This window comes from Thalassotalea piscium (assembly GCF_030295935.1).
Taxonomy (GTDB): Bacteria; Pseudomonadota; Gammaproteobacteria; order Enterobacterales; family Alteromonadaceae; genus Thalassotalea_B; species Thalassotalea_B piscium.
In genome coordinates this window covers 3,690,969-3,748,639 of sequence record NZ_AP027362.1, presented here as the reverse complement: position 1 = coordinate 3,748,639, position 57,671 = coordinate 3,690,969, and the positions used below count along the sequence as shown (strand labels likewise).

Here is a 57,671-nt window from a genome sequence, read left to right as displayed (position 1 = left end):
TACTAATTTAATAAGGCTGAAATGAGCCAACAAAATTTAACTAGCTTTTCAGGTATTGTGAATTTAAATGCAAAATATTAACTCAGTAATTATTAACATTCTCGTCGTGGTGATTATAAGATCATCGCGGGGTTGTTTATTGGGCTGAGAAAAGCTAATTGTAAACATAAACCCTCGCTCCGAAAGGACCGAGGGTTTTTTTTAAGTGTTTTTAGACAGTGAATTATTCAATTTTTTGGCTTTTATTAAATTAAGGAACAACTAATTCACTTTGAAATTATGAATATAAATGTAAAGTGAATGGTGCAATAAATTATGGCAAGCGATAAGAAACAAACAGGCGGTTCGTTATTATTTAGCGTATTACAGCAACATGGGGTTCAGCATGTTTTTGGGTATCCTGGCGGCGCAATTATGCCTATTTATGATGCCCTGTATGACAGCGATGTAGAGCATTTTTTATGTCGGCATGAACAAGGTGCTGCATTTTCAGCTGTAGGTTACGCAAGGGCTTCAGGGAAGGTAGGGGTTTGTTTAGCAACTTCTGGTCCTGGTGCAACTAACTTGATAACAGGATTAGCCGATGCCATGGCAGACTCCATTCCTATTGTTGCTATTACTGGGCAAGTAGCTACATCAGCAATGGGTTCTGATGCTTTTCAAGAGGTTGATATTTTTGGCCTTTCTTTAGCTTGTACTAAGCATTCCTTTCAAGTGACTGATGTTAACGAGCTTGCTCAGGTTTTACATCAAGCATTTGCTATCGCATTAGAAGGTCGTCAAGGCCCTGTATTAGTTGATATTCCAAAAGACATTCAAATTGCACAGGTTGATACTGCACTCAGTAATGCAGCAAAACTTAAAAACAAGGTGAAATTACCGCCTGCGAATGTTGGTAAAGCCATTGCCTTATTAAGCCAAGCCAAGCAACCCGTATTATATGTTGGAGGCGGTGTAGGTATGGCAAACGCGGTTGATGAATTAAGATCATTTGCTTGCACCACTGGTTTACCAAGTGTGTCTACTTTGAAAGGCTTGGGTGCATTAGACCCTGATGATAAACATTACCTTGGCATGCTAGGAATGCATGGCACAAAAGCTGCTAACCTTGCGGTACAAGAGTCAGACTTATTAATTGCCGTTGGTGCAAGGTTTGACGATAGAGTCACTGGTAAGTTAGCTGAATTTGCACCTCATGCAAAAATTATTCACTTTGATATTGATACCGCAGAGATCAGCAAGCGAAGAGCTGCAGATGCCGCTATTTTAGGTGATTTAAAAGTGAATTTACCCGCGCTTTCTGTGCCTTTATCAATTGTGCCATGGCAGCAAAAATGCAAACAGATGAAAGCAGATTACGCTTGGCAATATGACTATCCTAAGGAAACCATTTTTGCACCAGCAGTTCTAAAAGAGATAAGTGAGAAGGCACCGAAGAATACTTGTGTTACTACCGACGTTGGTCAACACCAAATGTGGGCTGCACAACATATGTCATTTCAAGACCCAAGTAACTTTTTAACCAGTGGCGGTATGGGCACTATGGGCTTTGGTTTACCTGCAGCAATTGGTGCGCAAATTAGTCGGCCTAACGACTGTGTTATTGCTGTTTCTGGTGATGGTTCTATCATGATGAATATTCAAGAATTATCAACAATTAAGCGCTTTCAACTACCCGTTAAAATTGTACTGATTGATAACGCTAAATTGGGCATGGTACGCCAATGGCAAGATTTATTTTTCAATGGAAGGTTAAGTGAAACTGACCTGTCTGATAATCCAGACTTTGTTATGCTAGCCAATGCCTTTGATATAAAAGCGAGAGAAATAACGTTAAAAAGCGAAGTGTCGGCAGCCATAGAAGAGATGCTTGATCACGATGGCCCTTATTTATTACAAGTAAAGATTAACGCCGAAGATAATGTTTGGCCATTAGTGCCGCCCGAAACGGCAAACGACAAAATGATGGAGAGTACCTAACATGAATGATTACCAATTAATTATCTTAGCTGATGATAAACAAGTGGTGCTTGAAAGAATTTTACAAGTAACCCGCTACCGAGGCTATTTAATTAACGGCATTAATGCAAAAGTTAATACGGGTACTCAAATAGGTACAATTGAATTAATGGTCAGTAGTGACCGTCCTATTGAACTTTTAGTGGATCAAATCAATAAACTGATCGACATCAAAGAGGTCAAAGTAGACAATACAAAGGCGCAGAAATGCATTGCTTAATTAAAGCAAACTACTCAATTTAAAACACCAGTAATTGAAAAGCTTAACTGCATCAAGGGATGAGTTAAGTAATTTTAAAATATGTAAATTAGGGAAATAAAATGGCTAAAGTAAGTGCAGAACTTATCTGGTTTAATGGTGAACTCATGCCGTGGCAAAATGCTACAGTGCATGTAATGAGCCACGCGTTACATTATGGTTCTTCAGTTTTTGAAGGTATTCGTGCTTATGATACACATAAAGGGACGTGTATTTTTCGTTTAGAAGAACACATTAAACGCTTGTTTGACTCAGCAAAAATTTATCGAATGAACATACCTTTTACACCAGAAGAAGTTATTCAAGCGTGTAAAGACTCAGTAGCAAAAAACAATTTATCTTCGGCATATTTACGCCCGTTAGCATTTTTGGGCGATGTAGGTATGGGTTTGCGCCCACCAGCAGACGCTAAAGCTGAATTAATGATTGCGGCATTTAGCTGGGAAGCCTATTTAGGTGCAGATGCTATTGAAAATGGTGTAGATGTTGGCGTATCTAGCTGGAACAGACTTGCTCCTAATACTATGCCTACAGCGGCTAAAGCTGGCGGAAACTACCTTTCTTCGCAGTTGATCTCTATGGAAGCAGGTCGTCATGGTTACACCGAAGGCATTGCGTTGGATGTGAATAATCAAGTAAGTGAAGGCGCAGGTCAAAACTTATTTTTGGTGCGCAATGGTATTATTTTTACACCACCTGGCACGGCTTCTATTTTGCAAGGCTTAACACGAGATACTGTTTTCTTCTTAGCAAAACAACTAGGTTATGAGGTACGTGAAGAAACTATTTCACGTGAAGGCCTTTACTTAGCAGATGAATTCTTTATGACAGGAACAGCCACTGAAGTTGTTCCAGTAAAATCGGTAGACGGTATGCAAGTAGGAACAGGTTCACGCGGACCTATCACTAAAGCGATTCAAGAAGCTTTCTTTGGTATTTTTAACGGTAGTACCGAGGTTCCTGATAACTGGTTAGACCCAGTTAAATAACAATGATTTAATCTTAAATGAAAGTGCTTAAAGCACTTAAGTACTTTCATTTTATTCGTATAATTTTATTCGTATAGTTAACAATTAGTTATATATTTAAAGCCAAGTAAAAGTTTGGCTTTAAATATATAATTCAACACTTTAAAATCGGAATCAATATCATGCCTAAATTAAGATCTGCAACTTCAACTCAAGGCCGTAATATGGCTGGTGCGCGTGCATTATGGCGCGCAACAGGCATGAAAGATGGTGATTTTGGTAAGCCTATTATTGCGGTGGTAAATTCTTTTACTCAATTTGTACCGGGCCATGTTCACCTAAAAGACATGGGGCAACTTGTTGCAGGCGCTATTGAAGAGGCTGGTGGAGTTGCGAAAGAATTTAATACAATTGCTGTTGATGATGGCATTGCCATGGGGCATAGCGGGATGCTTTATAGCTTGCCATCGCGTGACTTAATAGCCGACTCAGTTGAATATATGGTTAATGCGCATTGTGCAGATGCCATGGTTTGTATCTCTAACTGCGATAAGATAACACCAGGTATGATGATGGCAGCGATGCGCTTGAATGTACCTGTAATTTTCGTGTCTGGTGGACCAATGGAAGCAGGTAAAACTAAGCTTTCTGATCAAATAATTAAGCTCGATTTAGTTGATGCAATGATACAAGGGGCTGATCCAACAGTATCAGATGAGCAGTCAGATCAAGTTGAGCGCTCTGCTTGCCCTACCTGTGGTTCTTGCTCAGGTATGTTTACCGCTAACTCAATGAACTGTTTAGCTGAAGCATTAGGTTTAGCCTTACCGGGTAATGGCTCGATGTTGGCAACGCACGCAGATAGAGAGCAATTATTTTTAAAAGCGGGTGCACAAATAGTTGAGCTAACCAAGCGCTATTATCAAGACAATGACGAGTCTGCATTACCACGTAATATCGCCAACAAAGACTCATTTTCAAATGCAATGTGCTTAGATATTGCTATGGGTGGTTCAACAAACACGATATTACACCTACTTGCCACCGCACAAGAAGCTGAAATAGATTACACCATGGCAGACATGGATAAACTATCACGAGTTGTGCCGCAACTATGTAAGGTTGCACCCTCAACTCCTGAATACCATATGGAAGACGTACATCGTGCTGGTGGTGTTATTGCTATTCTAGGTGAGTTAGCACGTGCTAACTTGTTAAACACAGATGTGCCTAATGTACTAGGTACAACGCTCGCAGATGTAATTGCTAAATATGACATTACCGTTACAGATGATGAAGATGTTAAAAAGTTCTACCGTGCAGGCCCTGCTGGAATTCGTACAACCAAAGCGTTTAGCCAAGATTGTCGTTGGGATACCTTAGACGACGACAGAGCGAATGGATGTATTCGTAGCATCGATCATGCTTTTTCAACAGAGGGTGGTTTAGCCGTACTTTCGGGCAATATTGCGGTAGACGGTTGTGTAGTTAAAACAGCTGGCGTTAGCGATGATAACTTAACGTTCACCGGCCCTGCCCATATCTTTGAAAGCCAAGATGATGCCGTGTCTGGTATTTTAGCGGGGAAAGTCGTTGCTGGCGAAGTAGTCGTTATTCGCTATGAAGGCCCTAAAGGTGGACCCGGTATGCAAGAAATGCTTTATCCAACCACTTATTTAAAGTCTATGGGTTTAGGTAAAGCATGTGCATTGTTAACCGACGGTCGTTTTTCTGGTGGCACTTCAGGTTTATCTATTGGGCATGTATCGCCAGAAGCAGCCGATGGCGGAACAATTGCACTCGTTGAGCAGGGCGATATTATTCATATTGATATTCCAAGCCGCTCAATTGAATTACAAGTAGCTGACGAAGTTCTTGAACAGCGTAAAGCGGCCATGAAAGCTAAAGGCAAAAAAGCTTGGAAGCCAGTTGATCGTGTACGTCCAATTAGTTATGCCTTAAAAAATTATGCAATGTTAGCAACAAGTGCCGACAAAGGTGCAGTGCGAAACCGTAAATTACTTGATGGTGAATGTGATGACTGAATCAGAGGTCATTAATCAAGGGATCGGGCTGGAATATCTTCGTCGGATATTACTTGCCCCTGTTTATGATGTAGCCGTAGAAACAGAGCTAACACCGCTGACTAAATTATCAGCCCGTCTCAATAATCAAATATATTTAAAACGAGAAGATCAGCAACCGGTTCATTCGTTTAAATTGCGAGGTGCTTATAATAAGCTCTCTAATTTATCAGAAGCTGAATGTATTCATGGTGTTATTGCAGCCTCTGCGGGTAATCATGCTCAGGGTTTAGCGCTAGCAGCACATAAGCTTGGCATTAAAGCAACGATTGTAATGCCCATTACAACGCCTGACATTAAAGTGGATAATGTGCGTCGTTATGGTGGAGAGGTTCGCCTTGTTGGCAAAAGCTTTAACGAGGCGCAATCAGCTGCAGCTGTATATGCTGAAGAAGAAAAGAAAACCTATATTCACCCGTTTGATGATCAAGATGTTATTGCAGGCCAAGGTACTGTTGCTAAAGAGCTTCTACAACAGCAGCCGAATGCACAAGTTGTATTTATTCCAGTGGGTGGCGGTGGGCTACTTGCAGGAATGGCGGTTTACTTAAAACAGTTAAGACCTGAAATAAAAGTTATCGGCGTTGAGGCGGAAGATTCAGCCTGTTTAAAAGCAGCACTTGCAGCTGGAGAACCTGTAGATTTAGACCAAGTGGGTTTATTTGCTGACGGTGTCGCCGTTAAGCGTATTGGTCAACATACCTTTGATTTAATTGAGCGCTATTGTGATGAAGTGATCACAGTGACCACCGATGAAATTTGTGCGTCTATTAAAGATATATTTGAACAAACCCGTGTTATCGCAGAGCCTGCCGGTGCTTTATCGTTAGCAGGATTACAAAAGTATTGCCAAACCAGTAAAGGCGATGAGTCTTTAGTAGCAATATTGTCTGGTGCAAATATGAACTTTCATACCTTGCGCTATGTGTCAGAACGCTGTGAATTGGGTGAGCAAAAAGAAGCCGTTTTAGCCGTTACTATTCCAGAAGAAAAAGGGAGTTTTAGGCGCTTTTGCCATGCGCTTGAAGGACGAGTGATCACCGAGTTTAATTACCGTTATGTTGATAAGCGCGATAGCGATAACAACCAAGCAAATATCTTTGTTGGTGTTAGAGTTACTAACGGTGAAGAAAGGCATCAGCTTACGCAGTTGTTACAGCAGAAAAGCTATCAAGTAAGCGACTTTACTGAAAATGAACTTGCTAAATTACATGTCCGATACATGATTGGTGGTAAGCATGCGCTTCCGCTTCAAGAGCGTATATTTCGCTTTCAATTTCCAGAATATCCAGGTGCATTAGAAAAATTTCTTGATACCTTGGGCGAACATTGGAATATATCGTTATTTCATTATCGTAATCATGGCGCGGCATTTGGGCAGGTGCTTGCAGGTTTTGAAGTCACTGAAGCGGTGCAAGCAGCCTTCTTTGATCACTTACAAGACTTAGGCTACGAATGGCAAGAAGAAACAGATAACCAAGCTTACCAAGCTTTTCTTACGTAATAATAGTAATCTCTCTCAAACGATAAGTTGTGTAAATGCCTGTTTTGCACAACTTTGATTTTGACCTTTAAAAATTACAAAATTAAGCTACAGTAATTATACCAATCTCACTAACTATGTGATCATTTCTACTGGCTAAAGCAGTCAACTACTGCGTTATTTATTTTATAATTAGAACAACTAGTTATAAAAATAAACGCCTTGTATTTGACTGTTTTCACTGCGTATAAAATAGATCACTTAATTAATGAAACTGGTATTATAGTTCCTATTTATCGTTTTGACGCAACACTATGCGGAATTTACATGAAAAACTTATACTTACTAATTGATCGCCTATCTAATACGTTAGTTAATGAAAAGCGAAAAGCGTTAGCTGAATTTGGTTTGCAGCCAGTACAACTTGACGCTTTGCGGTACTTATCTATGGCAAATAAACACTCAGACAATGCCATTTCAGTCTCTGAATATTTAGGACATACCAAAGGAACCATTTCTCAGTCGATAAAAGTACTTGAGCGCAAAGCCTTAGTTCATAAAACGATATGCCCTGAAGACAAAAGAGTATTACATATTAAAGTAACAACAATTGGTAAGCATATTCTTAGCCAATTGACTGAGCAGTCACAACTACACATGGCTATTACTAATCTGAGTAACACTAACGAAAACGCATTAATTCGAAGCCTTAATGCAATACAACATCAAATTAATAGTAAAGATGTGCCGCAGTCATTCGGGCAATGCTTTACTTGTATACACTACAAGCCTGGAATTCCTGCAAAATGTACTCACTTTGAAGAAGTAATAACCGAAGAAGCGTCATTACAAATTTGCAGAGCACACCAAGAAGCCTAGCCAAAATTAACAATCACCCACATCTAACAATTAATTTTTCATAGTTTTATTTACGCTTTAACGGTATAAAGACGGCAGCGAATAAAAAATGGAAAAATAATGGAAGACGCCCAAGGAAAGCAACAGAATACTGAAAAAGTAGCGGTATTAACGCCTATTGCACAATCAAAACGAATAGATGCCCTAGATATTCTCAGAGGGATAGCGCTAGTAGGCATTTTATTAATGAATATAGAATGGTTTAACCGTCCGCTAACTAACTTAATTGGTTTTGATCACTCTTTAACAGGCATAGACCATGCAGCAGGTTGGCTAATAAGGTGTTTTGTTGAAGGTAAGTTTTACAAACTTTTTGCTTTGTTATTTGGTATGGGGTTTGCCGTAATGCTTTTGCGAGCGAAAGAAGTTGGCCGCCCTTTTGGGGCTTGGTTTACCCGAAGAATGATTGCCTTGTGGGTGTTGGGTATCATTCACATGGTGTTTTTATGGGGCGGTGATATTTTACATGACTATGCACTTGCCGGATTAATGCTTTTACTGTGGGTTTATATACTACAAAAACCCAACTTTCAGCAATATGACAACCCTCGTTCATATTTAAAGCTTGCAGCCATTTGGTTATTTCTTCCCATCTTTTTTTCAATTGTTGGTGGCATAGGAGCAGGTGTGTTTATGGATCATAAAAGCACGCTTGCTACTTGGGACGAAGAGCAAGAAATAGCCATAGCTGTGGCGATGCAACTTGAATTGCCCCAAGAGGCATTAGAATTAATCACAGAAGAGTCAATTGAAGATAACCCATCGTTAAATAATGACAGCAAAGCTAGTGAACTCACTCCAGTAGAAGAAAAAATAAAAGAACAGGTAGCTTACCAACGAGACGCCATAGAAAATGAAGAAAAAGAAACTGTGGCGTTTACTGAAGGTAGCTATTGGCAAGCAACTCAATATCGTCTTGAGTTTTTAGCATTTATGCTGCCCTTCTCACCACTATTTGCCTTTGCCATGTTGATCCCTATTTTTATTTTAGGCTTTTGGTTTGTCGCCTCTAAGCGGATCATTAACTATAAAGACTATATGCCGATGTACACCCTAATGAGAAATATCGGCTTACCGTTAGGTGTTTTTCTAAATGTTGCAGGGGTTTTACTATTGCAACAGCCATCCGCAGAAATCTCAATGGTGATTACTTCAATAGGTGAAATGATCTTTTTTGTTGGTCAGTATATTTTAACTGCGGGCTATTTAGGCCTAGTTATTTGTATGTTAGCAGATGAAAAGTGGCATAGTCGTTTGGCTAAGTTTGCGCCAATGGGCAAAATGGCACTAACCAATTACTTAATGCATTCAGTCATATTAACCTCGATATTTTATGGTTATGCCGGGGGCCAGTTTGGTTTGGTATCGCGAAGCACGCAAGTACTGATCGTATTAGTAATAATAGTGTTTCAAATGCTGGCTTCACGTTGGTGGCTAGCACGTTTCCGTTTTGGGCCTATGGAATGGCTATGGCGCTCAATTACCTATAAAAAACTACAGCCCATGTACATTTAATAGCACTCAAAATCTTGACATAATATGTCTAGATGACATATTATGTCCGCATTAACTAAACCAAAGGAGTAATAATAATGAATAATGGTTTAAGCAATTCAACAACTAACATTAATACAACAAAAGTAACTAAGCACATTTGGAAAGCGGGTGTTGCAATAGCTGTGATTATTATCGGTTGGCAAATATTCTATACCATTGATGAAGGTCATGTAGGTATTGTTAAACGTTTTGGTGAGGCAACTACACAGGTGAATCCGGGGTTACACACAAAGGTTCCTTTTGCAGATACGGTAGAAGAGCTAGAAATTAGAACAAGAAAAAACAGTGAAAACTTAAAAGCCTCTACTTATGAACAGATGCCTGTAACAGCTGAAGTCTCGGTAAACTGGACCGTTATCCGTCCAGAAGCATTCGAGTTATATAAAAATTATGGTGGCTTAGATCAATTTGAAAATAGAATTTTAGATCCGCGTTTACGCTCTGCTACCAAAGATGCATTAGCACGCTTTAAGGCAGAAAAAATTATTCAAAACCGTGGCCAAGTTATTCAAAAAATTGAAGAAACATTACTTTCGGAAATGATTGATTTTCCAGTGAAGCTTGACAGCGTACAAATTGAAAATTTGGTACTACCCGCTAAGTATTTACAAAGCATTGAGACGAAACAAACAGAGAAAAATTTAGCGGCTGCAGAAATGCATCGTTTAGAGCGTCAAAAGTTAGAAGCTCAACGAGAAGTTAATACCGCAGAAGCAAAGCGTGACGCTGAAAAAGCAAGAGCCGATGGTTCAGCTTATGCCATTACCACAGAAGCAAAAGCGGAAGCTGAAGCAATTAAGTTAAAAGGTTTAGCTGAAGCCGAATCTATGATGAAAAAAGCAGAATCTCTTAAAAATAGCGAGTTGCTTGTAGATTATGTAAAAGCACAGCAATGGGACGGAAAATTACCATCAACAGTAATGGGTAATGGCCAAGATATTTTATGGAATATGAAAGAGAAATAAAGGTAGTCAATAAATACTACTGTTCACCTGTAGGTTGGTAGCCCATCAAGTTATATTGAAGAGTTAAGGATAACGATTTGACGGCGTAAACGCCGACCTACAAAACATCAATTATTTGTAGGTTGGGCTTTAGCCCATCAAGTTATATTGAAGAGTTAAGGGTAACGTTTTGACGACATAAACGCCGACCTAGAAAACATCAATTATTTGTAGGTTGGGCTTTAGCCCATCAAGTTATATTGAAGAGTTAAGGGGTAACGATTTGACGGCGTAAACGCCGACCTACAAAACATCAATTATTTGTAGATAGGGCTTTAGCCCATCAAGTTATATTGAAGAGTTAAGGGTAACGTTTTGACGACATAAACGCCGACCTAGAAAACATCAATTATTTGTAGGTTGGGCTTTAGCCCATCAAGTTATATTGAAGAGTTAAGGGTAACGATTTGACGACGTAAACGCCGACCTAGAAAACATCAATTATTTGTAGGTTGGGCTTTAGCCCATCAAGTTATATTGAAGAGTTAAGGGTAACGTTTTGACGACGTAAACGCCGACCTAGAAAACATCAATTATTTGTAGGTTGGGCTTTAGCCCATCAAGTTATATTGAAGAGTTAAGGGTAACGTTTTGACGACGTAAACGCCGACCTAGAAAACATCAATTATTTGTAGGTTGGGCTTTAGCCCATCAGTTATATTGATTAATTTAGTATGATGTTAGACTTATTGACATAGGATATTATTATGAAAAAATTTACTTATAAAATGATAGACACCCGTGATGTAGAAAGCGCAGGCATGTTTAAAGGTAGAAAACGCGAAGATATAGAGGCATACCTTAATAAGCTTGGTGCTGAAGGCTGGGAACTTGTAAATGTAGATTTTCGTGAACTTGAAGGTGGTTCTGAATTTGCAGGAATTATGAAAAAAGAGCTTTAGCCTGCTTGTGTGGCAAATAGAAAGAAATCTCTTAACGTTAACCCCTTGAGCTATTAGCTATTTCGCGCCTTAATTTTTGAGATTGTGTAGATTTTATCACAGGTTCAAAGTCCCAACATTAATGGCTTGTGTGAAACACCAATGAAGACACTAAGGACATGTATATTGCTAGTATTTCATTACCATAATATTGAGCACTTACCTCTTCTTTGCGTTGTATTATTATGTAAATTGAGTGTCAGGTTTATTTACACTTAATTATTTCTGTATTAGGAATTTATAATCTATCGTGTTGAAATTGTGGGTTATTAATCGCTTGGTATAATTTTTGCTTTGCCTGAAGTCTTAATACACTAATGGAATAAACTATTATGCTAAATAAAGCAATCAAAACCTTATCTTTATCTTTATTATTTGTTGCTGGTTCATCTAGCGCCACAATCATAGATTACTATGACACAATCGCTAATGGCCATAATCAATTTGATACAACAGTAATAAGCAGTGGTGGAGTTGTTAGCTCCGTAACTTTAGCAAATCTATCTTATGGTAATTCTTGGGATATTGGTGACTTCGTAATCACTACAACTAACGGTGCAAATAAAGGTATAGATCCTGCTTCTACAGATAATGCTACAGGCCAAATGATTGGTATTAACCCGAATGATGCTAATGACAATGGTGCTGGTTCTGGCATTACATTTACTTTTGATAACGCAATTAATGCGTTAGGCTTTGAAGTTGGAGACTGGGCAACATGTTGTTTCTTACCTTCTGAATTATTTATTAGTTTTGACGGAGGCACAGCAATTAAAGTTGCAAGTGCTACTCAAGCAACTGACAATCCAGCAACTGCCGCTGGCGGTAATTCTGGCGATGCATTTTTCGTTGGCGCGATTGATGATTCAGCTACATTTACTACAGTAACGTTCTTTGGCAACGGTTTTGGTGAGTATTTAACAGCTGGTGGTACAATTAAGTATGCTGCAGTAGAAGTTGGCTCTATATCTGTACCTGAGCCTTCGACATTTGCTATTTTAGCACTAGGCATGATTGGTCTAGCTTCTCGTCGATTTAAAAAATAGCCTTAAAAGCTTATTGTTAATCAATTTAGAAAGCATCAATTGTCATGATTGGTGTTTTTTTGTTTCTGTTAATTGATTAATTTGATATTTCGATTCAGTTATACCAGTTTCATTAATTAAGTGATCTATTTTATATGCAGTGAAAACTGTCAAATACAAGGTATGTATTTTATAACGAGTTGTTCAGGGCAATTATGCTCCTACATTACCCACATAGGCTACACCCTTGTAGAGATAATTATAAAAAAATAACGTAGTAGTTAGTTGTTTTAACTAGTAGAAATGATCACATAGTTAGTGAAACTGGTATTAGTTGCCAATCAAAATAATGTTTACAGCTTTTAGATTTTGAGTTGTTAAGCTCAAATGTAACTAAAAAATTAATACTAATTTTAATCGCCTATTCACTTTTGGCAATTTGGGCTTCAATTTCTGTTACTTTTGCTTCTAATGCTGCTAGCTTTTCGCGTGTTTTTAACAACACTTGTGTTTGCACATCAAATTCTTCGCGTGAAATAACATCTAACTCAGTAAGCTTGCGCTGAATTACAGTTTTCGTTTTTTCTTCGAAGTCGTTAGCTAAGTTTTTTAATCCTGGTGGTATTGCATCAGTAACTTGTTTAGCAATATCTTCAATTTTTTTGCTGTTAATCATCTTTAATGGCCATCATTGTTAATTAATGTCTATTGTAAAGGTTTTAGCTGTTTTGCCAATGATTAAAACAAGGTAAAATCGTCGGCCTTATATGTAATGTGTTGTTGGCGTGCAATTTTAATGAAACTCAATCCTAGACAAAATGAAGCGGTTAAATATGTTACTGGTCCTTGCTTGGTATTAGCTGGTGCAGGTAGCGGTAAAACTGGGGTTATTTGTCAAAAAATTGCTTATCTTATTCAAAAGTGCGGTTATAAGGCGCGAAACATTGCGGCGGTAACTTTCACTAATAAAGCGTCGCGTGAAATGAAAGAGCGTGTCATTAAAATGTTAGGCAAAGACCAAGCGCGTGGCCTAACTGTGTCAACATTTCATTCTTTAGGCTTAGATATTGTTCGCCGTGAAATTAAAACCTTGGGCTATAAGCCGGGCTTTACCTTGTTTGACGATCAAGACTCTTTAGCGTTACTTAAGGAGTTAACGCAAGAGGAATTTGACGGCGACAAAGATACATTAAGCCGATTACAAAACATGATATCAAGCTGGAAAAATGACTTATTATTACCTGAGCAAGCAATAAAACAGGCTGTAGATGCAGATGCATCGCTTTTTGCAGAATGCTATGCCCGTTATCAAAAACACATGAAAGCTTATAATGCGCTTGATTTTGATGATCTTATTTTAGTGCCAACGTTATTATTAAAAAACTTTGCTGAAGTAAGAGAGCGCTGGCGTAATAAAATTAAATACATGTTGGTAGATGAGTACCAAGACACCAATGCTAGTCAATATGAATTAGTAAAGTTAATCACAGGTGACGCGGGTTTGCTTACTGTGGTGGGTGATGACGACCAATCGATATACTCTTGGCGTGGTGCTAAGCCCCAAAACTTAGTATTGCTTGGGCAAGACTACCCGCAATTGAAACTAATTAAACTAGAGCAAAATTACCGCTCCAGTGGCCGTATTCTTAAATGTGCTAACGTGTTAATTGCTAATAACCCACATGTTTACGATAAGGCGCTTTTTAGTGAGCTTAACTATGGTGTTGAGTTGCGTGTTGTGCAAACCAAAAATGAAGAGCATGAAGTTGAACGAGTAGTTGGGGAGCTAATAGGTCATCGCTTTTTGAATAAAAGTCAGTTTCGCAATTATGCAATTTTATATCGAGGTAATCATCAGTCGCGTTTACTTGAAAAAGCGCTAATGACCAACCGAATCCCTTATAAAATTAGTGGTGGTACCTCATTCTTTTCTCGTGCTGAAATTAAAGACATGATGGCTTTTTTACGTATTCTGGTTAATCCTGATGATGATAACGCTTTTTTACGTATTGTGAATGTACCTCGCAGAGAAATTGGCCCTGCAACATTAGAAAAGCTTGGTAGTTATGCGAATATGCGCCAAATTAGTATGTTTGCTGCAAGCTTTGAATTAGGGCTTGAGCAAACATTAACAGGCCGCGCTTTATTACATGTACAAAACTTCACTCGTTGGTTAGTAAACCTTGCCGATAATGCAGAGCGTGGCGATACAGCCGCGGTGCTTCGAGGCATGGTACGTGAAATGAACTACGAAGATTGGCTTTACGACACCTCTCCAAGTGCAAAAGCTGCTGAAATGCGAATGAAAAATGTTACTGAGCTATTTAGCTGGGTTACACAGATGCTAGAAGGCTCTGAAGACGAAGAACCAATGACTTTAGCACAAGTTGTTACCCGTTTAACGCTGCGCGATATGATGGAGCGCAGTGAAGATGAAGATAATGCTGACCAAGTACAGCTAATGACTCTGCATGCGTCTAAAGGGTTAGAGTTTCCGTATGTTTTCTTAATTGGTATGGAAGAAGGTTTATTACCGCACCAAACCAGTATGGACGAGGGTAATGTTGAAGAGGAGCGTCGCTTAGCTTATGTAGGAATAACCCGTGCGCAAAAAGAGTTAATATTTACCTATGCGCGCGAGCGTCGTCAATTTGGTGAAGTCTCGCGTACTGAGGCTAGCCGTTTTTTACATGAACTGCCACAAGATGACTTAAGTTGGGAGTTAACGCAAACCAAACAAAGCGTTGAGAAAAAACAAGCTACAGCAAAAATGGGTGTGGCGAATTTACGAGAGTTATTGAAAAATAAACCGAGCTAAATGAATACAGGTGTTGTTATTTTTTAGGCTTTTTAATCACTTTAAAAATGTCTCGCCAACTAACGAACCCAACAGGTTTATTTGCCTCATCAACAATGGGGATACATGAAATTTTATTGTTGTTGAACAAATCTATCGCATCATAAACGCAAGCATCAGGTGTTAACGTAACAAGTTTACGTGATAATACCTGATGAGCTCGCTTATTAAGTGTCGCAATATCTTTCGTTGTTTCAGATGCTGTACCAATATTAGGGCTAATTGCTTTAAGTAAGTCTCTATCTGAAATAACACCACATAATTTATTTGATTCAACAACCAACACATGATGAAATTTATTTTTATCAAAAATATCTTTCACAACGCTTAACGTGTCATCCATTGAAACACTAACAAGCGACGTACTCATTATTTTTGTTATATTCATAATATCCTCATATATTGCCTGATTTACTTTTTGGTAAAAATTAACGTTAATATAGGCACCAATAAAAAGCTAGCAATCGCCGAAACACAAAGCCCTGATATAATAACAACCCCTAAAGGCTGCCATAAACCTCCGCCATAAATGGTTAGTGGTAATAAGCCGCCAATAGTGGTTAACGTAGTAAGTAAAATAGGTGTAAAACGAGTAGCTGCAGCATTAACAATTGCTTGCTGCTTCTCTTGTTTTTTCTTCAAGTTGGTATTGGCAGTGTCTATTAATATAATGGCGTTGTTAACTACAATACCAAATAAACTAATTAAGCCAATAAACGCCATAATTGAAAATGAAAGCCCCGTTAGATATAAACCAATAACAGACCCAGCTAATGCAAATGGAATAGAGGTGAAAATAATCAATGGCTGTAAAATTGACTTAAATTGCAACACTAATACTGCAAAAATACCAACAGCGGTGATCATTAATATTTGGAATAATCCTGAAAATGATTCTTGTCGAGACTCTTCTTCGCCACCGAGCATGAAATACATTCCTTGGGGTAGCTTATACTCATTAAGGTAGCTGACTAAGTTTAAGGTTAACTCATTAATAGAATAACCCTGATCAACATCAGCCGAAACTTTTGCCATACGAAGTTTTTGATAATGAAAAAAGTCTGTTTGTCCTTGCTGTAACTTTATTTCGGTCACTTGATTTAACGGAATGCTATGGCCTAATTTATTTTTGATATAAATATCATTTAAGCTGTCTAAATCAAACTGGTTGCGACGAACAACAACAGGGTAGCTTTCGCCATTTACATCATTGAACAATCCAACATTTTCACCTGACAGCACCGCTTTAACAGTGTTGTCGAGGTTATTAATATCTATTTGATACAGCCCTGCTTTTTCGTAGTTGATACTTAGGCTTACTTCGGTATTTGGCACGCCAATAGGGTTTTCAATATTGATAACACCGGCGGTGTTTTGCATTTTTTCAGTAAGATCTGCTGCAACTTTATGTAAATCAGCTAACGACTCACTCATTAACCGAAAAGTAATAGGCTGGTCGGTTACTGGTCCTTGAGTGAACTCTTTAATTGAAACTTCAGCTTTACTCCAGTGTTTATATTGATTTCTCAGTTGGTTAACAAGTTGGTCTACTTGGTCTGACTGATAATCCTTTAGTACCACCAAAATTTGACCATAGCGAGCAACGCCACGTTTTGGCATTTCGTTGTAATAGATTCTAGGATTCGCATTACCCACATTTAAGGCTATGTTTTGCACTAATGGTTTAGTGGTGAGATCTTGTGCGATCTCTTGCATCACTTGTTCAGTAAAATTAAGTGAAGAATTAACAGGCGCCTCCACATCAATTAATAACATAGGTTTTTCTGCTTTAGGAAACAAGCTCACGCCAACGTGTGAAAATAGCGAAAACATTACAAGCAAAGCGCCAATAAACACAATAATCAATAACGTTTTAAAGCGCATCAATTTGGTTAAAAACTGTGAATAAATATTATCAGCAAATAAATTAAGGTAGTGCTGAAAGGCCTTAATTTTACTTTCTTTATGGGTTAAAAACTTGCTTGCTAATAAAGGGGTTACCGTTAATGCGATTAATAGAGAGGCAAATAATACTAACACAACCGTTACTGGCATCGAGCGCAAAAAGTCGCCAGTATTGCTAGCCATTAACAGCATAGGTAAAAAGGCAAACATTGTTGTAATTGTGCCAGAAGTAATGGCTAAACCCACGTTACTTGTACCATTGGCACATGCCTGGGCTAGGTTATTACCTTTCTTTTTCTCTCGGTGAATACTTTCAGTAACAACAATAGCGTTATCAACCAATAACCCTAACGCAATAATTAACCCTACAATAGACATTTGCTGTAAGCCAAAGCTTGCAAAATCTAACCAGCCAATTGCAATAAGAAACGACAAAGGAATCGCGGCAACAACAACGGCAGCTTCACGAAACCCTAAAAATAACAATGACATTAAGCCAACAATAATTAACCCTTGCCAAAGGTTTGCAAAAAAGCCGTCTACCCTTACTTCAACACTGTCTGCTTGTTTGAATAGGGTTTCTAGTTTTATATCGTTGGGTAATGATTGTTGAAAACGGGCTATTTCAGCTTCAACATTCTTGGTTAATTCAAAAATATTGGTGCCTTCACGTTGTTGAACCGTAATAAAAATAACGGGCTTGTGTTGGTAGTAAGCTAAATAATTAGGCTCTCGATCAGTTAAATGAATGGTAGCAATATCTTTTAAACGTAGAACTGAATTGGCGTTAGCGCTGATCACCGTTTCTGAAATTTCAGCGAGTGCTTCAAAACTACCGCTGCTTGCTACATTAAACCGACGATTGCCGGCATCAACAAAGCCAGGTGTAATATTGAGTGAGCGGCCTTTTAAAATATTACTGATCTCAGTAATGGCTATATTATAATTTTGTAATAGGGCTAGGTTTACATCAACAGCAACAATTTGTTGAGGGTAGCCCAAAATATCGGCTTGCATAACGCCATTTAACGCTTCAATCCGCTTTTCCAGTTGCTTACTATGAAACTCCATAGACTTGTAGTCATGAGGCTCACTCCACAAGGCGATTTGCATAATGGCAACGCTGGTAGGGGTTGCTTTGAAAACAGCTAATTGTTGAATGCCGTCTGGAAGGCTTGGTTTAATTGATGAGATAGCTTGCTTTACTTTATTAAAAGAAGCTTCTGGGTCAACACCGTAGATAAACTCAACCGTTATTCGAGTCCCCCCGTTTTTAATTTGAGACTCTATTTTTAAGATGTTTTCAATGCTGGCAATTTCTTGTTCAATTGGATTAACCACCAAAGACTCAATATCGCTGGGTGAAGCACCAGGATAGACTACCTCAATTAATGTAATGGGTAGGTCAAATTGAGGATCTTCAGAACGTGGCATATTAAAATAAGACACAATACCGACAAGCACTAGCAGTGCAGCAATGATCAGTGTGAATTGCGCGTTATTTATTGCTAACCGAGGTAAATTCATCAGTACCCCACTACTTTAGGTTATGCCAACCGTGAGTAACCACAGTTATTGCATTATTGGTACTTTCAGCAGTGACATAAATGTGATGGTTATTAAGCTGATAAATAGGGAATGCTTGCTGGCTAGGCGTTTCACCATCTTCAACTACCATTAAAATCGCGTAACCTTGGTCATCAATACTCATTAAAGCATCGATAGGCACTTGGTAAACATAGTCAGCAGACGTGCTGCCCATTGAAACATGTGCCAACTGCCCTGCAATTAAGCGCATCTTACTGTTAACACTCGGTAGCAGTATTTCAACATCAAATAATTGAGTTTCAGCATTAGAAATTGCAGGTATTTTAGAGATAGCACCGTTAATATTCCCAGCATTATTCAGGCGTACATTTACCGATTGATTTAATGACAACAAGGCAACTTCCCTTTCGGTAAGCGCTACTTTTACTATCCAATTATTTTCTAATGCGGCAATAGATAAAGCCGTATTACCAGGAGATTGTAGTTCGCCTATATCGGTATAACGTTTAATTACTTGGCCTGAAAAAGGCGCAATAATTTGTGCTTTTTCTAAATTATAAAAAGCATTCTTGTATGCGGCACGTGCGGTTTCAACCTCTGTTTTAGCTGTATCAAGTGCTTGGGCTGAGCTTAATTCTTTTGCGATTAATTCTGATACCCGATGCACATTACGCTTAGCATTGAGCAAGGTGGCATAAGTTGCATTTTTAGTTGCAGCAAGCTCTGTTGTTTCAAGTGCCGCAAGCGTATCACCAGCAGAAAAGTATTCACCTTCGTCAACCGTTAATACTTTAAGGTAACCTGTTGCTTTAAATGATAAATCAAGCGTTCTTTTAAAAGCTAATTTACCTGTTTTATTGATAGACTGCTCAAAAGGTGCCGCAACGATTTCCTGCGATTTATAGCTTTGCGCTATGCTCGATAAAGAAAAAAAACTAATAAATATAATAAAAAGTATGCGCATAATAGAAAATTACTTTGCTCTTCAATGACTAATAAAATAGAACTAAAGCTTACTTTAGGCCGAACCCCTGCAAAAGTACACCTTTTTAAAGGCGATAACGGCCCGTTCAGCCAATTTATTAAAGATAAATATTATGGCTGTACAATAAAAATTAGCTCAACAAGTAGTACTAGGGTCTGTTGATCTTTCAGTTTATAGCTCTGTTGCATTTGAAAAAGATGACAGTCGAGGCACTTAATGTAATGTTTGGTTGCTCCAAATGCACATTAAGTAACAAAGAGTGACGCTTTTTCAAGGCAACCCAAAGGGCTATGACTATTTTTCAACCTAACATCGTTAAAAATGGTTAAAGTACGACTGCACGGATGCAGAAGGTAGAGCGACGCAGGATGCCAAAGCCGAGAATGCTACATTGCACCATTTTCGCCTTGTTATCTTAAAAAATAGTCTATAGCAGAGGCTAAAATGAAAGATCAACAGATCCTAGCATTGCGCATAAAAAACACGCCTTTTAGGAACGCACAAACACCATCACAACTTTATAAAATTTAGTTGATGTAGAGTTAACTATACCGACACCAATTTTATTTGTTCTAACTGTCGTTTATATCGTTCTAGAAAGTCACTTCTGTATACGCAATGGTATAATACCAATCTCACTAATTATGTGATCATTTCTACTGGTTAAAACAATCAACTACTGCGTTATTTATTTTATAATTAGAACAACTAGTTATGAAAATAAATGCCTTGTATTTGACTGTTTTCACTGCGTATAAAATAGATCACTTATTTAATGAAACTGGTATAACTATAGCAAGGATAAAAAATCTCGCGTTATGTCGCGATACAAACTAGACAATTATCAGTGAAAACTATAGTATTGCCGCGCTTAGTATATTCCACCCGTAGCTCAGCTGGATAGAGCGCGTCCCTCCGGAGGACGAGGTCACAGGTTCGACTCCTGTCGGGTGGGCCATTTATACCTACCTTACCTACTATAAGATCATTTCTACTGGTTAAAACAATCAACTACTGCGCATTGAAATATACCTCGTTACCTTTCTAGCAGTGAACTTTCACCCGCATTACGCTATCGCGCAGTGCTCATATTCCGTATGCTCTTACATTTAATATCACAGTTTTCTTTGCTTTAACTGGAAAGTAAGCTTTATATCACAGTTAACTATTTTATTGCGCTTGCAATGCCACTTAACTTTGATTATTGTATTTATTATTAACCAATTTACACTTTTCTGTGATTTGATATGAAGAATAACACGCTTAGAATAATACAAAGGAAGCTTGAAGAGATTCAATCCGAGTTTAAAAATATGGATAGCACAAGTAGTAGTGTAGAAGGGTTTATCTCCTTAAATGAACTTTATGAAACTGTAGATCTATATTGTAAAACCAATGGTTTGAATATGAAGGATATAGCCCTGCTTGCAGGTATTTCTTCTACTACCTTAACGAAAGCACTCAGAACCCCGGAAAATACCACTATGAATACTATTTTAGCGATAGGTGAAGTAGTCGGTTTTCGCGTATTGTTGGGTCGTGGCAATGTTTAAATTAAACCGACAAGGCTTGGTTTTTGCCAATGGCAAATTTTGTGGCTACCTTAATGAGTTTAGAGATGCTCAACTAGAAAAATATACCTTTGAATATGATCATGATTATATGAGTGAAGGTGTACCTATGGGTTATCATTTCCCATTTACAAAAAATACTTTCGAGTTTGATACGTTTCCCCCTTTTTTCTCAAACCTTATTAGTGAAGGATGGTTGCGAACCCACCAAAGCAAGCTAGCGAGACTTGATAAAACAGATTCTTTTGGTTTACTGCTCGCCAATGGTAAAGAATTAATTGGTGCGTTATCAGTAGTACCTAGTGAGAATAAGTATGGATAAATCAATTTGTAAAGGCTCACTCAATCACGTTCTAACTAAAAATATTGTTGATGGTTATAGCAAGACACACTTAAAAACGATGTTTGGCACGCAAAAGCCCGTAACGATAAAAGGCACCCCAGATAAATTCGACCAGATGGTAATTGACCATGGCACCGGAAGCTCAATCTCTGGTGTGCAGCGTAAGTTATTCATGGAAATAGAAAAGGGAATATTAGTACCAAACGAACAAGGTCAGTACATAGTAAAACCCACACCCAAAGAGTTTCCATCTCTATCTGAAAATGAGCAGTGCATTATGAAATTGGCTAATGCTATTGGTATCAATACAGCGCAATGTAGCGTTATACCTTTTGAAAACGGGGAGCTTGCTTACGTAACCAAACGTTTTGATATTATTCAAGGCACAAGTTACAAACATTTTATTGAAGATGGCGCTAGTATTTGTCAAGTTGCACCGCAAAACAAAGGCAGTGATGCGCTTTCGTATGAAAGATGTATTAAGGAGATGGTTAACGCCTTTGGTGGTGGCCATGGTGGTGCTATTGCGGCGCTAAGATTGGTTTTATTTTCATACTTGGTTGGTAATAACGACCTACATTTGAAAAATTTTTCTTTGATCAAATATTATAAGCCATCAAATAAAACACACTTACTTGATGGTTTCGCTCCTGTTTATGATGTATTAAGTGTTTATCCTTACCCTGAGTACTACACCGAGTCCTTATCGCTTTCGCTATTAGAATCAGAAGTAGATGCTGTTTATAGTTCGAGTTATGAAAGTTATGGCTATTACACACTACATGACTTTATTTTACTAGCTCAAAATTTTGGTGTTAAAGAGCAAGTAGCTCAAAAAATAGTTATGAAAATAATCACCGACATTGAAAATAAATGTAAAGGGGTGTTAATGAACTCTAATCTCCCTAACCATTTGAAAGACTTGATTATTAAAAGGATTATAGCGGCTTGTGGTATGACAAAAAAACCTATTATTAGCTAAAAAGAAATAAAAACGATAAGCCCAAACAACACAAAAGGGCACGCCCTAAGCTTAGTCACTTATCTACCACCTATAGCTTGTTTGTCAGCATTAACTGAATATAATAAATATTCGGTAAGTATGTTAATTATAGAGGCAAGTTCTGTGGAATTTCTTTTGTATGGTATGGCGTTAATGGCCAGCATAATGGTTGTTGGTTACTTTATAATTGAGTATTTTTATCCTGTAGGAAAAGATAAATTACGGCATTGGCGCTTTTCAAAATATTACAAAGTATTTCCAGACGAGCTTAAATAACAAAGCTTATGCTGAGTGTGTTTATTAATTGGTAACTTTTTTAAAATATTCAACGGGTTAATTTTGCCGTCTATCCTTTAATATTGAGGAATTTAAATAAATGAATACTGCAGTGGTTGAAGGAAGAGTGGTTACGCCGTCAAAAGTTGTCTGTATTGGTAGAAATTATGTGGAGCACATTACAGAGTTAGGCAATGAAGTACCTGACGATATGGTGGTGTTTGTAAAGCCTAACAGCGCAATCTCAAGTAATTTACATGCTGTTCATCAAGAAACGCTTCATTATGAAGGGGAGCTTTGTTTTATTTATCAAAATGGTACGTTTTCTGCGGTAGGTTTTGGTTTTGATTTAACTAAAAGGCAATTACAAAGCCAATTAAAAGCTAAAGGCTTACCTTGGGAACGGGCTAAAGCCTTTAATGGTTCAGCCATATTCAGTGACTTTACTGAGCTTGAGAGTATTAGTGACGCTTTATCATTTGAGCTATCTATCAATAATGAGATTGTACAGCAAGGTGGCATCAGTTTAATGATGTATAAACCCTTAGAAATTTTGGCCGAACTACAACGTTTTATGACGCTAGAAAATGGCGATATTGTGATGACAGGAACGCCGAAAGGCGTTGGCGAAGTTGTAAGAGGTGCGCAGTACCAAGGAAGAGTACTATGTAATAATCAAGTGTTATGCTCAGCAACTTGGACAGCAAAATAGCTGCGTTTTTGTTTTATTGCAGCTATTAGCTATTGTTAAGCGCTAATGTTATTTAGCGTTGTCTGCCTACACGTATTGTGTAAACATAGAATTTGTGTATTATAATGCGTGTATTATCACTATTATTTTGGTTAATTGTGTCGTCAAAATTTCATTCAACATTTATGGTATTGCTATTGTGTGTGGCCTTTGTAGGTCAGGCATTGGCGTCGAATGTTATGGCATATCATATGCTAGCAATGAAAAGTATGAATGTTGCTGAAACCTCACACAGTATGCCGATGATGGATCATAGTCACCATGCTATGATGAGTGAAACTTCTGATAATACTAATTCTGAAACTGAAAACTGTTGTTACCAAACGTGTGAGTGTTTCACTGGTAGTTGCACAAGTGCTATCGCATTACTTAACGATAGCGGTTCGAGCGCTTTTATTAATACGTTTGATAAAACACTTATCCTTTCAACTTCGCTGCAAAACCAGTCATTAAAATCCTTATACCGTCCTCCAATATTTGGCTAAATACAGCATAGTTGCGCCTGAATTTTAGGCGCTTTACTTACAATCGTTGTATTAGGCTTTTTTTATCTCTTTGTTTACTGAAAAACAACTCTCTGTAGTTGGTTATTTTTGTGAACAAGAGACACCTAATTAATTTATAAATTATTAATTGATATCCCTATTGGGGGGGTTATGTTTTCAAATAAACTTACTTTACTGTTTTTTATTATCGCCATGCCGTTAGCTTTGCTTGCAGGTTGTTCAGATAATACTGCCGTTACTAAAAATGTAATAACGCAAAAACATGAAGCCATTACCTTAGCTATTCACAAAAGCCCTTTATGCGGTTGCTGCAATGACTGGATCAACCATGTGAATAGCCATGGCTTTCAATCTATTGTTCATGATGAGGACAACGTCTCAACTGTTAAAGATAAAATGGGTATCGAACCTAGATATCGCTCTTGCCATACTGCAATTTCAGAAAATGGCTATGCTTTTGAGGGGCATGTACCAGCAAAATTCATTCAACAATTTTTGAACGAAACTCATGCTAATGACGTTATTGGCTTGTCTGTTCCTGCTATGCCAGTAGGTACACCAGGAATGGAAGTTGATGATAGATTTGACCCTTATCGCATTTTACTTTTGAAGTCTGACGGTAGCTATGAAATTTATGCAGAGGTTCATACCTACGAGGAGCAGTTCTAATGAATAAAAAAGGTAAAAAAAATACGCCCTGTATAAAGTTATGTATCGGGGGATTACTTATTACAGCGTCTTTTGTTAATGCTGCAGATAACTTTTACGCTAAGGGCAATACCCCTTTAACCTTTAAAAATGCGATTAAATTAGCACAGGCTAATGACCCATGGTTAAGCGGAAACCGGCATCAACAAGCTGCGCTTGAGTCAATGAGCACAGCGGTGAACACATTACCTGATCCGAAAGTGTCAATTGGTTTTAGCGGTATACCGACAGACAGCTTTAGTTTTTCACAAGAAGGCATGACACAAACAAATATTGGTATTGCGCAAGTGCTGCCCAGAGGGAACTCTTTAGCTATTAAAAGCCAACAATTGAAAACTCAAAGTGAAGCATTTCCTTATCAAAGACAAGACAGGGAAGCGCAAGTAGCGGTTACCGTGGGGAGTTTATGGTTGGATGCTTATGGCATTCAAGAGAGCATTGCCTTAATTGAAAAGAACAGATCGCTATTTGAGCAGTTAGTTGATGTAGCCGAAGTGAGCTACTCATCAGCATTAGGAAAGGCTAGACAGCAAGACGTTATTCGCGCACAGCTAGAATTAACCCGCCTAGAAAATAGGCTAGATAAGTTAGCTCAACAAAAAAATAGATATGAAGGCATGCTTTCACAGTGGTTTGTTAATTTCAGTAATGAAAATAATATAATAGCGTCAGAAAAAAGCCAGTCTTTTCATAATGTTACACTTAGTTCAGAACTACCCAAAATTGACGTAGTAAACCGTGAATTAGTATTCGAAAACAAGTGGTTACAACCACAAGAGCTAGTGCAATATTTTTATCACCACCCTGCAATTATCGCTGTCGATAAAAAAGTAAATGCGACTAAGTACGGCGTTAAATTAGCAGAGCAAAAATATAAACCCGAATGGGGAATTAATGCGAATTATGGTTATCGAGGTAATGACCCTATGGGCAATAATCGCGCAGACTTATTTTCTATTGGCGTTACTTTTGATTTGCCTATTTTTACTGAAAATAGACAAGATAAAGAGGTTCAATCTGCAATTTCAGATGCTGAAGCAGTAAAAGTAGAGAAAGTTTTACTGCTCAGGCAGCTACTTGGCAATTATTCAAGCACTAAGGGGCGTCTACTTAAGTTGAAGAAAAGCCAACATTTATACAACACCTCGTTATTACCCCAGTTACATGAGCAAGCAGAAGCTGAATTAGCCGCTTACACCAGTGATGATGGAGATTTTTCAGATGTAGTTCGGTCCCGAATAGAAGTACTTAATGCAGAAATTGATCAACTCAATTTAAATGTAGAAGAGCAAAAACTTCTGCTAGCCCTTAATTATCTTTTTGTTGGCAGTCAGCAAATAGCTGTTTCAAATAACGTTAAAAATCCGCCTAGTCGTAATCTAACTATTGCGACAGTGGGAGAGAAGTAATGAATAATAAAAATAACCAACGACCAATTAAAGCCATTTTAATCGGGGCGCTAATCGGTAGTGTACTAACCTTTTTTGCCTACTTTGCGCTAGCACCATCAAGTGATAAAAACATTAGTGCTGCTTCTGCTGAAAAACAGCCCTTGTACTGGGTGGCGCCAATGGACGCCAATTATAGAAGAGATAAACCAGGAAAGTCACCAATGGGGATGGACTTAGTGCCTGTTTATGATGATGGTGGCAAAGGCCCAGATGAAGGTGTAGGCACCATACGCATATCTTCTGACGTAGTAAATAATTTAGGGGTAAGAACTGCTGCCGTAAGTTATAGCCTACTGCACAGTGAAATTAATACCGTTGGCTACATTGCGTATAACCAAGACAAGCTTGTGCATATTCACCCTCGTGTTCAAGGGTGGATAGAAAAGTTATATGTGAAGTCTGTTGGAGAGCCGATTAAAAAACATCAAGCCTTATATGACATTTATTCGCCTGAATTAGTTAATGCTCAAGAAGAATTGTTATTAGCCATCGATCGTAATAATAGTCGCCTTATTGCTGCTGCTGAAAGTCGGTTAGTCGCTTTACAATTATCTAAAGCCGCTATTGAAAAATTGAAACAAACAAAGAAAGTACAGCAAACTATTACTTTTTATGCCCCACAAAATGGTGTTGTTGAAACCTTAAGTATACGAGAAGGTTTTTTTGTGCAACCAGGTTCAACTTTATTGTCTATTGGTGATTTATCAGAAGTATGGGTTGAAGCTGAAGTCTTTGAACGTCAAGCGGGGCGAGTAAAGACAGGTATGCCAGTGACTATGTCACTTGATTATCTGCCAGGACAATCATGGCAAGGTAAAGTGGATTATATTTACCCAACCCTTGATGCCAACACACGTACAGTAAAAGTAAGAGTTCGCTTTGAAAATGACGATGGCGAGTTTAAGCCAAATATGTTTGCGCAAATTACTATTCATCCGCTAGTTGAGGAGTATGCGTTACTCATCCCTAAAGAAGCGCTGATTAGAACAGGGAGTCAAAACAGAGTCGTGTTGGCATTAGGTGAAGGTAGTTTTAAGTCAATTGCAGTTAAAACTGGGCGTTCTGACCGCGACAACGTTGAAATTATTGAAGGGCTTAGCGAAGGCGATAAAGTGGTAAGCTCGGCTCAGTTTTTACTTGACTCTGAATCAAGTAAAACATCAGATTTTAATAGAATGAATCATGAAGCTGATGAAACAACGGCTACTTCAGTATGGGTTTCAGCCCAAGTTCAGCACTTAATGGCTGATGATAAAATGCTCACGTTAACGCACCAAGCAATCCCAGAATGGGACTGGCCAGAAATGACGATGGACTTTAGCGCCACAGATAATGTTGATTTTTCACTACTCAAAGTAGGTTTAAGCTTACATGTTGAAATAACTAAAACATCGTCAGGTGATTACAACGTTAGTCATATTCATATTCCTGATGAAAGCACTATGGATACAATGAAAATAGGACAAGATGCGAAAGCAAACACAAACACTGCTGTTTCAACTGCAACAGTAACAGGTACCATAAAAGCATTAATGGCTGACCATGGCATGATAACAATTGACCGTTCAGCAATTGAAAAATGGAATAGGCCAGCTGCTACAGTTGACTTTATTACCGCACAAGGCCTTAGTCTAAATGGTTTTAGCATTAATATGGAGGTTAAATTTACTTTTGAGGTGCATGACGATAATTTTATTATTACTCAAATAGCGCCAATGTCTGAAAATGAAGAATCACACAATGAACCCGCTGCAGAGCATTCATCTGTTGATCATTCTAACCATTAGCTAAGGGGTAATATTATGATTGCATCTATTATTCGTTGGTCGGTGGGAAATCGATTCTTTGTATTATTAGCGACATTTTTATTGGTAGCGGCAGGCTTATACTCTGTTAGTAAAACGCCTATTGATGCGCTACCTGACTTGTCAGACGTACAAGTTATAATAAAAACAAGTTACCCTGGCCAAGCCCCGCAAGTAGTTGAAGACCAAGTAACTTACCCGTTAACTACCGCAATGCTTTCTGTACCCGGTGCTGTTACTGTGCGTGGTTTTTCATTTTTTGGAGATTCGTATGTTTACGTTATTTTTAATGAAGACACCGATCTTTATTGGGCTCGCTCACGCGTACTTGAGTATTTAAGTCAAGTTGCTCCAAATTTACCTAGTGAAGCTAAGCCGCAATTAGGTCCTGATGCAACAGGTGTTGGTTGGGTTTATTTATATGCACTGGTTGATAAAACGGGTCAGCATGATTTAAGTCAGTTACGCAGTATTCAAGATTGGTTTCTAAAGTTTGAATTACAAACCGTTCCCGGTGTTTCTGAAGTGGCCGCATTGGGTGGCATGGTTAAACAATACCAAGTTAGGGTTCATCCCGATAGATTGCGTGCCTATGGTATTCCGCTGTCATTGGTGCAAACTGCGATCAAACAAGGCAACCAAGAAATAGGTGCGTCAGTTATTGAAATGGCTGAAGCTGAATATATGGTACGCGCTACAGGATATATTAAAAGCGTTGAAGACTTAGAACATATTCCATTAGGTGTAAACCCGAATGGCACGCCGTTACTGTTAAAAGATGTTGCCGATATTGGTACTGGCCCACAAATGCGCCGAGGTATTGCCGAGCTTAATGGCGAAGGTGAAACGGTTGGCGGTATAGTTGTTATGCGCTACGGCGAAAACGCCCAGCAAGTGATTAATCGGGTAAAAGAAAAACTTGAACAACTTAAAAGGGGGCTGCCTGACGGCGTTGAAGTTGTACCTGTTTATGATCGCTCAGCATTAATTGAACGTGCCGTTGATAACTTAAGTTATAAACTATTAGAAGAATTTGCGGTTGTTGCCCTTGTTTGTATTATTTTCTTGTTTCATGTGCGCTCATCTTTAGTGGCTATTTTTAGCATTCCTGTTGGCATATTAACGGCTTTTCTAGTAATGCACTGGCAAGGACTAAATGCCAATATTATGTCATTAGGTGGTATTGCTATTGCCATTGGTGCCATGGTTGATGGTGCGATTGTTATGATAGAAAACATGCACAAACACATGGAAAGGCTTACCGCTCAAGGTAAAACACTGACCAAAGAAAATCGTTGGCAAGTGGTGATTGATTCGGCAAGTGAAGTAGGTCCTGCGTTATTTTTTACCTTATTAATTATAACTGTTAGTTTTATCCCCGTTTTTACTCTTGAAGCACAAGAGGGGCGAATGTTTGCGCCACTAGCGTTTACAAAAACTTATGCGATGGCGGCTTCAGCTGCACTTGCTATTACTTTAGTACCTGTATTAATGGGCTACTTCATTCGAGGAAAAGTGTTACCTGAGCATAAAAACCCAGTGAATAAGTTTTTAACTTATCTCTATATGCCGGCACTTAAAAAAGTTCTGCAGTTCCCTAAAGTTACATTACTAGCCGCATTGGCGGTGCTTGCTATTGGTATTTATCCATTAGAAAAAATTGGTAGCGAATTTATTCCGCCACTAGATGAAGGCGATTTAATGTATATGCCAACCACTTACCCTGGTATATCGATAGGGCAAGCACGGCAGTTACTTCAGCAAACCGATAAGTTAATTAAAACGGTGCCTGAAGTTGAAACCGTTTTTGGCAAAGTTGGGCGCGCTGAAACGGCTACAGATCCTGCGCCTCTTACCATGATTGAAACCTTTATTCAGTTAAAGCCACAAGATCAGTGGCGAGCAGGTGTTACCACTGAAAGCCTAAAAGCTGAGCTTGATGCCTTAGTTAAATTGCCAGGAGTCACTAATGCTTGGGTAATGCCGATTAAAACTCGAATAGATATGCTAGCGACAGGCATTAAAACCCCTGTTGGAATTAAAATAGCAGGACCAAAATTGAGCGTTATTCAAGGTATTGGTCAGCAAATAGAAGAAATTTTGGCTGATGTTCCAGGCACTGCTTCTGTCTATTCAGAGCGAGTTGCAGGTGGGCGTTACATTAAAATTGATATTCAACGCGCAAAAGCCGCACGTTATGGTTTAAATATTGCTGAAATACAGCAAGTAGTGGCAACAGCAATTGGCGGAATGAACGTTACTCAAACAATTGAAGGGTTAGAGCGTTACCCCGTTAATTTACGTTATCCACAAGACTATCGTGACTCGCCAGAGCAATTATCATTATTACCAATAGTCACCCCTAATGGTGAACGGATTTCATTAGGCGATGTTGCTCATGTCTTTATTGAAGATGGCCCACCAGGAATTAAATCTGAAAATGCCCGTTTAAATGGCTGGGCATTCGTTGACATTGAAGGTGTAGATGTTGGTCATTACGTTGATAATGCGCAAAAGGTTATTGATAATCAATTAAAACTGCCAGTGGGATATTCAATTACTTGGGCAGGGCAATATGAGTATATGGAGCGGGCAAAAGCTAAATTAGCTTATGTAGTGCCATTAACGTTATTCATTATTGTTATTCTTTTGTATTTAAACTTTAGAAATGTAATTGAAGTGGCAATGATCATGGGGACGTTACCGCTCGCCATGGTGGGCAGTATCTGGCTAATGTACCTTGAAGGCTTTAACTTTTCAGTGGCAGTAGGTGTTGGTTTTATCGCGCTTGCTGGAGTTGCGGTTGAAATAGGCGTAATTATGTTGGTGTACTTAAACCAAGCTTATCAAGACATGATAAAAGAGCATCAAGTAAAAAACATTACCACAACTAAAGATGATGTTTTTCAGGCGGTATTACATGGTGCAGGTATGCGTGTTCGGCCAGTAATGATGACAGCAGGCACAATAATTATTGGTTTATTACCTATTTTGTATGGTTCAGGTACTGGCTCAGAAGTAATGAGCCGTATCGCAGCACCCATGGTAGGAGGCATGTTCAGCGCGGTTATCCTGACATTGCTTGTATTGCCAGCGTTGTATTATCTGTGGCGATCTAGCTCGATAAAGGGTAATGATGAAACAAAAAGTAAATCATTTAGCTTACTAAAATCTAGTCGTAAATATCATAAATGGATGATGCTTTTCATAGGCGCACAATTTGTTATTTGGTCTGTAACAGGCGCCTATATGGTATTTTTTGATATTGATTATATTCATGGCGATACTCTTGTTGTGAATCATCAAGATAAAATCAACACTAGCAATATCCATTTTTCGTTAAAGTCGTTATATACAAAATATCCAGGTGCAAAAAATATTAGCTTGGGGAAATTGATCAATAAAAATGTTTATCGATTTACCAACAATGACAATAACTACTTAATTGACGCCGTTGATGGAAAATTACTGTCGCCTATAAATAAGAGTTTAGCTATCGAGCTTGCTCAACACCATTATACGGGTGATGGAATAGTCAGTGAAGTTGAGTTGATTACTGAAAACCCACCATTTGAGCTCAATCCTAAAGTATTACCCGCATGGCGTATTAATTTTGAAAATCTTGGCGCGCCGTCTATATACATCTCAGAACAAGATGGGATGCTTGTTGGAAAGCGGCATGACTTTTGGCGATTATTTGATTATATGTTTCGCTTTCATGTTATGGATTATAACGATGGAAGTATTGAGAACTACCTTCTTTTTTGGACCACTTTATTTGGTGTTATAGCCGCTATTAGTGGTTTGCTTTTAACCTATTTTAGGGTTTTTAAGCGAAATATATCCGAAAATAATAATAATAAATCAAGTGAGGGTGCCTAATGCCTTGGATCAGAAAAATACATAAATGGGCTTCAGTAGTAGTGGGTATTCAGTTCTTGCTTTGGTTACTCAGTGGTATTTATTTTAATGTGATGGACCATACAAAAGCAGCAGGGAATACTTATAAAAGCCATACTCATCAAAAAAGCAGTGTAAGCCAAGCACAACTAGTTGAACTAAAGACTGTTTTAGCTACATTTAAAGCGAGTAACTCGATTGAACAAACGTTTCTACTTGGAAAACCATATTACTTGTTAACTCATGAGCCTAACCTATATAAAAACTTTAAACACAACTATACCCTCGTTGATGCTTATTCTGGTGAACAAGTTAATATCAATAGCGATTTCGCAAAAGCACTTGCAATTAACTCATATTCTGGACCGGGTAAAACGACTAAAATCAAGCTTGTTAACCCTCCAATTGACGACTTTCCAAAAGAAAAAAATGCAGCGTGGCAAGTTGATTTTTCAGATGACATTAATACGAGTGTTTATGTTGAATTAGGCTCAGGTCGAATTGTTGGTCATAGTGATGAACATAAACGATTAGCAGACATCTTTTTTATGATCCACTTCATGGACTATGCCAATGAAGGTAGCTTTAATAGCCTATTAATGATTATGTTTGCGTTTATCACGCTTTGGCTTTCATTAACCGGCCTTATTTGGACAATTGATCTCGGGTTGCGAGGCCAATATCAAATAAAATTCTTTGCTAAAAAACAAGGGGTTAGATTATTTGATAAACATCAGAAAAGTATGGGAGAAGTAACGCTATCAAGTCATACAAACTTACTTGATGGTTTAATTGAGCATAACATCGCGCTACCGTCTACTTGTGGTGGAGGTGGCACATGTGGGCGTTGTAAGGTAATGATAAATCCTATTGTCAATGCCACATCAGCTGATTCATTACACTTTAGTGAAGAAGAGTTGCAGCAGGGATATCGGTTGGCGTGTCAACACTTCAGTAATGATGTTAAAGATATGACCTTAATAGATATCACGGATGCTAAAAAACATAACTTAGCGCTTAAATCTTGCCGTTTCATCAGCCCTCATATTAAAGAGTTAAGGTTTAAAGTATGTAATGGCTCATCGTTAACATATAAAGCGGGAGCATTTATGCGATTTTTGATCCCTGCGGCTAAAGGAGAGTCTATACCGTGTGATTTACCTAACGAATTAAAATCTCACTGGGAAGATGTTGAATTTTTTGAATTTAACCATTTAGCATGTACTCGCAGCTACTCTTTAGCTGAACCTTCACTAGAAAACGATGAGTTAGTCTTTACAATAAAAATACAAGCGGCGCCAAATACAACCGTTTTACCAGGCGTTGGTTCAAGTTATCTTTGTAACTTAATGGTTGGGGCTGAGGTAGAGGCTATTGGGCCTTTTGAGGAGTTTTTTGTTAAAGAGCCAAGTAAAAATACAATGGTGTTGCTCGGAGCAGGGTCAGGGATGGCCCCATTAAAAGCAATTATCGAGGAGCAAATACAAAAAAATAACCACAATGATGAAGATAAAAGTGAGTGTAGCATCCATTTTTTCTACGGCGCGCGCAAAGAGTGTGATTTACTTTATGAAGATCATTTTTATCAATTAGCAGATATGCATAAATACTTTCACTATTATCCCACGTTATCTCAAGCAGATGAGAACTGGCTTGGTGCAACAGGCTACGCACAGGATATACTTGGGCTTAACTTGGATAATTTAGGACCATTAGAAAATATCGACTTCTATTTATGTGGACCTGATGGGTTAATGAAGGAGACAATTAAATTATTGAAAGCGAGAGGAGTTAAAGACTCAGCAATAGCCTTTGACGAATTCGTTTAACCAAAAGTTAAAGTATAAGACTCGCTTAAGTTTCTTTGTATATTGATTCAAAGTGACTTAAGTTGTTTTACTTGGACTTGAGATTACAGCAGTGTAATAAGAATTATAATCTTATTTTCAATGGGCTATGTATCTATTAAAAAACAGACGTGTGGATTTACAGGCTTTTTTCCCAGCTTAGCTGATTTAACAACAGTAATTAGTTTGGTTTGTAAATTTACCACTCTTGTCTTATTTATCAAAAAGAACAATTCAATTAATCGCGTCTAGCAATAAATTATAAATGTTTATAAATTAATATTGTTGCATGTAGGCTTTCAGAAGCAGCATTAAGAGTTTAGCTACTAAATATGTGATATTTAAATTACTTGGGTAGTGACTAGTTATACTTCAAGCTAAAATAAACATACTTTGAATTTATTAAGCTAGTTACTGATCAAAGTAACTAGCTTTATAGTATTAATGTCTGTCTACTAGAAACGATAACTCACTTTTACAAAGCGACCCTGTAACGCATTTTGTGTAACTGCCAGGTTTAAATAACATCTTTCAAACGGTCTTCGAATTCAATCATAAATCGATTCAAGGCCGTTTTCCAATTTCTTATTGGCATTGTCCACTTTTTGGATGCCTGCTCTATTGCCAAGTAGATGACCTTTTTCGCTGAATCATCATGTGGAAAAAGCTTACGCTTTTTAATTGCCTTACGTATTACACTATTGAGCGACTCAATCGCATTCGTCGTGTAGATAGCTTTACGTATATCTTCCGGGTAATTAAACAACGTACTCACGTTCTGCCAGTTATTACGCCACGAGCGCGATATGTTGGGGTATTTGCCATCCCAGCGCTGTTCGAATTGTTCAAGTGCTAGCAACGCTTCATCTTCGGTGATTGATTGGTATATTCGCTTCAAATCACTCGTGATAGCTTTATAGTCTTTCCATGGAACAAACTTCAACGAATTACGCACCATATGCACAATACACAGCTGTATTTGCGTATCAGGATAAACTGTATTGATTGCATCAGGGAAGCCCTTAAGGCCATCGACACAAGCAATAAGGATATCTTTCACGCCTCGATTTTGAAGTTCAGTTAACACGTTCAACCAAAACTTAGCCCCTTCATTTTCCGATATCCACATGCCGAGCAACTCTTTATGGCCTTCAATATTAACGCCAAGCGCAAGGTAAACAGCTTTATTGATAACCTGTTTATCCTGCCTAATTTTGACCACTAAGCAGTCTAAGTAAACAATGGGGTAAACCGCATCAAGCGGCCTCGCTTGCCATTCCACGACTTGCTCAATAACGGCGTTAGTCACACGTGAAATAAGTGCTGGAGAAACATCCGCATCATACATTTCTTTGAAGGTAGCAACGATATCTCGGGTTGTCATGCCCTTGGAGTACAGATATAAAATCTTGTCGTCCATTGAGGTAAAACGCGTTTGATTTTTCTTAACGAGCTGAGGCTCAAAGCTGGAGTTCCTATCGCGAGGGGCATCTAGGTCGACTTCACCATCTTCAGTGCGAATTGTTTTCGATGAATAACCATTACGGTAATTATCTTGAGTGGATTTTTCATGACGAGAGTAGCCAAGGTGTTCGTCAAGCTCGGCATTAAGTGCCGCTTCAACGGTGACCTTGGTTAACATTTTGCGAAAATCAGTTAAGTCAGCTTCGGACTTGATTGATTTGGCTGCCTCTTTAGCAAACGCTTCTAGTTCTTTCTTATTCATAATTGCCTATCCTAAACCCTATATGGGTATTAATGATAGGCAGTTACACAGATTTTGTTACAGGGTCTACAAAGCCTCTTCTACCCAATAAATCGTACGTCATAACATCGGTATTAGCATCATTCCAAGAGGTTAAGTAAGGTGCTTTCTTATCAAATAGATTATCAATTCCTGCTGAAATCACTAATTCATTATTGAGCATATAAGAAGCGCCAATATCAGAATAGGTAAGTGAATCAACAGACTTGCCTAATGGGTCAAAGTCACCTCCGTTTACATCATCTGCACCACCAATATATCTCAATGAATATGTGGCTTGCCAGTCATCCCCTAATACTGAAACACTTAAATTACTTCGCCATTCTGTATAGCTTCCTTGGTCTTCTGTGATAAATCCAACTTTGTCTATTGTAGGTTGGCCAGCAAAAGGTGTGCTTTCGTGAGTCAGTAGCCTTGTAATATCTAAAGAACTCTTAGTTATTAATCCTAAAACTTGAGTTTTATATTTAATATTAAAATCAACACCGCTAACCTTTTCTTTTGCCGCATTTACTGGACGTTGATTTAATTCGTTGACTTGATTAGTAATCGGGTGACGGGTAAATGTGTTACAAAATTGAGCATTGCCAATTGGGTCTTCATAGCATAATTTCAGCATGTCAGAACCATTAACAGATGTGATTGATTCGTCAATTTCAATATTAAAATAATCGAATGTGGTAGATAGGCCTTCTATTAATTCAGGCTCCCAAACCAACCCAATAGTAGTTGTATCAGCAGACTCTGCACCCAAACTAGGATTACCACCAACACTTGTTAAAATTGTGGTCCCATCTTGTACAAAATTTTCAGGTATACCAGCTGCTTGGCAATTTTTAGCTATTGCACCAGACGCATTTTCACATGGGTCAATTGTGCGTAAATTTTCGCCGTTGGTACCACCGAATAGCTCTGTTATTACGGGCGCACGAAAGGAAGTGGATTGAACGCCTCTGACCATTAGAGAGTCATTAATACTCCAAGTGATTCCTAACTTATAGGTAGATTCAGCTCCTACAGTACTATAGTCTGAATATCGAGCGGCAATCTCTGCTGTCAAATTTTTCACTAATGGTAATTCAGCTAATAATGGCACCGAAAGTTCAACAAATGCTTCTGTTACGTCGTAATTTCCATTAATGGCGTCTTCTTGACCATTTGCTAAAACGGTTGAATCTGGATCTCTCCAACCCTTTTCAGTGCGTTTTTCAGCGCCAATAGCAAACCCTAATGTACCAGCGGGTAGTTCGTACAAGTCACCGTATAAATTTGCTGTCCAACTACGCATATCATTGCCGCCAGTACCTTCTCTGCGGTACTTAACATAATCGATAACTTCTTGGCTTAATTCATTTAAACCAAACCAGTCGCCACAGGGGATACCATTACTATTATCATACGTACAAATACTATCATTTAATGTTTGTGATGCTTTATCAGGGTCGATATCGTATGTCCAACCGTCTTTACCTGTATTTCGGCCGTAATTATAAGAAAAATCCCATCCCCAGCCATTATTCAGCTCACCAGCTACCCCTAGTACTATTCGAATGGTATCTGTTTCTTGGAAGAAATAAGGTACACCTAACTCTGTATTTCGGCGCCTTTGGAATTCTAAATTTTGACCTGTTGGGTTATATGCAAAATCAGAGTCGACTTTGATTCCCGCAAAACCATTACGTGGTGTTGCTATTTGTTGACCCTTACGTTTTGTATACATAGTTTCAGTAAACAACTTCAGCGTGTCACTTATTTCATAATTAACAAAACTAGAAACGTTAATTCTTTCCATAGGGCTTACTGCGTTGAGGTAAGGCGTCCAATTAAAACTATGTTCAGCGCTATCATAAGGTCCGTACCAGTCACCATTAGCTCCAGTGTCTGGGTGTTGATTAAACTGTACCTGACTACCATCAGCTAACAATGCTCGGCCACCCTCAGTCGTACTACTACCGAAACATTCAAATTTACCGTCTTCAGTGCCAAATTTTGCGCAATCAACACGATCAGATTGTCGCACCGCTTCAGTATTTGAGTAATTAAGACTTAAAACAGCATTCCCTTTGTCAAAGTTACCGCCTAGGGTTAAGTTTAAATCTTGATTGCCACCATCACCTTTATCGGTAAAGCCAGCCTTTGCGTTAAACTCAGCCCCTTCAAATTCTTTTTTGGTGATAATATTTACAACACCCGCTACAGCGTCTGCACCATAAATTGCAGATGCTCCATCTTTTAGCACTTCGATTCGCTCGATCATTGAAGTGGGAATCATATTTAAATCGACTGAACTATTTGCGCCAGTTCCCCCACCTACTACCCTACGACCATTAAAAAGTACTAGTGTTCTTTTTATGCCTAACCCGCGTAAATTTACTTGTGCGGTTCCGTAGCCGCCGCTTGTCCAGTATGCGTTTGTCGCATTACCTGCAACACCTGCAGAAAAAGACATTTCTTGTAATAAATTTTCAACATTTGATATACCCGACATACTAATTTCAGCCGCAGATATTATAGAAACTGGACTTGCAGATTCCATATCAAGGCGTTTAATTCTTGACCCTGTCACTTCTATTTTTTCCAATTTTTCGTCGTTCATTTCATCAGCTACAGTAATCATTGGAGCAGAAATTATTCCTGCAATAATTAGTGCTTTACTAATATAGGAGGGCTTACTTTTTATATGTTTCATATTGTCTCTCTCTTTTTTAATTATTTATTTCTATATATCAATTACCTTGACGGTTATATATTGAACACTCAATTTATACTACACTATACCAGTATATACAACGATGTTTTTATATTGTTATATAACTTGTAATCGCTCAGAAAATAAGAAAGAATGTAAACATGTAATGTTATTCTAAAAAAATATATGCATATGGTATTGAGTTGGTGTATTTGTGTAATTGGCTGCTTTATCCATTATTAATGATTGATAGGTATCTGGCTTAGGGTTATGGCGCAAGCAAAATATAAAGAAATAGCAGAATTCATTAAGAAACAAATAGACACCAATGTTTGGCCTGTGGGATATAAGATTCCGTCTGAAACAGATTTGTCAGTAAGTTTTTCAGCTAGCAGAATGACTGCTCGTAAGGCTGTTGATGAAGTAGCAAACCTTGGGTTATTAAAGCGTATCCCAAGTGTGGGAACATTTGTTGAAGGGAAGCCAGCTAAGAGTTCTCTATTAGAAATAAAGAATATTGCAGACGAGATTACCGCTCGTGGTCACTATCATCAAATGACAGTTCTTAGCAAAATGACCATTGTTCCGAATGGTGCAATCGCTAATACTTTATCCTCATTTAATTCTAAAGTATTTAAAATATTAATCATTCACTCTGAAAATGGTGTACCAATTCAGTTAGAAGAGCGATATGTAAGCGCGAAAAAAGTTCCACATTTTTTAGAGCAAGACTTTTCAAAAATTACAGCGAGTGAATACTTGTCCTCTGTTTGTCCATTAACGGATGCTGAAATTGAGGTTGAAGCTATTATGCCTAGTAAAATTTTACGACATAATTTGCAGATAGATGAGAATATACCTTGTATCAAGGTTTCCCGAAGCACCCAATCGAATGGGCAACCAATTAGCCTAGCTATACTATATTACCCCTCAGATAAGTATAAATTAACGAGCAGTATTCATATAGTTAAGCAAGGTTAATTAGCTTACGTCTAAATTTGACATTGGGCTGGGGGTATATGTACATATAAGTGCTTCACCGTTTTGCTTACACTTAAAGTTACTAACTTTAAAATCATTGAAGTAACTATAGTCTTAAATATAACACTGTAAATCGATTAGCGTTTAATTTAAACCAGAGTCAGTGAAAATAATGATAAATTGCATTGTCTAAAAGGCGTGACACCTCAAAGATCCACCTTGAAGGAGGTAAATAATGAACGAATCAACAGAAAATACAGCAAATACTGGTGCAAACCACCCTACTCAAGAGCTTATTATTGAGGGTGCAGGTTGTGCAAGTTGTGTTGGTAAAATTGAAAAAGCCTTAAAAGATATTAAGGGTGTTGACAGTGCAGAAATGAATTTTGCCCTACGAACCGTTTCTATTGGCGGAAATGTTAACGCAGCAACACTTATCAGTGCAATTGAAGCAATAGGCTATAACGCTAAAAGTGCAAACGAAAGTAGCGATGAAACTTTATTAGATGAAAAAGAAGCCGCGGATGAAAAATATTACTCAACATTAATGAAGCAAATGTGGGTAGCGATGGGGCTTGGTGGCCCGTTAATGATATATGGTCTTGCTGGCGGACCTATGACGGTTGAAACAACACTAGAGCAAGGAGTGTGGTTGGTTATTGGCTTGTTGTGTGCCGGCATTATGTATTTTGCAGGTAAACATTTTTACGTTGGAGCGTGGAAGTCTTTTGTCAATCATACCGCCAATATGGATACCTTAATTGCCTTAGGTACCGGTACGGCTTGGTTGTATTCAATGGTAGTGGTGTTTTTCCCTATGGCGCTACCTGAAATGGCACGACATGTGTATTTTGAAGCAACCGCGATGATTATTGGCTTAATTAACTTAGGTTTAGCGCTAGAAGTTAAAGCGCGAGGGCGTACCAGTGAGGCGATAAAACGTTTAATCGGGCTTCAGGCTAAAACTGCCCGCGTTGTCAGAGACGATAAAGAAATTGATATCGCGATTGAGCAAGTATTACTTAATGACATTGTTCGGGTAAGACCTGGTGAAAAAATATCGGTTGATGGCGTGGTTACACAAGGCACTACTACGGTAGACGAGTCAATGTTAACGGGTGAGCCTATGTCGGTTAAGAAAGACCAAAATGATGAGGTGGTCGCCGGTACCATTAATAAAACCGGATCAATATTATTTAAAGCAACGCGAGTAGGTAAAGATACTGCGTTAGCGCAAATTATTAATATGGTTAAGCGGGCGCAAAACTCTAAACCCCCTATTGGTCGATTAGCCGATGTAATTTCGGCTTACTTTGTACCTGTTATTATGATTATTGCCATTGTTAGTGCGCTAATTTGGCTTAATTTTGGCCCTGATCCTACCTTAGCATTTGCCGTGGTTTCTGCTACCACAGTATTGATTATTGCCTGTCCTTGCGCGCTAGGTTTAGCAACCCCTATGTCTGTAATGGTCGGCGTAGGAAAAGCAGCGGAAGTTGGTGTACTTATTCGTAATGGTGAAGCCCTGCAAATGGCGTCAAAAATTACGACCATGGTATTAGATAAAACAGGTACTATCACCGAGGGTTCGCCCACGGTAACCGATGTTATTATCACTAACGATAAACTGACTAAACAGCAAATATTAACAGCTGCGGCAAGTATTGAAAGTGGCTCTGAACATCCGTTAGCCCAAGCCATTGTTAAGTCAACAGCTGAACAGGGCATTGAACCTGAAGAGGTCACTGACTTTGAGGCAATTACTGGGCATGGTGTGCAGGCAATACTTAATGGGCAGAAATTGCTTTTCGGTAACGAAAAGTTAATGTTGGAAAACAATGTTGCGCTTAAAGGCTTTGTCGATCAGGCACAACGCCTTGCCGATGAAGCAAAAACGCCAATGTATTTGGCAATTGATAATGAATTAGCGGCTATTATTGCGGTATCTGATCCCATTAAAGAAGACTCTATAGCGGCAATAGAACGACTTCAAAAAAATGGTATTCGCGTCATTATGCTCACTGGTGATAATAGAGCGACAGCAAAGGCGGTCGCTAAAAAAGTGGGTATAAGTGAAGTGTTTGCAGAGGTGTTACCAGAAGACAAATCCAATAAAGTGGCTGAACTACAAGCACAAGGCGAGATTGTTGGCATGACAGGCGACGGAATTAATGATGCACCTGCACTAGCACTTGCTAACGTAGGTTTCGCCATTGGTACAGGAACCGATGTAGCAATTGAAAGTGCTGATATCACCTTAATGCGCGGCTCGTTACATGGTCTTGCTGATGGCATTGCTGTTAGTAAAGCGACCTTAAGTAATATAAAACAAAACCTTTTTGGCGCATTCATATACAACGTTGCGGGCGTACCTTTTGCTGCAGGTGTATTTTATCCGTTTTTCGGTTTACTGCTTAACCCCGTAATAGCTGGCGCGGCTATGGCATTTTCATCGCTAACCGTAGTAAGTAATGCAAACCGCTTACGCTTGTTTAAACCTAAAGATCACTAGACGCTAATTTAAAGAGTGGGAGAGTATAAATGTTAATCGTTAACTTAATAGGTTTAGGGCTTATCGCGCTAATTATTTGGTGGTTTTGGCTTTATAAACCGAGTAAGGCAGTTGAAGTGAGTGATGAAGAAATTACCATTGTGGTAAATAACGGTGTTTATCAACCGTCGCGAATAAAAGTAGCGGCAGGTGAAGCTGTAACGCTTAATTTTTTACGAGAAGATGCTAGCCCTTGTGCAAGCGCGGTATTATTCCCCAACTTTGAAATAAGTGAAGACTTACCATTATCTATTAGTAAACCAGTAACTCTTCCGGCAATGTCTGCGGGTGAGTACCCTTTTCATTGCCAGATGAAAATGTACAGTGGTACGTTAATAGTAGAGTAGAAGGTTCACATAGTTAGTGATATTGGTACTATAACCAGTTTGCAAGAACCTAGGGGTTTTAAGTGATTAAAAAACAAAGTAGCCACACAGGTATTGCCGCTGTTTTAGCGTTTGTTATGGCATTAGGCCCTTTTGCTCTTGATACTTACCTGCCTGCTTTTCCACAAATAGCCCAAAGCTTAAATGTTTCAGCTCACCAAGTATCACTGAGTATTTCTTTATATGTTTTTGTTTTAGCGCTAGGTCAACTTAGTGGCGGACCGCTCTCAGATCATTTTGGCCGAAGTAAAGTAATGCTCGCCGGTATTGGCATTTTTGGCTTGGCAAGTATTTTATTGGCTTTTGCAACAAGCTTGCCTGAGTTTTTAATCTTGAGAGTATTGCAAGCGTTTGGCGGTGGTTGGGCTACAGTTACCATTCCTGCTTTAGTTAGAGATCGACTGTCAGGTGTTGAAGCAGCAAAGTTTTTCAGTTTAATTGGCTTGTTAATGGTATTGGCGCCTGCGCTGGCACCTAATATTGGTAGTTTATTGCTTAACTTCTATGGCTGGGAAGCAATTTTTGTATTTTTGGCGCTCTACAGTACAGTCGCCTTTTTATTGATAAAAATATTTATTTTTAAACCAAGTTATCAAGCAGCTAAGCAAGATAAAGCGTCAGTATGGCAACGTTATAAAACTGTTTTATCAACCCGTTCAGCTATGCGCTTTATGCTAACTGGCACATTTTCATTTACAGTAATGATGTTGTTTATTACGCATTCTTCTTTTATTTATCAAGAACATTTCGGTGTTACATCTACCGTATTCTCATTACTATTTTCAGCTAATGTTGTTTTTATGCTTATTATTAACTTAACTAATAGACGCCTGCTAAATTATTTTGCTTCTGTGCGTATTTTACGCTGGTTTGTGTTAGTACAAGGGACAGGTATTGTATTGCTAATTTACTTAACGTTAAGCAATGCTCCGCTGGCGATTTTTGTGTTAGCCATGGTGTTAACTATTGGGTCTATGGGCGCTATCTCTCCTAATATTCAAGCATGCTACATGGAATTTTTTAGTAAAAATGGCGGTACAGCTGCGGCATTACTTGGGGCTACTCAATTTTCTGTTGCGGGGTTAATTTCTGCAGTATCAACGTTATTACCTGAAAGTGTACTATCAGTAATACTTGCACAGGCCGTTTGCTCATTCATTTGTATTACCTTAATTTGGTCAGGTAGAAAAGGCGGAACTAAAAAACATAAAAAAGGTGCTTATACCAATTGATTGGATGGAGAATACTACACCGGCATCAATTTGCTTTGTGCTAACTTCCCTGACGATGCTCTGAATTGGCCAAATGGTTATTTCAATTGGTATTACTTTCTTATTCCATTAATTTTTGTATAATACGCAATTATTTTTATCTTAACCGAGATTAAAGTAATTCCGTATTCCTACAATGTAAGTCGCTGATTTTCACGTGATATTCTCATGCCGTAAATTCGGTAAGCGCATCAGTAAAATAAATTTAAATAACATAAACGTTATCGCTTGAGCGAACAGGCTATATTTAGCCTTAGTTGAATGCGCGAGTTAACGTTGAGATTAAACATATATAAGGCTTTTCTATGCTTGAAAAAATGAAGTTAGACTGGTTCTCCAATATTAGAGGAGACCTACTGGCAGGTATAGTGGTTGCATTGGCGCTAATACCGGAAGCAATTGCATTTTCTATTATTGCCGGAGTTGATCCAAAAGTAGGTTTATATGCCTCTTTTTGTATCGCTGTGGTTATAGCCTTTGTTGGTGGTCGCCCAGGGATGATTTCTGCTGCAACAGGTGCAATGGCGCTATTAATGGTGACTTTGGTTAAAGAGCATGGGCTTGAATATTTGCTTGCAGCCACGTTATTAACCGGTGTACTTCAAATTTTTGCAGGATATTTAAAGCTTGGCAGCTTAATGCGGTTTGTGTCTCGCTCTGTCGTAACAGGCTTTGTAAATGCGTTAGCCATTCTTATTTTTATGGCGCAGTTACCAGAATTAACCAATGTTACATGGCATGTTTATGCTATGACGGCGGCAGGCTTAGGCATTATCTACCTTTTTCCTTATTTACCTGTAATCGGCAAATCAATTCCGTCGCCATTAGTATGTATTGTAGTATTAACGGCACTTGCGATAACAGTAGGTCTTGATATTCGTACCGTTGGTGATATGGGCGAGTTGCCTGATACTTTACCTATTTTCTTATGGCCAGATGTTCCTTTGAACTTAGATACGTTAATGATTATTTTGCCTTACTCAGTTGGTTTAGCTGTTGTTGGTTTATTAGAGTCAATGATGACAGCGACAATTGTTGATGACTTAACCGATACTACCAGTGATAAAAACCGTGAATGTAAAGGTCAAGGTATTGCTAACATAGGTGCTGGTTTAATGGGCGGTATGGCAGGTTGTGCAATGATTGGCCAGTCTATTATTAACGTAAAGTCAGGTGGCCGAGGGCGACTATCAACTTTTACCGCCGGATTAGTGCTAATTATCATGGTTGTATTCATGGATGAATGGATCAAGCAGATCCCAATGGCGGCGCTTGTTGCTGTAATGATCATGGTGTCTATTGGTACATTTTCTTGGACTTCAATTAAAGATTTAAAGAAAAACCCTATTTCAACCAGCATTGTGATGATCTCTACCGTTGTTGTTGTTGTTGCCACACATAACTTAGCCATTGGCGTTTTAGTGGGTGTATTGCTGGCGACGTTATTCTTTGCTAATAAAATTGGTCGATTTATGGTGGTTAAATCAAGTAAAACAGCAGACGATGTGCGAGTATACCAAGTGATAGGCCAAGTGTTTTTTGCCTCTTCTGAGCAATTTGTTGACTCATTTGATTTTAAAGAAGTAATGAATAAAGTAGTGATTGACTTAACAAATGCACATTTTTGGGACATTACTGCTGTTTCAACTCTTGATAAAGTTGTTATTAAATTTAGACGAGAAGGGGCAGAAGTTGAAATTATTGGTATGAGTGAGGCAACGGCAACTATCGTGGATAAATTTGGCGTTCATAACGATCCTGAAGAAGTTGAAAAACTAATGGCTGGACACTAAGGAGATAACAATGAGCAAAATTATTACTTGTATAGATAGTTCAGCCTTTGCTGATGACGTTTGTAATGCGGGTATTTGGGCGGCAAAGAAGCTTAATAAAACAATCTTGTTTTTGCATGCCATTGAAAAACAAAATGCAGCTAAAGTAGACGATCTTAGTGGTATCATTGGTTTAGGTGCGCATTCATCTTTACTTAAAGAGATGTCATCACTTGACCAACAACGTAGTAAATTAGCCTTAAGGCTAGGCGATGAAATGCTTGAGCAAGCATCTGCTCTAGCGCGGCAACAAGGTTGTACTCACATAGAAAAAACACAGCGAAATAGTGATATTGTTGAAGCGATTTGTGATTTAGAAGCTGACGCACGACTCGTTGTTATCGGCCGTTCAGGCGAAAAGCATGGAAAAGACTTTAAAGCAATTGGTTCACATATTGAACAAATTATTCGTCAAGTGCATTCCCCCGTTTTGATCACTAATAAGAATTTTACAGCGCCGAAAAGTTTTATGTTGGCTTACGACGGTAGAGAAACGGCAGATAAGTCGGTTCAGCGTATTATTGAAGGCGGATTACTTCATAATTTAACCTGCCATTTAGTGAGCGTAAAAAACAAACAAAGCGACTTAATGGATAAATTCAATCAAACAGAATCTTTGCTGATTAAAAATGGCTTTGATGTTAAATCAAGCTTTTTAGAAGGCAATATCTTTGATTCGTTGATGGACTATAAAATTAACAATGATGTTGAAATGCTTGTAATGGGCGCATTTTCTCGTTCTAAACTTGCTCAAGCATTTTTGGGAAGCAATACATTGAAAATGCTAGAAAACATGCATCTTCCGCTTTTAGTGCTCCGCTAGACCTGTTAGATCTTACCTAGTTAACAGCTTTAGTCATGCTAAGGCTGTCATTAGATAGGTAAATCTAACTACTTGTTCCTCTTGTAGTGTTACCAGTATAGACTAAACTAAATAGTTGATGTTAAAAGAAATGCTTGTTTACTTTACACGCATATTTTAAATTAGCTTTTCAACTTATGCTTTGCCATTTTTTAATTGCAATTAAGCTTTATACTGAAAGAGTAATAAACCCTGGTGTTTTATGAATAAATCGCTACCACAAAACCATTTGTGCACCGTTACTTTGCTTGGCAACTTAGTGACAAAGCCAGAAATTCGCTACCAAGCTAACCCCATTGTGGCTGTGGCTGAGTTTGTAGTTGCTACGCATAGCCAATGGCTTGATAAGTCAACTAATCAAATGAAACAGTGGACGAGTTATCACACAGTTAAAATGATTGGTGACGTGGTAGAGCGGGCTTTACTTCATGCACAAAAAGGTGACATTGTTTTTATTCAGGGGCACTTGGTCACCAGTAAAAAATCGGCACGTGAAATTATTCATGCAACTTATGCACATACCTACCCCAAAGGCTATACTCACTCAATAAATCAATTGCAATGTAGCGGCACAATTAGTAGCGAAGTGCGCTTAGTCACTACTGAGTCAAATAAACAATTGGCCGAATTAACTTTAACAATAAATTATTATGCCTATTCACCGGTAACTCGTGAGCTAAGAAGTATTGAAATTCGTCGACCGTTGCATATTTGGGGAACTCAGGCATCATATATCAAGCAACACGCCAATATAGGTGATGAAGTTATAGTTGATGGTAAACTTGGTTATCTCAATAATGAAGAAAAATCACAACTACTCGATGCGAAACAAGTATTACTACAAAAAAAATAAGAACCTAAAGGGAATAAGACGGTGATACGAGGCATAAATAATTTACCAATACATTATTTGTCACACAAGCTACTCGTGCTAAAACGTTTTACTAGCCTGCTTTTGTTTGGACTTTTTTTACCTAGCACTTTTGCTAACAACATTGACTTATCGCCTATTGTAGATTTAAGTGACTCGTTTCAAGCTAATGTATACTGGCATAAGCCACTTGCTAACCCCAAAAATAATGCGCAATATTATATTGCGAATAACGACGGGCAACTCCACCTAATAGACGATAATAAACTCGTTAAAATTCCAGTATTAGACCTTCAACACTATTACGATAACTTTTCTGTACTCAATCGTTTAACTTTACATCCTAATTTTGCGCTAACTCAGCAAAAAGGGTACAACACTTTTTATACTGCTCACGTTGAACCAGCAGACGAAGCCATTCGAACAATAAGAGTTAAAGATAAAGCGATAAAGCAGTCTTTTTTATATGAAGCGGTTGTTGTTGAGTGGCAATTAAATAGTGCCAATACGTTAAAGGTTGATCCTGACAGTAAAAGAGAAGTTTTACGTATTGGTATCAATGCGCCTGATAAAGCGATTACAGATATGCGCTTTAATCCTTACATAAAATCGTGGCATGATAACTTTTCACATTTATATATTGCGCTCGCTTATGATGAAGGCTTTAAAACTAGCCCGTTGTATTCTGGCGCTATACTGCGAATTAATCCTGAAAAGTTTGGCCTGCGTAGCTATACCACACCCAATAACAACCCCTTTATTGATCAAACTAACATTCCTAATGAATTACTTATAGTTGGCGCTCAGCAAATTATGCAGTTTATTTGGCAAAAAAATAACGATCAACAATTAATTATTTCACATAACGTTAATCAACAACCTTTATTGAGCCTAGTGAATTATGGCGATAATTTATTAACTCAAGCGCCCACTAAAGCATTATTAACAGGTGATGCATCATTAGCTAATGCATCTTTAGTGGTGTATCGAGGGCGAAAATTTAAAGAATTAAGAAATAAACTGTTAGTAATGTCTAAACAAGAGGGACGGTGGGAGTTACAGTCACTGAAAACAGTAAGTCCATTTCAAAAATCAGTTGTGAACACCTTTTCAAATAATGATCTGACAATAACAGATGATTTCTCTTTGTTTACTGATAATCATGATGAATTAATGTTATTTTCAAGAAGTCAGCATGTTATCCAGCAGCTTGATAAAAAAAGCGGGTCAAGTGAAGTTGAACATTATGCGTCTAACCAACCAGAGGTTTTTGATAATACCGATAATACCGATAATACGGATGATAGTAATTTTGGCTTTATTATTTTTTTCTTAATTGCTTTGGGCGGTGCAACCGTATGGTTTTTAAAAAACAAAGAAAGTCAGCAAGCGGTAAAAAGCTTATTACATAAACACTATGCGCGTTTTGAACTATCGGTTGATAATAAGCAAGTGTCGCTATTTAATCGCCATCAACAAACCCCAGCATTGATCATTGAAGTTGAGAACATAACTCGTAATGAAGTGTGGTTGAATGACGAACACATACTGACAATTGAGAAAGACTTATCTGGTTTTAATGCGCAACTAGAGCAAATGTTAGAGAGTAAGTTTATTGATGAAAAACGCGTTAAAATGGTGGATCAACGAACGCGTAAAATAGAATTAAAAATTACAGATGTAGAAGGGATTGTCTATGGAATTTGTTTATATATGCGTGAGGGCAATCAACGTCTAACCAAAGCAAAGTTTGGAAAAGTAACTGCTGATATAAAAGAATGGTGTTGGTTTATCTCGGCCCAATTATCGCCTGAGAAAACAGGTAAGCGAATTGTTAAAATAGTACATCCACCTAAAGTTGTAGCTAAAAGTGCACCAGAAAAACCAGCTGAAACTCAAAAAAGTAAGCTAACAGAACAAGAACAAGCCAGCAAAAACTCTCAAGCAAGTGAGGACACGGCAACCCAACCGCCTACATCTTTACCTAATAAACCGCAAGCAAATGAACATATTCAAGAAAAAAAGAGTGATGGTGTTGATAGCAGTAGTATAGACACTCAACTTATTGAGGCATTGAACAAGTTGGCTAATTTAAAATCTAAAGGTTATTTAACTGAAGATGAATTTATTAGTGCTAAAGCTAAAATTTTAGCTAATTTACAAAAGGACTCATAAAAGCATTGAACCTTTCTTCTAAGCGTTTATCTGCTACTGTCAGCCTTACGATGTTTGCAGTGCTGCTACTGCCACTTGTTTTTTATTTTACTGTTGATCAAGCACTCGTTAATAACATTGTTCAGCAATATAAGCCTAAAGATATTGGAGAGTTCGCATTTAGCTTTCTAATTTTGTCTTTGTTGATGAGTATGGGCTTACCAAGGCAAATTGCAGCTTTTAGCTCAGGCTACCTGTTAGGTACACTCTACGGTACGTTTTTTGCCACTTTAGCAGCGAGCTTAGCGTGTTTGTTAACTTTTTTCACTGCTCGCTTTATTTTTCATCAGCGTTTATCAAAACAATTTCCTAAGCAACTAGCGACCTTGAATCACTTTTTTACACATGATGTTTTTGTTAAAGCATTTATTATCCGATTAATTCCCGCAGGGTCTAATTTTTTAACCAATGTGTTAGCAGGTACTGCAAAAGCACCTTTGTTACCCTATTTAGCTGGCACAATGTTTGGGTTTATTCCACAAATGCTATTGTTTGCAATGTTAGGGGCAGGAATCCAAATAGGGGATAATCAACAAATAATACTTAGTGTTGTATTATTGCTTGTGGCAGGCATTTTAGCAGCATATTTATATCAAAAAAAAGACGCTAAGTAGCGTCTTTTTTATTTTGCTGATTTTTTGGTTGTTTAACCTCAACTAGCGATAATAAATAGCTCTCTAGCAGCTATTTTTCCTTACTTTTGTGTTAAATTCATAAACAATAGAATAATTATTCTTAATGAATTTGCCTTGAATTAAGAAAAACTATCAAGCTAGTGAGTTGCTACAACCACAAGTCTAGCAATTTCAGACCATTAACTTATCTCTTAACCCGAGCTGAGGTTATTTAAGCGTAACTAAGTATTCAACAAGGTTTAAATAATCTTGTTCAAAATTATCTTTGTCTATACCTGCGTTTTCAATACGATATTTACCATTAACAATAACTGCTGGTACACCTGTAATACCTTGGGTTTGAGCTAATGCGTTTTGATTTGCTTGCATTACTTGTGCTTGCTCAATCACTTTTTCACTATTTATTAAGCTATCAAATTCTTCGCCGTCAACGCCCATTAACACAAAAATGTTGCGAACATCATTAACTGAAGTCGGTGTTGCTCTTGAGATATGAATATATTTAAATATAGCCTCTGCAACTTCGGCTTCTTTGTTTAACTCTTTACCAACAATTAAGGCTTTTGTTAACACATGTTGCATTTTTTGTGATGCGCCACCTAAAAAGTCAACGTGGTTTTTTTCAAAAGCAACATTGCTAGGGAGCTCTCTTTTTAATATGTCAATAAAGCCTTCGAAGCGAAAACAATGTGAACAATAAAAAGAAAAGTATTCTCTCACCTCATTTTTTTCTGAGGGAAGGCCTTTAACTTTTACATAGTGCACACCTTCTTGGTATGTCTTTGCAGTACTTGCTTTGCTAGGACTTGATTGAACTTGCTCGATTGTTTCAACGATTGTTTGCTCGCTCGAATTTTCTAATGAGTTTTCATTACAGCCACTTAGCAGTGTCATCATTAATATCACAAAAAGTGCGATTGTGTTTTTCATAAAATTTCCTATTTTAAGGGTAAGCTTTGAGGCCTTAACATAAAAGGCTTAGCAATAATGTCTTAGAGTTACGGCATCAATGTTAATGGCGGTTGTTGTAATGCGGAAAATTGCTCTTTAAGCATCAGTATTTGCTGCTCCCAATATTTCTCGGTGTTAAACCAAGGAAAATTATGTGGAAAAGCAGGATCTTGCCAACGCATACTTAACCAAGCCATATAATTAACAACACGCATACTACGTAAAGATTCGATTAAGGCAAGTTGTTTTGTATCAAATGAACAGAACTCTTCATATCCCATAAGCAGGGTATCGAGTTGAATAGTTTGTTGTTGCCTGTCTCCTGATAGCATCATCCATAGGTCTTGAATGGCAGGGCCCATTCTGCAATCATCTAAGTCTACAAAGTGTGGGCCTTCGTCTCGCCATAAAATGTTGCCCGCATGACAGTCACCATGTAATCGAATGTTTTTACTTGGCTTATATTGTTCAGCAGCTAACGCAATAACTTGCTCTAAAATGGTGAAAAAAGGTAATGACAATGACTTAGGCACAAAGCCTGAACTTTGAATAGTTTGCTGAGCATCCTGAAGAAACTCTTGGCTATTAAATGTAGGGCGATGAGTAAATGCTTTCTTACTTGATATGGCGTGTATACGACCTAAAAAACGCCCCATCCATTCTAACTGATTAAGGTTATCCACTTCGAAAATTCGCCCCCCGCGACACGGGTAAATTGCAAAGTGGTAGCTTTTGTGCTGAAACAACGATTCATTATTAATTTTTAATGGCGCAACAATAGGTAACTCATGCTCGATTAACTCAAAGGCAAACTCATGCTCTTCACGAATTTGAGCCTCGGACCAACGTTGAGGACGATAAAATTTGGTTACATATTTTACCCCCTCATAATCGTTAAATTGATACACTCTATTTTCGTAGCTATTTAAAGCTAATAAACCACTATCAATGGAAGTGCCAGTTGTTTCAATACCGTCAAGAATACAATCGGGCGATAATGAACTAAAATCAAAAACTGCCATCAGCGCTTGTTAAAGAAACGGCTTTCATGTTCAACAACCACCTCATCCTCATCAGAAATTAGTTCAATTACAAAAGTAATATCAGTCATATATGCGCCTTCTAACTCGTAAGGGTCTACTGTAATACTAATAGGTAGAGTGTAAACACTTGCCGCTTTAACAAAAACTTCTTGATCGCCATTCCAAGTAATATTGTCGATGCCTTTCATTGATAAGCGATAATAGTTGTCAGTTTGCGATTTATTTAATATTTTTAACGTGTAAACGTTTTCAATTTCACCGTTAAAGTTTTCTTTAGCAAGCTCTGTTCTATCACGAATAATATCCATTGAAACGGGCTCGCGATGCATAATTTCAAATACCAATAAACTACCCATTATAATCAGTACTAGGGCGTAACCTATGAGTTTAGGGCGAATAATATGTACTTTTTTGCCTTCTAATTCATGCTCTGTGGTATAGCGAATTAAGCCGCGATCGTAGTTCATGCGGTCCATTACTCCGTCACATGCATCAACACATGCGCCACAGTTAATGCATTCGTATTGTAATCCGTTGCGAATGTCTATCCCTGTAGGACAAACATGTACACATAAGTTACAGTCTATGCAATCACCTAAACCAAGATCTTTTGGATCTTGCTTTCTTGAGCGAGGGCCGCGGCTCTCCCCTCTATTGTAATCATATGTAACTGTTAACGTGTCTTTGTCAAACATGGCTGATTGAAAACGGGCGTATGGGCACATATGCAAGCACATTATTTCTCTCATCCAACCAGCGTTACCATATGTACAAAAGGTAAAAAACCATACTACAGAAGCTAAGCCTAATGAGGCATTAAAAGTAAAAAAGTCCATAAAGGCTTGTTCAACAGGAACAAAATAACCAACAAAAGTTAAGGCTGTTAGAATAGAGAACATTAGCCAGCAAAAGTGTTTCAACGCTTTGCGCCAGAATTTATTAAAGTCGAGCTTTTGGCTATCTAGTTTTTTTCGTTGATTAGCTGTACCTTCTATTTTCTCTTCGAACCAAATGAAAATAAATGTCCAAACGGTTTGAGGACAAAGGTAGCCACACCAAACTCGACCTAAAAAGGTTGTCACAAAAAAGAGTAAAAAAGCACCTATTATAAATAGCCAGGCTAATAAAGTTAGGTCTTGAGGCCATAAGGTTAACCCCCAAAAAGTAAAGCGCTGCTCGGCAATATCAAATAAAATAGCTTGATGGCCGTTGTATTGAAACCATGGAATGATGGCGAAACCAATAAGGAAGATAAAATTCATTTTTTGGCGTAATTGTTGAAAAAAGCCTTGTACTTTCCTAACGTATATTTGATCACGAGGTTTGTACTGCTCGTCCGTTTTTGGCTGATGAATTTTAATATTTTTAACTGGTATTTGAATGCCAACGCCTGACTTTTTATCTTCTGATTTCACCGTTAATCCTAGAATGCGCTATTACGCATATAAAATTGTTACTTGAGAAATGGTCTATCTTAATAAATTTGTTTAAAAGCATTCATTGTTTGCACAAAATTGATTACTCTATAACGACAACATCATTATAACGCAGACTATGAAAAATTTATTGATCTTAATCGTAGCAGCCGCAATTTATTTGCACTTTTATCCACAACCAAAGCTTGAAAGCTGGTTTGAAGAGCAGAAAGCATTTGTTTTAGGTGAGTTTTCAGATGCAACAGATACTAAAGTTAGATTAAAGTCAGATAAAATATATACCGATTTGAAACCTCACTATAATCAGTTTAGTACTGAAGAATTAGCATTTATTAGAGTGGTTACTTCAGACAGAAAGTCAGTGGTTTCTTTTCATAAGGAATATTGCTCAGCAACAAAGCCTAAAAGAACCCCTAAGCTTCATAATGCTAATCAAACATTATTTTGTAAAACTATTAACAAGTATCAGTCGTTGTTTTAAATTAAAGCGGCTTTACTCGTGAGTAAAGCCGCTTTAGTTTTTTGTGCGTTTTAATAGCGCTAAAGCGATTGACTCACTTGCTTTAAAAGTTGAGCAAAGGCTGCGCTGGCTTGTTGCTCTATTGCATGAGCACCATTACGTATACACCATTTACCATTAACCATTACATCACTAATTACATTGTTCTGTGTTGCAAAAATCAAACTATCAAGTACATGTGCATCTCTAGCAGCAAATAGTGACAGCTTGTTTTCGTCTAATACAAGTAGGTCGGCTTGTTTGCCAACGGCTAATTCACCTGTGTTACTGTTGGTGCTTTGCGCGCCAATTTTTGCAGTGTGAGCCCATAAATATTGCCCTACAGAAGGTTGTTCAAGTGTCGCTAAAAGTGCACGTTGTTGTTTAATTAAACGTTGTGCATATTCTAACCAACGTAACTCTTCAACAGGATTAACTGAAATATGGCTATCTGAACCTATCGCGATAGTACCGCCTTGTGCTAAGAATTCAGCCGTAGGAAATATACCATCGCCTAAGTTTGCTTCGGTTGTGGGACATATACCAGCAATGGCTTTTGTGGCAATAAGATCATCGCGTTCTTGCTCATTGATATGAGTTGCATGTATGAGGCACCACTGTGGGTCTAATTGAAAGTTATTCAATAGCCATTGAACAGGGCGTTGTTGATAATAGTTTAAACAGTCATCAACTTCTTTTTGTTGCTCAGCAATATGTATATGAATTGGGGCTTCGCTATCTAAAGCACGTATATGTGCTACTGCGTCTTGTAGTGAACTTTTATCAACTGCACGTAAAGAATGTGGTGCAATGCCAACATTCGTATTACCGAATTTTTGGCTTAGCTGATAACAATCACTTACCAGGTTATTAAAGGTGTTTGTTTGATTGATAAAACGCTTTTGACCCGCATTAGGGGGTAATTGACCAAAACCGCTATATTGGTAAAGTACAGGCAATAAGGTGAGCCCTATGCCTGATTGTTCGCTCGCTTCGAAAATAGCTTCTGCCATTGTTGCAAGATTACTGTATGGCTGCCCATTAATATCATGGTGTAAATAATGAAACTCAGCTACGCGAGTATAGCCCGACTTTAACATTTCAATATAAAGCTGGGTGGCGATGGTCTTGGCATCTTCGGCAGTTAAATTAGCTAAAAATTGATACATAACGTTACGCCATGTCCAAAAGCTATCTTGTCCGTCGCTCCCTTGTTCACTAAAACCGGCAAATGCACGCTGGAATGCATGAGAGTGACAATTAACCATACCAGGAATTACCGTACCTACACACTCAGCACTTTCATCTTTACCTGAAGTAATGCTTATAATAATACCATTTTCAATAGTAAGTGTTTGCTTACTTTTCCAGCCTTCTGAAAGAAGTACTCTTTCTGCAAATATCTTCATGGGTTACTTATCTTCTGTTTGGGTAAAGGCAATTAATACCTGAACTAAATCTTTTAATTTAAGTTTAACTTGGTCTGCAATTGGTGCTAAATATTCAAAGTTACTTTCGTCTAAATACGTTGATTGTGAAAGCTCTAACTGAACAGCATGAATATTATTCTCAGGGTCACCATAAGCGCGGGTGATATATCCACCTTTAAAGCGGCCATTAGTTACCATAGTGTATGGAGAAAAATCTAGCTGTGTAATTTGAGCAAGTAATTGCGCTGAACAACTTTTACCACTAGCAGTACCAAAATTGAAATCAGGCAACTTTCCTTCAAAAAAGCGTGGAACCGTTGATAATATTGAATGAGCTTCTAATAAAACTACACAAGGATGTTGTTGCTTAATATCAGCTAAGGTTACTGCAATTGCTTGATGATAGGGTTGCCAGTATTTTTCAATTCTGCGTTCTATTTCATGCTGATCAGGCAGCTTACCTTTAAGATACAAAGGTGAAAGATCGAAGGCGGTTGTCGGACATAACTCGGTAGAATTTGCGCCAGGGTATAAGTCTACACCCTCTGGATCTCGATTTAAATCGATAACATAGCGGCTATAATTTGGAATTAAAATATAAGCACCTAAGGCTTTAGCAAAATCGTATAGCTTGTCTTTATACCAATCAGTATCAGGTACTTTTTTGGCTTTATCAGTCATGCTTTTTGCAATATCGTCAGGAATTAATTGGCCGTTATGAGGCATACTGATCAATAAAGGTACTGAGCCTTTAATCAGTGTATAAACGTCAGACATGTAATCTCCAAATTGTATATACAACTTGCTCAATTTAGCATGCGGCTATGGTCAGATGCAACAATCGCGGCTAAATAACCTGATACACTACTTTTGTTAATAAGTAACCAGCAAAGAGTAACCATAAAAATAGAATACTCGCCAGATAGAGCGGCTTAAATCCAATGCCTTTAAACTTACTGGTGCGTGTTTCCATACCTAGTGCAGTCATTGCCATGGTTAGTGCAAATGTGTCAGCTTGGTTAATGACAGTAATTGTTTGTGAAGGTAATAAATGCAATGAATTAAAGCCAACCACTGCAATAAAGGCGACAGCAAACCAAGGGATAACAATTGGTGAACGATTTGATTGGTGACTATTATGCATTAGCTGACCTTTTAACCACATGCTAAGTAATAATAGAAAGGGTGCGAGTAACATTACGCGTAACATTTTAACGATTACCGCGGTGTCAGCAACGTTGTCATTGATAGCGTGACCCGCCGCAACAACGTGAGCCACTTCATGTAATGTTCCGCCAAGGTACACGCCCATTGCTTGTTCATTAAGGCTTAACAAACCGCTTTGATAAATAAAAGGATATAAAAACATCGCAATTGTGCCAAAAACAACCACAGTCGCAACCGCAATACTTGTTTTGTGTGCTTCTGCTTTGAGCACAGGCTCTGTCGCTAATACTGCTGCAGCGCCACAAATTGAACTTCCCGCACTGATTAATATACTGGTATCTCGGTCAAGCTTAAGCAGTTTAGTACCAACTAAATAGCCCAATAAAAAAGTAAAGGTTACTATGAACAAGCTCATTAAAATGCCAGCTAAACCAACCTCTGCAACGTGTTGAAAAGTTAAACGGAAACCGTAAAAAATTATACCAATACGTAAAAGTGTTTTAGTTGAAAAAGTAATACCCGCTTGCCAATCGCTAGGAAACTTATCGCGTAAGGTGTTGGCATAAATGACCCCTAATACAATACCTATAATTAATGGACTAATAGCGAATTGTTTAAATATTACAAAGTCTGCCATTGACGTAGCAATAACAGAGAATAAGGCAACAAATAAAATACCATTAAGTGTATTTGATCTGTTTTCTGCAGAAAAAGCCATTTGAGTCTACTTATTTATTAGGTAAATAATTAGCTAGATTAGCGCGCCGCAGCACACAACCATGCGATATGACATAATGAGAAAGTCTAATGCTTAGATTATAAAAGCATTTATTCATTTTTTATATAGTGCTTGTTAATCTTTAGCGGTTAGATTTTGGCCGAGCTAAAGCAGGCGCTATAGAAATACACTTTCTACTACTAAGAAGTGTTAAGGAAAGAAAACTGACCTAGCGGTTGAAGAAAAATTGCGCTACTCTGAAGATCAATTGCTCAAGGACTAAGCTAATTCTTTTAATGAAAAATTACTCTTTATGCTATGTAATATTGATTATTACCCTTTTAAGCGGTTCTTTACCTGTGAGCGCAGCACAACAAGATGTATTGAATTATGAAGACGAGCTTAACAAAGAGCCTGATAATTTAGTAAAATTTAAAACACAAGACGAGCTGCTACTTGCCGGCTATTATTATTCAGGTGCCGAGCAAAGCCCTGGCGTATTACTGCTGCATGATTGTGCAAATAATGGAGCTAGCTATTTACCATTAGCGCAAGCACTCTCCGAACTCGGCATAAATGCGCTTGCACTTGACTTAAGAGGGTATGGTTATAGCGCTAATGTTATTTATTCTCATGACTTTATCAAAAAAACCGCT

General features: G+C 38.1%; 44 protein-coding genes, 1 tRNA gene and 1 pseudogene (1 of these 46 only partly in view). 34 read left to right on the top strand and 12 right to left on the bottom strand.

All coding sequences use genetic code 11. The annotated features are described in order from the left end of the window. Positions 1-315: 315 nt before the first annotated feature. From ilvG to QUD79_RS16650, 10 genes are all read left to right on the top strand, one after another. Positions 316-1,980: an acetolactate synthase 2 catalytic subunit gene (gene ilvG / locus QUD79_RS16695; protein WP_184423338.1), complete on the top strand. Its 1,665-nt coding sequence runs from the start codon at positions 316-318 to the stop codon at positions 1,978-1,980. A 1-nt stretch (position 1,981) separates the two neighbouring features. Then, positions 1,982-2,239: an acetolactate synthase 2 small subunit gene (gene ilvM / locus QUD79_RS16690; protein WP_184423336.1), complete on the top strand. Its 258-nt coding sequence runs from the start codon at positions 1,982-1,984 to the stop codon at positions 2,237-2,239. 101 nt (positions 2,240-2,340) lie between these two features. Then, the gene (locus QUD79_RS16685; RefSeq protein WP_184423334.1) at positions 2,341-3,267 is read left to right on the top strand and encodes a branched-chain amino acid transaminase; all 927 of its coding nucleotides are present in this window, start codon (positions 2,341-2,343) and stop codon (positions 3,265-3,267) included. Between the two features lie 161 nt (positions 3,268-3,428). Next, positions 3,429-5,291, top strand: a complete 1,863-nt coding sequence (gene ilvD, locus QUD79_RS16680; protein ID WP_184423332.1) for a dihydroxy-acid dehydratase — start codon at positions 3,429-3,431, stop codon at positions 5,289-5,291. Continuing rightward, a complete protein-coding gene (gene ilvA, locus QUD79_RS16675; RefSeq protein WP_184423331.1) occupies positions 5,284-6,834 on the top strand; it encodes a threonine ammonia-lyase, biosynthetic in 1,551 nt (516 codons plus the stop codon). Before ilvD ends, ilvA begins: the two co-directional genes overlap by 8 nt. 306 nt (positions 6,835-7,140) lie before the next feature. Next, complete coding sequence (locus QUD79_RS16670; RefSeq protein ID WP_184423329.1) at positions 7,141-7,692, top strand: MarR family winged helix-turn-helix transcriptional regulator; 552 nt, start codon at positions 7,141-7,143, stop codon at positions 7,690-7,692. 99 nt (positions 7,693-7,791) lie between these two features. Continuing rightward, positions 7,792-9,246: a DUF418 domain-containing protein gene (locus tag QUD79_RS16665; RefSeq protein WP_184423327.1), complete on the top strand. Its 1,455-nt coding sequence runs from the start codon at positions 7,792-7,794 to the stop codon at positions 9,244-9,246. 77 nt (positions 9,247-9,323) lie between these two features. Further along, complete coding sequence (locus QUD79_RS16660) at positions 9,324-10,253, top strand: prohibitin family protein (protein WP_184423325.1); 930 nt, start codon at positions 9,324-9,326, stop codon at positions 10,251-10,253. Between the two features lie 746 nt (positions 10,254-10,999). Then, a complete protein-coding gene (locus tag QUD79_RS16655) occupies positions 11,000-11,194 on the top strand; it encodes a DUF4177 domain-containing protein (protein ID WP_184423323.1) in 195 nt (64 codons plus the stop codon). Between the two features lie 371 nt (positions 11,195-11,565). Then, positions 11,566-12,279 carry a PEP-CTERM sorting domain-containing protein gene (locus QUD79_RS16650; protein ID WP_246454897.1) on the top strand — a complete coding sequence of 238 codons (714 nt, stop codon included), beginning with the start codon at positions 11,566-11,568 and terminating at the stop codon, positions 12,277-12,279. A 400-nt stretch (positions 12,280-12,679) separates the two neighbouring features. Here the strand turns inward: QUD79_RS16650 and ubiK are convergent, their stop codons facing one another. Continuing rightward, complete coding sequence (gene ubiK, locus QUD79_RS16645) at positions 12,680-12,934, bottom strand: ubiquinone biosynthesis accessory factor UbiK (protein ID WP_184423321.1); 255 nt, start codon at positions 12,932-12,934, stop codon at positions 12,680-12,682. Positions 12,935-13,054: 120 nt separating this feature from the next. On the opposite strand from ubiK, the gene rep reads away from it, so the two are divergent. Continuing rightward, positions 13,055-15,076: a DNA helicase Rep gene (gene rep, locus QUD79_RS16640; protein ID WP_184423319.1), complete on the top strand. Its 2,022-nt coding sequence runs from the start codon at positions 13,055-13,057 to the stop codon at positions 15,074-15,076. A 16-nt stretch (positions 15,077-15,092) separates the two neighbouring features. Here rep and QUD79_RS16635 read toward each other — a convergent pair whose 3' ends face one another. The 3 genes from QUD79_RS16635 to QUD79_RS16625 are packed head-to-tail and all read right to left on the bottom strand — an operon-like array spanning position 15,093 to position 19,532. Continuing rightward, positions 15,093-15,503, bottom strand: coding sequence for a CBS domain-containing protein (locus tag QUD79_RS16635; RefSeq protein WP_184423317.1), 411 nt, complete (start codon positions 15,501-15,503; stop codon positions 15,093-15,095). A gap of 23 nt (positions 15,504-15,526) precedes the next feature. Continuing rightward, on the bottom strand, positions 15,527-18,547 hold the full coding sequence (locus QUD79_RS16630) for an efflux RND transporter permease subunit (protein WP_184423315.1): 3,021 nt from the start codon (positions 18,545-18,547) through the stop codon (positions 15,527-15,529). Positions 18,548-18,557: 10 nt separating this feature from the next. After that, positions 18,558-19,532 carry an efflux RND transporter periplasmic adaptor subunit gene (locus tag QUD79_RS16625; RefSeq protein WP_184423313.1) on the bottom strand — a complete coding sequence of 325 codons (975 nt, stop codon included), beginning with the start codon at positions 19,530-19,532 and terminating at the stop codon, positions 18,558-18,560. Between the two features lie 902 nt (positions 19,533-20,434). Between QUD79_RS16625 and QUD79_RS16620 the strand changes: the two genes are divergently transcribed. From QUD79_RS16620 to QUD79_RS16565, 12 genes and pseudogenes are all read left to right on the top strand, one after another. Then, positions 20,435-20,511: transfer RNA gene (locus QUD79_RS16620), tRNA-Arg, on the top strand. 355 nt (positions 20,512-20,866) lie between these two features. Then, entirely contained in the window at positions 20,867-21,106 is a 240-nt protein-coding gene (locus QUD79_RS16615; protein WP_184423311.1) for a hypothetical protein, read from the top strand. After that, a complete protein-coding gene (locus QUD79_RS16610) occupies positions 21,099-21,446 on the top strand; it encodes a HipA N-terminal domain-containing protein (RefSeq protein ID WP_184423309.1) in 348 nt (115 codons plus the stop codon). Before QUD79_RS16615 ends, QUD79_RS16610 begins: the two co-directional genes overlap by 8 nt. Further along, positions 21,439-22,449, top strand: a complete 1,011-nt coding sequence (locus tag QUD79_RS16605) for a type II toxin-antitoxin system HipA family toxin (RefSeq protein ID WP_184423307.1) — start codon at positions 21,439-21,441, stop codon at positions 22,447-22,449. Before QUD79_RS16610 ends, QUD79_RS16605 begins: the two co-directional genes overlap by 8 nt. 144 nt (positions 22,450-22,593) lie before the next feature. Beyond that, positions 22,594-22,746, top strand: a complete 153-nt coding sequence (locus QUD79_RS16600; protein ID WP_184423305.1) for a hypothetical protein — start codon at positions 22,594-22,596, stop codon at positions 22,744-22,746. A 100-nt stretch (positions 22,747-22,846) separates the two neighbouring features. Next, entirely contained in the window at positions 22,847-23,458 is a 612-nt protein-coding gene (locus tag QUD79_RS16595; protein WP_184423303.1) for a fumarylacetoacetate hydrolase family protein, read from the top strand. Between the two features lie 137 nt (positions 23,459-23,595). Next, positions 23,596-23,982, top strand: a complete 387-nt coding sequence (locus QUD79_RS16590; protein ID WP_184423301.1) for a hypothetical protein — start codon at positions 23,596-23,598, stop codon at positions 23,980-23,982. Positions 23,983-24,153: 171 nt separating this feature from the next. Next, on the top strand, positions 24,154-24,672 hold the full coding sequence (locus tag QUD79_RS16585) for a DUF411 domain-containing protein (protein WP_184423299.1): 519 nt from the start codon (positions 24,154-24,156) through the stop codon (positions 24,670-24,672). Next, complete coding sequence (locus QUD79_RS16580; RefSeq protein WP_184423297.1) at positions 24,672-26,120, top strand: TolC family protein; 1,449 nt, start codon at positions 24,672-24,674, stop codon at positions 26,118-26,120. Before QUD79_RS16585 ends, QUD79_RS16580 begins: the two co-directional genes overlap by 1 nt. Next, entirely contained in the window at positions 26,120-27,949 is a 1,830-nt protein-coding gene (locus QUD79_RS16575) for an efflux RND transporter periplasmic adaptor subunit (protein ID WP_184423295.1), read from the top strand. The genes QUD79_RS16580 and QUD79_RS16575 overlap by 1 nt, the downstream gene beginning before the upstream one ends. Before the next feature lie 15 nt (positions 27,950-27,964). Further along, positions 27,965-31,096, top strand: a pseudogene (locus QUD79_RS16570) (efflux RND transporter permease subunit); the annotation flags it as partial. A gap of 752 nt (positions 31,097-31,848) precedes the next feature. After that, positions 31,849-33,696: a 2Fe-2S iron-sulfur cluster binding domain-containing protein gene (locus QUD79_RS16565; RefSeq protein ID WP_184423291.1), complete on the top strand. Its 1,848-nt coding sequence runs from the start codon at positions 31,849-31,851 to the stop codon at positions 33,694-33,696. A 535-nt stretch (positions 33,697-34,231) separates the two neighbouring features. On the opposite strand, the gene QUD79_RS16560 is transcribed toward QUD79_RS16565, so the two are convergent. Together QUD79_RS16560 and QUD79_RS16555 are read right to left on the bottom strand one after the other, a co-directional pair. After that, on the bottom strand, positions 34,232-35,440 hold the full coding sequence (locus QUD79_RS16560; RefSeq protein ID WP_184426950.1) for an IS256 family transposase: 1,209 nt from the start codon (positions 35,438-35,440) through the stop codon (positions 34,232-34,234). A gap of 43 nt (positions 35,441-35,483) precedes the next feature. Then, on the bottom strand, positions 35,484-38,168 hold the full coding sequence (locus tag QUD79_RS16555) for a TonB-dependent receptor domain-containing protein (RefSeq protein ID WP_184423610.1): 2,685 nt from the start codon (positions 38,166-38,168) through the stop codon (positions 35,484-35,486). Positions 38,169-38,438: 270 nt separating this feature from the next. On the opposite strand from QUD79_RS16555, the gene hutC reads away from it, so the two are divergent. The 9 genes from hutC to QUD79_RS16510 all read left to right on the top strand — a co-directional run bounded on the left by hutC (position 38,439) and on the right by QUD79_RS16510 (position 49,750). Further along, complete coding sequence (hutC, locus tag QUD79_RS16550) at positions 38,439-39,149, top strand: histidine utilization transcriptional repressor HutC (protein ID WP_184423611.1); 711 nt, start codon at positions 38,439-38,441, stop codon at positions 39,147-39,149. 235 nt (positions 39,150-39,384) lie between these two features. Beyond that, positions 39,385-41,661 (top strand): heavy metal translocating P-type ATPase, encoded by a 2,277-nt coding sequence (locus QUD79_RS16545; RefSeq protein ID WP_184423612.1) that lies wholly within the window; start codon positions 39,385-39,387, stop codon positions 41,659-41,661. 29 nt (positions 41,662-41,690) lie between these two features. Then, a complete protein-coding gene (locus tag QUD79_RS16540; protein WP_184423613.1) occupies positions 41,691-42,047 on the top strand; it encodes a cupredoxin domain-containing protein in 357 nt (118 codons plus the stop codon). Positions 42,048-42,109: 62 nt separating this feature from the next. Further along, positions 42,110-43,318, top strand: a complete 1,209-nt coding sequence (locus tag QUD79_RS16535; protein WP_286289170.1) for a multidrug effflux MFS transporter — start codon at positions 42,110-42,112, stop codon at positions 43,316-43,318. A 344-nt stretch (positions 43,319-43,662) separates the two neighbouring features. Further along, positions 43,663-45,150 (top strand): SulP family inorganic anion transporter, encoded by a 1,488-nt coding sequence (locus QUD79_RS16530; protein ID WP_184423614.1) that lies wholly within the window; start codon positions 43,663-43,665, stop codon positions 45,148-45,150. 10 nt (positions 45,151-45,160) lie between these two features. Further along, on the top strand, positions 45,161-46,012 hold the full coding sequence (locus QUD79_RS16525; protein ID WP_184423615.1) for a universal stress protein: 852 nt from the start codon (positions 45,161-45,163) through the stop codon (positions 46,010-46,012). A gap of 241 nt (positions 46,013-46,253) precedes the next feature. Then, a complete protein-coding gene (locus tag QUD79_RS16520; RefSeq protein WP_184423616.1) occupies positions 46,254-46,904 on the top strand; it encodes a single-stranded DNA-binding protein in 651 nt (216 codons plus the stop codon). Between the two features lie 102 nt (positions 46,905-47,006). Continuing rightward, the gene (locus tag QUD79_RS16515) at positions 47,007-49,097 is read left to right on the top strand and encodes an SHOCT domain-containing protein (protein ID WP_184423617.1); all 2,091 of its coding nucleotides are present in this window, start codon (positions 47,007-47,009) and stop codon (positions 49,095-49,097) included. Positions 49,098-49,102: 5 nt separating this feature from the next. Next, a complete protein-coding gene (locus tag QUD79_RS16510; protein WP_184423618.1) occupies positions 49,103-49,750 on the top strand; it encodes a TVP38/TMEM64 family protein in 648 nt (215 codons plus the stop codon). Positions 49,751-49,978: 228 nt separating this feature from the next. On the opposite strand, the gene QUD79_RS16505 is transcribed toward QUD79_RS16510, so the two are convergent. From QUD79_RS16505 to ccoG, 3 genes are all read right to left on the bottom strand, one after another. Continuing rightward, positions 49,979-50,701: a thiol:disulfide interchange protein DsbA/DsbL gene (locus QUD79_RS16505; RefSeq protein WP_184423619.1), complete on the bottom strand. Its 723-nt coding sequence runs from the start codon at positions 50,699-50,701 to the stop codon at positions 49,979-49,981. 68 nt (positions 50,702-50,769) lie between these two features. Beyond that, entirely contained in the window at positions 50,770-51,744 is a 975-nt protein-coding gene (locus tag QUD79_RS16500) for a serine/threonine protein kinase (protein WP_184423620.1), read from the bottom strand. Then, the gene (gene ccoG / locus QUD79_RS16495) at positions 51,744-53,180 is read right to left on the bottom strand and encodes a cytochrome c oxidase accessory protein CcoG (RefSeq protein WP_184423621.1); all 1,437 of its coding nucleotides are present in this window, start codon (positions 53,178-53,180) and stop codon (positions 51,744-51,746) included. Before ccoG ends, QUD79_RS16500 begins: the two co-directional genes overlap by 1 nt. Before the next feature lie 139 nt (positions 53,181-53,319). On the opposite strand from ccoG, the gene QUD79_RS16490 reads away from it, so the two are divergent. Further along, complete coding sequence (locus QUD79_RS16490) at positions 53,320-53,682, top strand: hypothetical protein (protein WP_184423622.1); 363 nt, start codon at positions 53,320-53,322, stop codon at positions 53,680-53,682. Between the two features lie 59 nt (positions 53,683-53,741). Here the strand turns inward: QUD79_RS16490 and QUD79_RS16485 are convergent, their stop codons facing one another. From QUD79_RS16485 to QUD79_RS16475, 3 genes are all read right to left on the bottom strand, one after another. Continuing rightward, positions 53,742-55,109, bottom strand: coding sequence for a formimidoylglutamate deiminase (locus tag QUD79_RS16485; protein ID WP_184423623.1), 1,368 nt, complete (start codon positions 55,107-55,109; stop codon positions 53,742-53,744). 3 nt (positions 55,110-55,112) lie between these two features. Continuing rightward, positions 55,113-55,907 (bottom strand): N-formylglutamate deformylase, encoded by a 795-nt coding sequence (hutG, locus tag QUD79_RS16480; protein ID WP_184423624.1) that lies wholly within the window; start codon positions 55,905-55,907, stop codon positions 55,113-55,115. A 70-nt stretch (positions 55,908-55,977) separates the two neighbouring features. Beyond that, positions 55,978-57,015: a YeiH family protein gene (locus tag QUD79_RS16475; protein WP_184423625.1), complete on the bottom strand. Its 1,038-nt coding sequence runs from the start codon at positions 57,013-57,015 to the stop codon at positions 55,978-55,980. A gap of 296 nt (positions 57,016-57,311) precedes the next feature. Between QUD79_RS16475 and QUD79_RS16470 the strand changes: the two genes are divergently transcribed. Beyond that, positions 57,312-57,671 carry the beginning of an alpha/beta hydrolase gene (locus QUD79_RS16470; protein WP_286289161.1) on the top strand. Its footprint extends 444 nt past the window's final position, so the window shows 360 of its 804 coding nt (coding positions 1-360); it begins with the start codon at positions 57,312-57,314; the stop codon falls past the right edge of the window.

What these genes read in the sequence shown, in the direction of transcription:
- QUD79_RS16475 (WP_184423625.1), bottom strand. Translation starts at nt 57,015, where the DNA reads ATGGCTTTTTCTGCAGAAAACAGATCAAATACACTTAATGGTATTTTA.
- ilvD (WP_184423332.1), top strand. Translation starts at nt 3,429, where the DNA reads ATGCCTAAATTAAGATCTGCAACTTCAACTCAAGGCCGTAATATGGCT.
- QUD79_RS16575 (WP_184423295.1), top strand. Translation starts at nt 26,120, where the DNA reads ATGAATAATAAAAATAACCAACGACCAATTAAAGCCATTTTAATCGGG.
- QUD79_RS16580 (WP_184423297.1), top strand. Translation starts at nt 24,672, where the DNA reads ATGAATAAAAAAGGTAAAAAAAATACGCCCTGTATAAAGTTATGTATC.
- QUD79_RS16625 (WP_184423313.1), bottom strand. Translation starts at nt 19,532, where the DNA reads ATGCGCATACTTTTTATTATATTTATTAGTTTTTTTTCTTTATCGAGC.
- QUD79_RS16505 (WP_184423619.1), bottom strand. Translation starts at nt 50,701, where the DNA reads ATGAAAAACACAATCGCACTTTTTGTGATATTAATGATGACACTGCTA.
- QUD79_RS16520 (WP_184423616.1), top strand. Translation starts at nt 46,254, where the DNA reads ATGAATAAATCGCTACCACAAAACCATTTGTGCACCGTTACTTTGCTT.
- QUD79_RS16555 (WP_184423610.1), bottom strand. Translation starts at nt 38,168, where the DNA reads ATGAAACATATAAAAAGTAAGCCCTCCTATATTAGTAAAGCACTAATT.
- QUD79_RS16650 (WP_246454897.1), top strand. Translation starts at nt 11,566, where the DNA reads ATGCTAAATAAAGCAATCAAAACCTTATCTTTATCTTTATTATTTGTT.
- QUD79_RS16490 (WP_184423622.1), top strand. Translation starts at nt 53,320, where the DNA reads ATGAAAAATTTATTGATCTTAATCGTAGCAGCCGCAATTTATTTGCAC.
- QUD79_RS16605 (WP_184423307.1), top strand. Translation starts at nt 21,439, where the DNA reads ATGGATAAATCAATTTGTAAAGGCTCACTCAATCACGTTCTAACTAAA.
- QUD79_RS16615 (WP_184423311.1), top strand. Translation starts at nt 20,867, where the DNA reads ATGGATAGCACAAGTAGTAGTGTAGAAGGGTTTATCTCCTTAAATGAA.
- QUD79_RS16585 (WP_184423299.1), top strand. Translation starts at nt 24,154, where the DNA reads ATGTTTTCAAATAAACTTACTTTACTGTTTTTTATTATCGCCATGCCG.
- rep (WP_184423319.1), top strand. Translation starts at nt 13,055, where the DNA reads ATGAAACTCAATCCTAGACAAAATGAAGCGGTTAAATATGTTACTGGT.
- ilvG (WP_184423338.1), top strand. Translation starts at nt 316, where the DNA reads ATGGCAAGCGATAAGAAACAAACAGGCGGTTCGTTATTATTTAGCGTA.
- QUD79_RS16610 (WP_184423309.1), top strand. Translation starts at nt 21,099, where the DNA reads ATGTTTAAATTAAACCGACAAGGCTTGGTTTTTGCCAATGGCAAATTT.
- QUD79_RS16595 (WP_184423303.1), top strand. Translation starts at nt 22,847, where the DNA reads ATGAATACTGCAGTGGTTGAAGGAAGAGTGGTTACGCCGTCAAAAGTT.
- ilvA (WP_184423331.1), top strand. Translation starts at nt 5,284, where the DNA reads ATGACTGAATCAGAGGTCATTAATCAAGGGATCGGGCTGGAATATCTT.
- QUD79_RS16630 (WP_184423315.1), bottom strand. Translation starts at nt 18,547, where the DNA reads ATGAATTTACCTCGGTTAGCAATAAATAACGCGCAATTCACACTGATC.
- QUD79_RS16655 (WP_184423323.1), top strand. Translation starts at nt 11,000, where the DNA reads ATGAAAAAATTTACTTATAAAATGATAGACACCCGTGATGTAGAAAGC.
- QUD79_RS16685 (WP_184423334.1), top strand. Translation starts at nt 2,341, where the DNA reads ATGGCTAAAGTAAGTGCAGAACTTATCTGGTTTAATGGTGAACTCATG.
- hutC (WP_184423611.1), top strand. Translation starts at nt 38,439, where the DNA reads ATGGCGCAAGCAAAATATAAAGAAATAGCAGAATTCATTAAGAAACAA.
- hutG (WP_184423624.1), bottom strand. Translation starts at nt 55,907, where the DNA reads ATGTCTGACGTTTATACACTGATTAAAGGCTCAGTACCTTTATTGATC.
- QUD79_RS16565 (WP_184423291.1), top strand. Translation starts at nt 31,849, where the DNA reads ATGCCTTGGATCAGAAAAATACATAAATGGGCTTCAGTAGTAGTGGGT.
- ubiK (WP_184423321.1), bottom strand. Translation starts at nt 12,934, where the DNA reads ATGATTAACAGCAAAAAAATTGAAGATATTGCTAAACAAGTTACTGAT.
- QUD79_RS16635 (WP_184423317.1), bottom strand. Translation starts at nt 15,503, where the DNA reads ATGAATATAACAAAAATAATGAGTACGTCGCTTGTTAGTGTTTCAATG.
- QUD79_RS16485 (WP_184423623.1), bottom strand. Translation starts at nt 55,109, where the DNA reads ATGAAGATATTTGCAGAAAGAGTACTTCTTTCAGAAGGCTGGAAAAGT.
- QUD79_RS16670 (WP_184423329.1), top strand. Translation starts at nt 7,141, where the DNA reads ATGAAAAACTTATACTTACTAATTGATCGCCTATCTAATACGTTAGTT.
- QUD79_RS16560 (WP_184426950.1), bottom strand. Translation starts at nt 35,440, where the DNA reads ATGAATAAGAAAGAACTAGAAGCGTTTGCTAAAGAGGCAGCCAAATCA.
- QUD79_RS16660 (WP_184423325.1), top strand. Translation starts at nt 9,324, where the DNA reads ATGAATAATGGTTTAAGCAATTCAACAACTAACATTAATACAACAAAA.
- QUD79_RS16525 (WP_184423615.1), top strand. Translation starts at nt 45,161, where the DNA reads ATGAGCAAAATTATTACTTGTATAGATAGTTCAGCCTTTGCTGATGAC.
- QUD79_RS16530 (WP_184423614.1), top strand. Translation starts at nt 43,663, where the DNA reads ATGCTTGAAAAAATGAAGTTAGACTGGTTCTCCAATATTAGAGGAGAC.
- QUD79_RS16545 (WP_184423612.1), top strand. Translation starts at nt 39,385, where the DNA reads ATGAACGAATCAACAGAAAATACAGCAAATACTGGTGCAAACCACCCT.
- QUD79_RS16665 (WP_184423327.1), top strand. Translation starts at nt 7,792, where the DNA reads ATGGAAGACGCCCAAGGAAAGCAACAGAATACTGAAAAAGTAGCGGTA.
- QUD79_RS16540 (WP_184423613.1), top strand. Translation starts at nt 41,691, where the DNA reads ATGTTAATCGTTAACTTAATAGGTTTAGGGCTTATCGCGCTAATTATT.
- QUD79_RS16500 (WP_184423620.1), bottom strand. Translation starts at nt 51,744, where the DNA reads ATGGCAGTTTTTGATTTTAGTTCATTATCGCCCGATTGTATTCTTGAC.
- ilvM (WP_184423336.1), top strand. Translation starts at nt 1,982, where the DNA reads ATGAATGATTACCAATTAATTATCTTAGCTGATGATAAACAAGTGGTG.